The sequence below is a fragment of the Achromobacter sp. JCM 18799 genome (genome assembly GCF_055395645.1).
Map to the genome: position 1 here is coordinate 1,396,627 of NZ_AP043866.1, position 54,587 is coordinate 1,451,213.

General features: G+C 65.2%; 55 protein-coding genes (2 of these 55 only partly in view). 22 read left to right on the forward strand and 33 right to left on the reverse strand.

Annotated elements, in window-relative coordinates; genetic code table 11:
* A protein-coding gene (locus tag ACZ5YA_RS06670; protein ID WP_464092222.1) for an error-prone DNA polymerase crosses the window boundary here: on the forward strand, nt 1-1,156 show its 3' portion. Its footprint begins 2,069 nt before the window's first position; only the last 1,156 of its 3,225 coding nucleotides appear in the window; the start codon falls outside the window, past its left edge; the stop codon is at nt 1,154-1,156.
* Nucleotides 1,157-1,172: 16 nt separating this feature from the next.
* Here ACZ5YA_RS06670 and ACZ5YA_RS06675 read toward each other — a convergent pair whose 3' ends face one another.
* On the reverse strand, nt 1,173-2,459 hold the full coding sequence (locus ACZ5YA_RS06675; protein ID WP_118934285.1) for an SGNH/GDSL hydrolase family protein: 1,287 nt from the start codon (nt 2,457-2,459) through the stop codon (nt 1,173-1,175).
* Nucleotides 2,460-2,560: 101 nt separating this feature from the next.
* Here ACZ5YA_RS06675 and ACZ5YA_RS06680 point away from each other — a divergent pair, with 101 nt between their 5' ends.
* A complete protein-coding gene (locus ACZ5YA_RS06680; RefSeq protein ID WP_280016684.1) occupies nt 2,561-3,466 on the forward strand; it encodes a LysR family transcriptional regulator in 906 nt (301 codons plus the stop codon).
* Here the strand turns inward: ACZ5YA_RS06680 and ACZ5YA_RS06685 are convergent.
* The 6 genes from ACZ5YA_RS06685 to ACZ5YA_RS06710 form a co-directional block, all read right to left on the reverse strand.
* Nucleotides 3,463-4,611: a YgeY family selenium metabolism-linked hydrolase gene (locus ACZ5YA_RS06685; RefSeq protein WP_464092223.1), complete on the reverse strand. Its 1,149-nt coding sequence runs from the start codon at nt 4,609-4,611 to the stop codon at nt 3,463-3,465. The two genes, ACZ5YA_RS06680 and ACZ5YA_RS06685, sit on opposite strands and share 4 nt — an antisense overlap.
* A gap of 51 nt (nt 4,612-4,662) precedes the next feature.
* On the reverse strand, nt 4,663-5,994 hold the full coding sequence (locus ACZ5YA_RS06690) for an MFS transporter (RefSeq protein WP_088140813.1): 1,332 nt from the start codon (nt 5,992-5,994) through the stop codon (nt 4,663-4,665).
* A 148-nt stretch (nt 5,995-6,142) separates the two neighbouring features.
* Nucleotides 6,143-7,096 carry an N-carbamoyl-D-amino-acid hydrolase gene (locus ACZ5YA_RS06695; protein WP_118934278.1) on the reverse strand — a complete coding sequence of 318 codons (954 nt, stop codon included), beginning with the start codon at nt 7,094-7,096 and terminating at the stop codon, nt 6,143-6,145.
* Nucleotides 7,097-7,114: 18 nt separating this feature from the next.
* Nucleotides 7,115-8,371 (reverse strand): M20 family metallo-hydrolase, encoded by a 1,257-nt coding sequence (locus ACZ5YA_RS06700; protein WP_464092224.1) that lies wholly within the window; start codon nt 8,369-8,371, stop codon nt 7,115-7,117.
* The gene (locus ACZ5YA_RS06705) at nt 8,368-9,615 is read right to left on the reverse strand and encodes a diaminopropionate ammonia-lyase (RefSeq protein ID WP_464092225.1); all 1,248 of its coding nucleotides are present in this window, start codon (nt 9,613-9,615) and stop codon (nt 8,368-8,370) included. Before ACZ5YA_RS06705 ends, ACZ5YA_RS06700 begins: the two co-directional genes overlap by 4 nt.
* A gap of 19 nt (nt 9,616-9,634) precedes the next feature.
* The gene (locus tag ACZ5YA_RS06710) at nt 9,635-10,483 is read right to left on the reverse strand and encodes a MurR/RpiR family transcriptional regulator (RefSeq protein WP_082400960.1); all 849 of its coding nucleotides are present in this window, start codon (nt 10,481-10,483) and stop codon (nt 9,635-9,637) included.
* A gap of 188 nt (nt 10,484-10,671) precedes the next feature.
* Between ACZ5YA_RS06710 and ACZ5YA_RS06715 the strand changes: the two genes are divergently transcribed.
* Nucleotides 10,672-11,058, forward strand: a complete 387-nt coding sequence (locus ACZ5YA_RS06715; protein WP_059380390.1) for an I78 family peptidase inhibitor — start codon at nt 10,672-10,674, stop codon at nt 11,056-11,058.
* Nucleotides 11,059-11,095: 37 nt separating this feature from the next.
* Here ACZ5YA_RS06715 and ACZ5YA_RS06720 read toward each other — a convergent pair whose 3' ends face one another.
* From ACZ5YA_RS06720 to ACZ5YA_RS06755, 8 genes are all read right to left on the reverse strand, one after another.
* Nucleotides 11,096-12,061: a LysR family transcriptional regulator gene (locus tag ACZ5YA_RS06720; protein ID WP_118934272.1), complete on the reverse strand. Its 966-nt coding sequence runs from the start codon at nt 12,059-12,061 to the stop codon at nt 11,096-11,098.
* Nucleotides 12,062-12,106: 45 nt separating this feature from the next.
* A complete protein-coding gene (locus ACZ5YA_RS06725; protein ID WP_118934270.1) occupies nt 12,107-12,841 on the reverse strand; it encodes an amino acid ABC transporter ATP-binding protein in 735 nt (244 codons plus the stop codon).
* 11 nt (nt 12,842-12,852) lie between these two features.
* Entirely contained in the window at nt 12,853-13,542 is a 690-nt protein-coding gene (locus ACZ5YA_RS06730; RefSeq protein WP_013394168.1) for an amino acid ABC transporter permease, read from the reverse strand.
* Nucleotides 13,535-14,224, reverse strand: a complete 690-nt coding sequence (locus ACZ5YA_RS06735; RefSeq protein WP_118934268.1) for an amino acid ABC transporter permease — start codon at nt 14,222-14,224, stop codon at nt 13,535-13,537. The genes ACZ5YA_RS06730 and ACZ5YA_RS06735 overlap by 8 nt, the downstream gene beginning before the upstream one ends.
* Before the next feature lie 120 nt (nt 14,225-14,344).
* Entirely contained in the window at nt 14,345-15,166 is an 822-nt protein-coding gene (locus ACZ5YA_RS06740; protein WP_165867950.1) for an ABC transporter substrate-binding protein, read from the reverse strand.
* A gap of 59 nt (nt 15,167-15,225) precedes the next feature.
* Nucleotides 15,226-16,467: an aminotransferase class I/II-fold pyridoxal phosphate-dependent enzyme gene (locus ACZ5YA_RS06745; protein WP_464092226.1), complete on the reverse strand. Its 1,242-nt coding sequence runs from the start codon at nt 16,465-16,467 to the stop codon at nt 15,226-15,228.
* A complete protein-coding gene (locus ACZ5YA_RS06750; protein ID WP_118934265.1) occupies nt 16,464-17,144 on the reverse strand; it encodes an RraA family protein in 681 nt (226 codons plus the stop codon). Before ACZ5YA_RS06750 ends, ACZ5YA_RS06745 begins: the two co-directional genes overlap by 4 nt.
* A gap of 624 nt (nt 17,145-17,768) precedes the next feature.
* The gene (locus ACZ5YA_RS06755) at nt 17,769-18,557 is read right to left on the reverse strand and encodes a phytanoyl-CoA dioxygenase family protein (RefSeq protein WP_464092227.1); all 789 of its coding nucleotides are present in this window, start codon (nt 18,555-18,557) and stop codon (nt 17,769-17,771) included.
* 61 nt (nt 18,558-18,618) lie between these two features.
* Between ACZ5YA_RS06755 and ACZ5YA_RS06760 the strand changes: the two genes are divergently transcribed.
* Nucleotides 18,619-18,909 (forward strand): hypothetical protein, encoded by a 291-nt coding sequence (locus tag ACZ5YA_RS06760; RefSeq protein ID WP_059380392.1) that lies wholly within the window; start codon nt 18,619-18,621, stop codon nt 18,907-18,909.
* 164 nt (nt 18,910-19,073) lie between these two features.
* Here ACZ5YA_RS06760 and cysS read toward each other — a convergent pair whose 3' ends face one another.
* Both cysS and ACZ5YA_RS06770 read right to left on the reverse strand, forming a co-directional pair.
* On the reverse strand, nt 19,074-20,477 hold the full coding sequence (cysS, locus tag ACZ5YA_RS06765) for a cysteine--tRNA ligase (protein ID WP_464092228.1): 1,404 nt from the start codon (nt 20,475-20,477) through the stop codon (nt 19,074-19,076).
* A gap of 364 nt (nt 20,478-20,841) precedes the next feature.
* Nucleotides 20,842-22,044: a GGDEF domain-containing protein gene (locus tag ACZ5YA_RS06770; RefSeq protein ID WP_251879851.1), complete on the reverse strand. Its 1,203-nt coding sequence runs from the start codon at nt 22,042-22,044 to the stop codon at nt 20,842-20,844.
* 329 nt (nt 22,045-22,373) lie between these two features.
* Here ACZ5YA_RS06770 and ACZ5YA_RS06775 point away from each other — a divergent pair, with 329 nt between their 5' ends.
* Nucleotides 22,374-23,429 carry an RNA methyltransferase gene (locus ACZ5YA_RS06775; RefSeq protein ID WP_464092229.1) on the forward strand — a complete coding sequence of 352 codons (1,056 nt, stop codon included), beginning with the start codon at nt 22,374-22,376 and terminating at the stop codon, nt 23,427-23,429.
* A 210-nt stretch (nt 23,430-23,639) separates the two neighbouring features.
* On the opposite strand, the gene ACZ5YA_RS06780 is transcribed toward ACZ5YA_RS06775, so the two are convergent.
* Nucleotides 23,640-23,870: a hypothetical protein gene (locus ACZ5YA_RS06780; protein ID WP_464092230.1), complete on the reverse strand. Its 231-nt coding sequence runs from the start codon at nt 23,868-23,870 to the stop codon at nt 23,640-23,642.
* Between the two features lie 67 nt (nt 23,871-23,937).
* Entirely contained in the window at nt 23,938-24,567 is a 630-nt protein-coding gene (locus ACZ5YA_RS06785) for a hypothetical protein (protein ID WP_464092231.1), read from the reverse strand.
* Between the two features lie 653 nt (nt 24,568-25,220).
* Here ACZ5YA_RS06785 and ACZ5YA_RS06790 point away from each other — a divergent pair.
* Nucleotides 25,221-25,763, forward strand: a complete 543-nt coding sequence (locus tag ACZ5YA_RS06790) for a lysozyme inhibitor LprI family protein (RefSeq protein WP_464092232.1) — start codon at nt 25,221-25,223, stop codon at nt 25,761-25,763.
* Between the two features lie 59 nt (nt 25,764-25,822).
* On the opposite strand, the gene ACZ5YA_RS06795 is transcribed toward ACZ5YA_RS06790, so the two are convergent.
* The 5 genes from ACZ5YA_RS06795 to ACZ5YA_RS06815 all read right to left on the reverse strand — a co-directional run bounded on the left by ACZ5YA_RS06795 (nt 25,823) and on the right by ACZ5YA_RS06815 (nt 28,770).
* On the reverse strand, nt 25,823-26,206 hold the full coding sequence (locus ACZ5YA_RS06795) for a cytochrome c (RefSeq protein WP_306637296.1): 384 nt from the start codon (nt 26,204-26,206) through the stop codon (nt 25,823-25,825).
* A gap of 179 nt (nt 26,207-26,385) precedes the next feature.
* The gene (locus ACZ5YA_RS06800; RefSeq protein ID WP_054453784.1) at nt 26,386-27,225 is read right to left on the reverse strand and encodes a hypothetical protein; all 840 of its coding nucleotides are present in this window, start codon (nt 27,223-27,225) and stop codon (nt 26,386-26,388) included.
* A gap of 66 nt (nt 27,226-27,291) precedes the next feature.
* Nucleotides 27,292-27,903, reverse strand: coding sequence for an LON peptidase substrate-binding domain-containing protein (locus ACZ5YA_RS06805; protein ID WP_059380398.1), 612 nt, complete (start codon nt 27,901-27,903; stop codon nt 27,292-27,294).
* A gap of 9 nt (nt 27,904-27,912) precedes the next feature.
* On the reverse strand, nt 27,913-28,320 hold the full coding sequence (locus ACZ5YA_RS06810) for a carboxymuconolactone decarboxylase family protein (RefSeq protein ID WP_464092233.1): 408 nt from the start codon (nt 28,318-28,320) through the stop codon (nt 27,913-27,915).
* A gap of 105 nt (nt 28,321-28,425) precedes the next feature.
* On the reverse strand, nt 28,426-28,770 hold the full coding sequence (locus tag ACZ5YA_RS06815; protein WP_059380400.1) for a GFA family protein: 345 nt from the start codon (nt 28,768-28,770) through the stop codon (nt 28,426-28,428).
* A gap of 89 nt (nt 28,771-28,859) precedes the next feature.
* On the opposite strand from ACZ5YA_RS06815, the gene ACZ5YA_RS06820 reads away from it, so the two are divergent.
* Nucleotides 28,860-29,288 carry a VOC family protein gene (locus ACZ5YA_RS06820; protein ID WP_059380401.1) on the forward strand — a complete coding sequence of 143 codons (429 nt, stop codon included), beginning with the start codon at nt 28,860-28,862 and terminating at the stop codon, nt 29,286-29,288.
* Between the two features lie 54 nt (nt 29,289-29,342).
* Nucleotides 29,343-30,782 (forward strand): MFS transporter, encoded by a 1,440-nt coding sequence (locus tag ACZ5YA_RS06825; protein WP_059380402.1) that lies wholly within the window; start codon nt 29,343-29,345, stop codon nt 30,780-30,782.
* Between the two features lie 51 nt (nt 30,783-30,833).
* On the opposite strand, the gene ACZ5YA_RS06830 is transcribed toward ACZ5YA_RS06825, so the two are convergent.
* Nucleotides 30,834-32,024: a M20 aminoacylase family protein gene (locus tag ACZ5YA_RS06830; protein ID WP_118934251.1), complete on the reverse strand. Its 1,191-nt coding sequence runs from the start codon at nt 32,022-32,024 to the stop codon at nt 30,834-30,836.
* Between the two features lie 57 nt (nt 32,025-32,081).
* The gene (locus tag ACZ5YA_RS06835) at nt 32,082-33,149 is read right to left on the reverse strand and encodes a Bug family tripartite tricarboxylate transporter substrate binding protein (RefSeq protein WP_464092234.1); all 1,068 of its coding nucleotides are present in this window, start codon (nt 33,147-33,149) and stop codon (nt 32,082-32,084) included.
* A 141-nt stretch (nt 33,150-33,290) separates the two neighbouring features.
* On the opposite strand from ACZ5YA_RS06835, the gene ACZ5YA_RS06840 reads away from it, so the two are divergent.
* Nucleotides 33,291-34,004 carry a GntR family transcriptional regulator gene (locus ACZ5YA_RS06840; protein ID WP_187774106.1) on the forward strand — a complete coding sequence of 238 codons (714 nt, stop codon included), beginning with the start codon at nt 33,291-33,293 and terminating at the stop codon, nt 34,002-34,004.
* A 26-nt stretch (nt 34,005-34,030) separates the two neighbouring features.
* On the opposite strand, the gene ACZ5YA_RS06845 is transcribed toward ACZ5YA_RS06840, so the two are convergent.
* A complete protein-coding gene (locus tag ACZ5YA_RS06845) occupies nt 34,031-34,864 on the reverse strand; it encodes an IclR family transcriptional regulator (RefSeq protein ID WP_373429128.1) in 834 nt (277 codons plus the stop codon).
* Between the two features lie 192 nt (nt 34,865-35,056).
* On the opposite strand from ACZ5YA_RS06845, the gene ACZ5YA_RS06850 reads away from it, so the two are divergent.
* Both ACZ5YA_RS06850 and ACZ5YA_RS06855 read left to right on the forward strand, forming a co-directional pair.
* Nucleotides 35,057-36,694 carry a GMC family oxidoreductase gene (locus ACZ5YA_RS06850; protein ID WP_464092235.1) on the forward strand — a complete coding sequence of 546 codons (1,638 nt, stop codon included), beginning with the start codon at nt 35,057-35,059 and terminating at the stop codon, nt 36,692-36,694.
* 86 nt (nt 36,695-36,780) lie between these two features.
* Complete coding sequence (locus ACZ5YA_RS06855) at nt 36,781-38,121, forward strand: MFS transporter (protein WP_059380578.1); 1,341 nt, start codon at nt 36,781-36,783, stop codon at nt 38,119-38,121.
* A 56-nt stretch (nt 38,122-38,177) separates the two neighbouring features.
* Here the strand turns inward: ACZ5YA_RS06855 and ACZ5YA_RS06860 are convergent, their stop codons facing one another.
* The 3 genes from ACZ5YA_RS06860 to ACZ5YA_RS06870 all read right to left on the reverse strand — a co-directional run bounded on the left by ACZ5YA_RS06860 (nt 38,178) and on the right by ACZ5YA_RS06870 (nt 42,145).
* The gene (locus ACZ5YA_RS06860) at nt 38,178-39,188 is read right to left on the reverse strand and encodes an aldo/keto reductase (protein WP_464092236.1); all 1,011 of its coding nucleotides are present in this window, start codon (nt 39,186-39,188) and stop codon (nt 38,178-38,180) included.
* A gap of 683 nt (nt 39,189-39,871) precedes the next feature.
* Nucleotides 39,872-40,924, reverse strand: a complete 1,053-nt coding sequence (locus ACZ5YA_RS06865; RefSeq protein WP_251879838.1) for a serine hydrolase domain-containing protein — start codon at nt 40,922-40,924, stop codon at nt 39,872-39,874.
* Nucleotides 40,925-40,948: 24 nt separating this feature from the next.
* Entirely contained in the window at nt 40,949-42,145 is a 1,197-nt protein-coding gene (locus tag ACZ5YA_RS06870; RefSeq protein WP_464092237.1) for a pyridoxal-phosphate-dependent aminotransferase family protein, read from the reverse strand.
* 222 nt (nt 42,146-42,367) lie between these two features.
* On the opposite strand from ACZ5YA_RS06870, the gene ACZ5YA_RS06875 reads away from it, so the two are divergent.
* The 7 genes from ACZ5YA_RS06875 to ACZ5YA_RS06905 all read left to right on the forward strand — a co-directional run bounded on the left by ACZ5YA_RS06875 (nt 42,368) and on the right by ACZ5YA_RS06905 (nt 50,006).
* Entirely contained in the window at nt 42,368-43,102 is a 735-nt protein-coding gene (locus tag ACZ5YA_RS06875; protein ID WP_373429148.1) for a GntR family transcriptional regulator, read from the forward strand.
* An 88-nt stretch (nt 43,103-43,190) separates the two neighbouring features.
* On the forward strand, nt 43,191-44,762 hold the full coding sequence (locus ACZ5YA_RS06880; protein WP_464092238.1) for an ABC transporter substrate-binding protein: 1,572 nt from the start codon (nt 43,191-43,193) through the stop codon (nt 44,760-44,762).
* 65 nt (nt 44,763-44,827) lie between these two features.
* Nucleotides 44,828-45,745 carry an ABC transporter permease gene (locus ACZ5YA_RS06885; RefSeq protein ID WP_054456461.1) on the forward strand — a complete coding sequence of 306 codons (918 nt, stop codon included), beginning with the start codon at nt 44,828-44,830 and terminating at the stop codon, nt 45,743-45,745.
* Between the two features lies 1 nt (nt 45,746).
* A complete protein-coding gene (locus ACZ5YA_RS06890; RefSeq protein WP_251879834.1) occupies nt 45,747-46,655 on the forward strand; it encodes an ABC transporter permease in 909 nt (302 codons plus the stop codon).
* 2 nt (nt 46,656-46,657) lie between these two features.
* Entirely contained in the window at nt 46,658-47,647 is a 990-nt protein-coding gene (locus ACZ5YA_RS06895; protein WP_251879831.1) for an ABC transporter ATP-binding protein, read from the forward strand.
* Complete coding sequence (locus tag ACZ5YA_RS06900) at nt 47,644-48,615, forward strand: ABC transporter ATP-binding protein (RefSeq protein ID WP_059380107.1); 972 nt, start codon at nt 47,644-47,646, stop codon at nt 48,613-48,615. The genes ACZ5YA_RS06895 and ACZ5YA_RS06900 overlap by 4 nt, the downstream gene beginning before the upstream one ends.
* Nucleotides 48,612-50,006, forward strand: a complete 1,395-nt coding sequence (locus tag ACZ5YA_RS06905) for a M20 family metallopeptidase (protein ID WP_118933933.1) — start codon at nt 48,612-48,614, stop codon at nt 50,004-50,006. The genes ACZ5YA_RS06900 and ACZ5YA_RS06905 overlap by 4 nt, the downstream gene beginning before the upstream one ends.
* A 47-nt stretch (nt 50,007-50,053) precedes the next feature.
* On the opposite strand, the gene ACZ5YA_RS06910 is transcribed toward ACZ5YA_RS06905, so the two are convergent.
* Nucleotides 50,054-50,950 carry a LysR family transcriptional regulator gene (locus tag ACZ5YA_RS06910; protein WP_280016847.1) on the reverse strand — a complete coding sequence of 299 codons (897 nt, stop codon included), beginning with the start codon at nt 50,948-50,950 and terminating at the stop codon, nt 50,054-50,056.
* Between the two features lie 112 nt (nt 50,951-51,062).
* Between ACZ5YA_RS06910 and ACZ5YA_RS06915 the strand changes: the two genes are divergently transcribed.
* Nucleotides 51,063-51,458 (forward strand): hypothetical protein, encoded by a 396-nt coding sequence (locus ACZ5YA_RS06915; protein ID WP_059380110.1) that lies wholly within the window; start codon nt 51,063-51,065, stop codon nt 51,456-51,458.
* Nucleotides 51,459-51,528: 70 nt separating this feature from the next.
* On the opposite strand, the gene ACZ5YA_RS06920 is transcribed toward ACZ5YA_RS06915, so the two are convergent.
* Nucleotides 51,529-52,074 (reverse strand): TetR/AcrR family transcriptional regulator, encoded by a 546-nt coding sequence (locus tag ACZ5YA_RS06920; protein ID WP_251879824.1) that lies wholly within the window; start codon nt 52,072-52,074, stop codon nt 51,529-51,531.
* 170 nt (nt 52,075-52,244) lie between these two features.
* On the opposite strand from ACZ5YA_RS06920, the gene ACZ5YA_RS06925 reads away from it, so the two are divergent.
* From ACZ5YA_RS06925 to ACZ5YA_RS06935, 3 genes are all read left to right on the forward strand, one after another.
* Nucleotides 52,245-52,685, forward strand: coding sequence for a carboxypeptidase regulatory-like domain-containing protein (locus ACZ5YA_RS06925; protein ID WP_464092239.1), 441 nt, complete (start codon nt 52,245-52,247; stop codon nt 52,683-52,685).
* Nucleotides 52,686-52,804: 119 nt separating this feature from the next.
* Nucleotides 52,805-53,380 carry a hypothetical protein gene (locus ACZ5YA_RS06930; protein ID WP_059380113.1) on the forward strand — a complete coding sequence of 192 codons (576 nt, stop codon included), beginning with the start codon at nt 52,805-52,807 and terminating at the stop codon, nt 53,378-53,380.
* A 129-nt stretch (nt 53,381-53,509) separates the two neighbouring features.
* Nucleotides 53,510-54,487: a tripartite tricarboxylate transporter substrate binding protein gene (locus ACZ5YA_RS06935; RefSeq protein ID WP_464092240.1), complete on the forward strand. Its 978-nt coding sequence runs from the start codon at nt 53,510-53,512 to the stop codon at nt 54,485-54,487.
* A 28-nt stretch (nt 54,488-54,515) separates the two neighbouring features.
* Here the strand turns inward: ACZ5YA_RS06935 and ACZ5YA_RS06940 are convergent, their stop codons facing one another.
* Nucleotides 54,516-54,587 carry the final stretch of a hypothetical protein gene (locus tag ACZ5YA_RS06940; RefSeq protein WP_464092241.1) on the reverse strand. It continues 246 nt past the right edge of the window, so only the last 72 of its 318 coding nucleotides appear in the window; the start codon falls outside the window, past its right edge; the stop codon is at nt 54,516-54,518.

Genomic DNA, 54,587 nt, shown 5'->3' on the forward strand with positions numbered 1-54,587 from the left:
GGGCGAATCCGACCAGTTGCGCCGCTCCATGGCAGCCTGGAAGCGCAAGGGCGGCGTGGACAAGTACCGTACCAAGCTGGTCGGCGGCCTGCTGGCCCACGGCTACAAACTGGATTTCGCCGAGGCGCTGTTCCGCCAGATCGAAGGCTTCGGCGAATACGGTTTCCCCGAAAGCCATGCCGCCAGCTTCGCGCTGCTGGCGTACGCCAGTTCGTGGCTCAAGCGGCACGAGCCCGAAGCCTTCCTGGCCGCCCTGCTCAACTCCCAGCCCATGGGCTTCTACGCCCCCGCGCAACTGGTGCAGGACGCCCGCCGCCACGGCGTTTGCGTGCTGCCGCCGGACGTGACGGTCAGCGGCTGGGACTCGGCCCTGGAAACCCTGCCCGAGGGCCACCCCGGCGCCCGCCGGACCGCGCATCCGCACGCGCCCGCCACCGACGGCTCCCGCCCCGCCGTCAGGCTGGGGCTGAGCCTGATCCAGGGCATGCGCGAGGACGCCGCCCGGCGCATCGAAGACGCGCGCGCCGCCGCGCCCTTTGCCGACACCGGCGACCTGGCCCGCCGCGCCGCGCTCACCCGCCATGACCTCAACGCGCTGGCGGCCGGCGACGCCCTGCGCACCCTGGCCGGCCATCGCCGCCAGGCCAGCTGGGAAGCGGCCGCCAGCGTGCAGAGCCGCGACCTGCTGCGCGACGCCGCCATCCAGGAAACCCAGGCGCCGCAATTGTCCGCCCCTTCCGAAGGCCAGACCGTGGCGGCCGACTACCGCAGCGTGGGCCTGACGCTGCGCAGCCACCCCGTGGCCTTGCTGCGCCCCCAGCTCGCGGCGCGCAACTTCCAGCCCGCCTCGGTGCTCAACGGCTACCCCGACAAGCGCGTCGCGCGCGCCTGCGGCATCGTCACCGTGCGCCAGCGCCCGCAGACTGCCAAGGGGGTGATCTTCGTCACGCTGGAAGACGAGACCGGTCCCGTCAACGTGGTCGTGCGTACGGAACTCATCGAACGCCAGCGCCGCGAATTGCTGGGGGCCTCGCTGCTGGGCGTCTACGGGTCCTGGCAAAGCGTGGACGGCGTGCGCCACCTGATCGCGCAACGGCTGGTGGACCTGTCCGAGCTGCTGGGCGACTTGAACACCCAGAGCCGCAATTTCCACTAACCGTCCCGGACGCTTCTCAATCGCCGAACAGCGTGGCCATATCCAAGGCCTGCGCCATGGCCTGGTAGCCGGCATCGTTGGGATGCAGGTTGTCGCCCGAGTCATACGCGGGCAGCAGCCGCGCCGGATGCGCCGGATCGCGCAGCACCGCGTCAAAATCCACCACCGCGTCGAACACGCCGCTTTCGCGGATCCAGCGGTTCACCTCCCGCCGCACCGCGTCTTTGGCCGGGTTGTAGTGGCCCGACAACGGCGTGCCATGCAGCGAACCTTCATACGGCGCAATGGTGCCACCCACGATGCGCACGCCGCGCAGGCGGGCAGCCTCCGCCAGCTGCCGGTAGCCCTCGGTCAATCTTGCGGCCGTCATGGGCGCGTCCGCCGGCGCGAAGCCGCTGTCCGGCCAGCCGATGTCATTGATGCCCATCATCATCACCACCGTGCGCACGCCCGGCTGCGACAGTACGTCGGCATCGAAGCGCGCCATCGCGTTCACCCCCATCTTGTCGCCCCAGACCCGCGCGCCCGAAATGCCTGCATTGGCCACGCCCATGCCCTGCGGGGCCAGGCGGCGCGCCAGGAAATCCGGCCAGCGGCGGTTGGCCCCCGGCGTCGAGCCGTTGCCATCGGTCAGGGAATCCCCAAACGCCACCACCACCGGCGCGCGCGACGGGCTTTCGACCCAGATCCCCGCCAGGAAGGCCCGGCCTTGCAGCGCCTGCGCATCAGGCAGCTCCGCCGCCGCCGTGGCATCGCCCCGGACCAGGGCGCCGGTCTGCTGCGCGCCCCAATGGAAGGTGGTCACCGGCGTCGCCTGCGGGAAGTAAAGGCTGACGGCCAGTTCCGCCAGCGCGGATACCGGCAGGTCCACCGGATCGCTGACCACTTGCGCCCCCGGCGCCACCGTCACGCTCGGCCGCCCGCCAAAGGCCAGCCCGCGGCTGGATGCCGGACGGATCTTGGACTGGCCCGAGGCCAGCGCCACGCTGGCCGCCCCGATCTCCAGGGGCTGCGTGCCATAGCGGTTGGACAACACCACCCGCAAGCGCGGTCCGCCCACGCTGAGCATCAAGGTCTGGCGCAGAGTCTGGCCGCGCAATTCGGCCGGCATTTCCGTGGGCAGCACGAAGGAATCCTCCCACAGCGGTTGCGGGCTGGCGAACCAGGAACTGACCCAATTGGAACGCGCGGCATCGGCTTGAACAGAAGGCCGCGCCGCGATGGCGGCGGACGGGGCCAGGACCGCAAGGCCGCCGGCCAACGCAACGGCCGAAACCAGGGAATGAAGATTGAAGCGATTCATGACGACTCCAGAAAAAGAGAAAGTGACGTCACGATAGGTTCTTCCCAATTCCACCGGTAGAACCCTAAACTGCATACCACTTCTTCCAAAAAGGTATGACCATGGACACCCTGCGCGCCATGCGGGCCTTCGTCCGCGCCGTGGAGCTGGGCACCCTGTCGGCCGTCGCCCGCGAACAAGCGCTGAGCCAGCCTGCCCTGAGCAAGATCGTCGCCGCGCTGGAAAAGGACCTGAACGTGCGGCTGCTTGAACGCAGCACCACGCGCGTCGTGCCCACCGAACAAGGCAAACGCTTCTACGAACGCGCCACCCGCGTGCTGGAGGAATACTCCGAGGCCGTCGCCGACGCCCGCGGCCAGACCGAAAAGCCCGCCGGTTTCCTGCGCATCAACGCGCCCGTGGCGCTGGGCCAGTTCCGCCTGAACGCGCTGGTCCGCGAATTCCTGGACGAATATCCCGACATCCAGGTGGAACTGATCCTGAACGACCGGTTCGTGGACCTGGTGGAAGAAGGCGTGGACGTGGCGCTGCGCCTGGGCGGCAACCTGCCGCCCAACGCCATCGCCCGCAAGGCGGCCATGTCGCCGCGCTACTTGGTGGCCGCCCCCTCCTACCTGGCGCAGCGCGGCAAGCCCCGCGCGCCACGCGATCTGGCCGCGCACGAGTACGTGCGCTTTGCCTGGCTGGCTGCCGGCGACACCCTGGAACTGCACCAGGGCGCCACCCTCGCCACGGTCCAGACCCAAGGGCGCTTCCGCGTCAACAACGCCCTGGCCATCCGCGAAAGCCTGGCCATGGGCGCCGGCATCGGACTCTGCCCTGCCTGGCTGGTGCAGGACCTGATCGCCAGCGGTGAACTGCTGCGCGTCCTGCCCAAATGGAGCGCCACGCCGCAGGAGGCTTTCCTCATCTACCCGTCGCGCCGCTACCAGTCGCTGCGGGCACGGCTATTGATCGACTTCCTCAATGACCGGCTGGCGCGCCTGCCCGGCATGCAAACGCCCTAACCGCAGACGGCGCGCACCAGATTCCGGTAGATGTCGCGCGCGCCTTCCAACTGCTCCAACGCGATGGACTCGTCGATCGTGTGCGCGTCTTCCTCGTTGCCCGGCCCCAACCCTATCGTCGGAATGCCGCGGCGTCCGGCCGATTCCGAGCCATTGGTGCAGAACGCCCAACTGCCCACCACCGGATCCCGGCCGCTGGCGCTGACGGCCGCGCGCGCAGCCTGCAATAACCCGGCCTCCGCATCGCAACGCCAACCCGGCAACCAGCGCGGCGGCGTGGCGTGCTGCCCGGTATAGGTCGCCACTTGATCCTCGCTGACCTGCAGGGTGAAATCGGACAAGCCATGGGCCGCCAGATGCGCGCGGATCTGCGCCAGCACATCCTCCAGGCGTTCGCCCGACACGGTACGCCGGTCAAAGCGTATCGTCGTCGAAATCGGAATCATGGAGATCGACGGATAGGGATGCGACACGATGTCCGTCGGCACCAGCAGCGCCTGGCCCAGCACCTCGTCATGCGGCAGCGACAGGCTCTCCAGCGCGTTCAGCGCCCGGGCCGCCGCGTGCAGGGGATTGACACCGATATGCGGCGTCGCCGCGTGCGCCGGCTTGCCGTGGAAAGTCAGCAGCAGTTCCACCCGCCCCTTCTGGCCGGCCTTGATCTGCAGCTTGGAGGGCTCGCAGATGACGACCGCCTGCGGCATGCAGATGTCCAGCACCGAAGCCAGCGCATGCCCTTCGATGACTTCCTCCAGCACGCTGGCCGACACCGCCACGCGGCGCTTCAAGCCGTCCCGCGCCGCCTCCGCCACGCCGCAGATCGCCGCGGCGATACCGCCCTTCATGTCGGTGCTGCCGCGCCCATACAGCCGGCCATCCCGGATCTCGGCGCCGAACGGATCGAAGCGCCAGTCGCCCGCCACCGGCACCACGTCCATGTGTCCGTCGAACAGCAAGGCCACGTCCGCGTCCGCGGGGCCGATCAGGCCCAGCACCGAGCCATTGCCATCGGTCGTGACCGAACTGAAACCCGCCTCGCGCATCGTCGCGGCCATCAGCGCCGCCATCTCGCCTTCCTTGCCGGAAAGGCTGGGAATACGCACCATGGCCTGCGTCAACGCAACTACGTCCAGAGTCATCATCATTCCTGTCTGAAAGTGGCGGGCGCGGCGCGCCCGCCGATGTAGAGAAGCCGCCTAGCGGTTGACCAGGCTCTTCGGCACGCGGTACACCAGCACCGCCCCGATCAGCGTGAAGCTGGCCAGGAAATACATGCCCCAATCCGTCGAGCCTGTCAGGTCCTTGATCCAGCCGATCGCATACGGGCTGACAAAGGCCGCCAAGCCGGCGAAGGAATTGATCCCGGCTATGCCCGCCGCCGCGCTCTTGCCTTCCAGGAACGCCGTCGGCAGGCTCCAGAACAAGGGCGAGCACACCATGCAGCCGGCGGCCGCCACCGACAGCATGGCCACGGCCAGCATCGGGTTATGGCTGAACAGCGTGCTCAGCGCCAGGCCCGTCCCGCCCACCAGAAACGGCACGATCATGTGCCAGCGGCGCTCCCGCACCGCGTCCGAATGGCGGCACACCAGCACCATCGAGATCACCGCGCAGACGTTCGGCACCGCCGTCAACAGGCCGATGTCCAGCAGCGACACCACGCCGGTGGAACGGATCACCGACGGAATCCAGAACGCCAGGCCCGACAAGCTGGACACCGTGCAATAGCAGATCAGCGCCATATGCACGACGCGCCTGTCCTTGAGCAAGGTCAGCATGGACACGTGCTCGGTCTTGGCGGTCTTCTCGCTCTGCAGGTTCTGGCCCAGCCGCGACTTCTCCGCGGGCGACAGCCAGCGCGCGTCGTCGATGCGGTCATCCAGGTACCAGAACACCGCCAGGCCCAACAGCACCGAAGGAATCGCCTCGATGATGAACATCCACTGCCAGCCGGCCATGCCGTGCGTGTCATGGAACGCCTCCATCACCCAGCCCGACAGCGGCCCGCCCAGGATGCCGGCAAACGGCACCGCCGTCATGAACACCGCCACGATCTGGCCGCGCCGGTTCGACGGAAACCAATAGGTCAGGTACAGGATGATGCCGGGATAGAACCCGGCCTCGGCCGCCCCCAGCAGGAAGCGCAGGATGTAGAACTGCGTCGGCGTCTGCGTCAGGGCCATGGCGGCCGAGATGATGCCCCACAGGATCATGATGCGCGCCAGCGTCTTCTTCGCGCCGATGCGGTGCATCAGCACATTGCTCGGCACCTCGAACAGGAAATAGCCGATGAAGAAAATGCCCGCGCCCAGGCCGTACACCGTTTCGCTGAACTTCAGATCGTCCAGCATCTGCAGCTTGGCAAAGCCGACGTTCACCCGGTCCAGGAACGCCGCGATGTAGCACACCATCAAGAACGGCAGCAGCCGCCACGCCACCTTCCGATACAGCGCATCATCCCGCGCCGCCAGGGGATCCTTGTCTGCGGCAACCGGAGGCGCCGCAATGCTCTCGACTGACTGGTCCATATTTTCACCTTGGGGTCTGTGTTTTTTTTAGGCCGAACGCTCCCCTGCAGGCGCTCGGGGCGCCCGCATGCTGTTTTTTATGGGAAGGGAACGTCCGGGCCGGTTATGCGGACGGTCTATCGACCGTCCGCGCTGGCCGCGCCGCAGGTCAGGCGGTTACCGCCGCCTCCGGCGCAGGTTCCACCGCGCCTCTGCGTTCCGTGATCAGGCCGTAAGCCTCGGGACGCCGGTGGCGGTCGAAATTGAAAGTCGTGCTCTTGTAGGACAGGCACAGATCCAGGTCGCAGCGCGCGATCGCCAACTCATCGCCCTTGGTCGAGCAGGCGGCGACGATCTCGCCCGACGGCGCGATGATGCAGCTGCCGCCTATCATCTCGCAGCCCTCTTCCTTGCCGGCCTTGGCCACGCCCACCACCCAGGTACCGTTCTGATAGGCGCCCGCCTGCATCACCAGATGGTTGTGGAACATGGACAGGTCGTCGTGCTCGGGCGCCGGCGGGTTGTGCACCGGCGTGTTGTAGCCCAGCAGGATCATTTCCGCGCCTTGCAAGCCCATGACCCGATAGGTCTCGGACCAGCGGCGGTCATTGCACAAGGCCATGCCCATCACGCCGCCAAAGCCGCGCCAGACGTCGAACGAGTCGCCCGGCTCGAAGTAGTGCTTTTCCAGGTGCTGGAAAGCGCGCCACGGCTCGTGCTCGGCATGCCCGGGCAAATGCACCTTGCGGTACTTGCCGATGATGTCGCCGTTCTGGTTCACCAGGATCGACGTGTTGAAGCGGCGCTTGACGCCCTGCTCCAACGCCAGCTCCGCATAGCCCAGGTAAAAGCCTATGCCCAGCTTGCGCGCGGTCTCGAACAGCACCCGGGTCTGCGGACCGGGCATCTCGCTTTCATAGAACGCGTCGATCTCGGCCGGATCTTCCATGTACCAGCGCGGAAAGAAAGTCGTCAGCGCCAGCTCCGGGAAAACCACCAGCTGGCAGCCCATGGCATGGGCCTGGCGCAGATGCGCGAGCAGGCGCTCGACGACGTCGCGACGCGTGTCGCTACGCTGGATCGGCCCCAGCTGCGCGGCCGCGACATTGATGATGCGTGACATGTTCAGTCTCCTACGGTTTCATTGTTCTGCGAGTTCGAGCGTCAGTTCCAGCAACACGCCGGCGCCCGCCTCGATATCCTGGTCATGCGTGAATTCGGCGACGTTGTGCGACAGCCCGCCCACGCTGGGCACGAACACCATGCCCGTCGGGCACATGCGCGCCAGCATCTGGGCATCGTGCCCGGCGCCGCTGGGCAGCCGCCGCACGCGGTGCCCGCGGCTGCGGGCGATGTCCTCGACCCGGCCGACGATAGCCTCGTCGAACGCCACCGGCGCAAAATCGGCCAGCACCCGATGGCTCAGCTCCACCCCTTCATCCGCGGCAACCTGCGCCGCATACGTCATGCAGCGTGCAATCGCCTCCTGCAAGGCCGCGCCGTCGGTGTTGCGCAGGTCCAGCGTGAAGGTCGCCCGGTTGGGGATGACGTTGATCAGGTTGGGAAACAGATTCACCTGCCCCACAGTCGCCAACTGGCCCGCCCCCAACTCGACGGTCAGATCCCGCGCAAAGCACGCGATGCGCGCCGCCACGATGCCGGCGTCATGGCGCAACGCCATCGGCGTGGTGCCGGCATGGTTGGACACCCCGCGCACGGTGAACTCGATCCAATGGATGCCCTGCACGCCCGTCACCGCGCCGATGGTGTAGCCCTCATGTTCCAGCACCGGCCCCTGTTCCACGTGCAGCTCGACAAAGGCATGCACCTGGTTATTGCCTACCGGGGCCGTCCCGGCATAGCCGATGCGGGCCAGGTTCTCGCCCACCGAGGTGCCGTCTATGCCGACCGTGGCCAGCGCGTCCTCCAGCGCCAGGTCGCCCTGGAACACCAGGCTGCCCATCATGTCCGGCGCAAAGCGCGCGCCTTCCTCGTTGGTGAAGAACGCCACCGCTATCGGCCTTTCAGTGACCACGCCCGCGTCGTTCAACGCCGCCACCACTTCCAGCCCCGCCAGCACCCCCAGGTTGCCGTCATAGCGGCCGCCGGTGCGCACCGTGTCGATGTGCGACCCCGTCATCACGGGCGGACCGGCCTTGCGCCCGGCCCGCAGGCCCACCACATTGCCGATGCCGTCCACCGTCACGGCCAGGCCCAGTTCGCGCATCCACTGCACCACCAGGTCGCGTCCCTGCCGGTCCGCGTCCGTCAGCGCCAGACGGCACACGCCGCCGCCCTCGATGGCGCCGACCTGCGCCAGATCGGCAATGCGGCGCAACAGGCGGGCGCCATCGATCCGCACGGCCTCGCGGCCGGCCTCAAGCGTGACGCCAGTCATGCCACGGCCTCGGCTTCGACTTCGGCGGCGCTCCGGCCGACGATGCGTTGATACAGTTCCGGGTCGGTCGCCCCTTCGCTGCCGAACACCAGCACGCGGCTGTCAGCGTCCAGGCCCAGCGCATCGCGCACCGCCGGATCGGCCAGCGCCGCCAGGCAGCCGGTCAGCCCCGCCACGGCCGACTCGCCCGCGACGATGGGCGCGTCGCCATACTTGCCGCTTGCCAGCAAACGCACCGTCTCCAGCGCCGCCTCGTCGTCAACCGTCAGGAAAGCCTGCGCGCCGGGATGCAGCACCTCCCACGCCAGCAGCGACACTTCCCCGCAGGCCAGCCCGGCCATTACGGTATCCAGATCGCCGTGCACCGCCACCGGCTTGCCGGCGCGGGCGCTCTCGTACAGGCAGGCCGCCTTGTCCGGCTCAACCACGATGAAACGCGGACGGCGCTCGCCCAGTTGCTCCCAGAAATGCGCGCAGACCGCGGCAGCCAGCCCGCCCACGCCGCCCTGCAGGAACACGTGCGTCGGCAATTCGCCATCGCCCGCCTCGCGCAACTGGCGCAAGGCCTCGTCCGCCATCACGGCGTACCCCTGCATCACGTCCTTGGGCACCTCCATATAGCCGGGATACGACGTATCCGAGACCACATATCGCCCAAGCCGCGCCGCGTCTTGCGCCGCCTGGCGCACCGAGTCGTCGTAGTTCCCCGGCGTACGCACGACCTGCGCGCCGTATTGCTCGATCGCCCGCTTGCGGCCTTCGCTGACCGTCGCGTGGATGTAGATCACGCACTGGCAACCGAAGCGTTGCGCGCCCCAGGCCACCGAACGGCCGTGGTTGCCGTCCGTCGCGCAGGTCACCGTCATGGCCTGCGTCAGCTCCCGGTAGCGGCCGGACAGCAAGTCGTCCACCGACAGATCGTCGCGCCCCAGCTTGACCGCCAATTCCCGCAGCAATTGGCGGCTGACGGCATAGGCGCCGCCCAGGGCCTTGAAGCTGCCCAGCCCGAAGCGGCCGCCCTCGTCCTTGTACCGGATGCCCGCCACGCCCACGGCGCGCGCCAGGCCCGACAGATCGCGCAGCGGCGTGGGCTGATAGCCCGGCCAGCGGCGGATCTGCGCCTCGGCCTGCGCATAGGCCTTACCGCCCAGCACGTCCAGCTGCCGTTTACCGTAAGGCGCGGCAGGTTCGAAGGCCGGATTGGGCGCGTACTGCAGCCGGACGTTCGGAATGGGATGGTTCAAGTCAGTCTCCTCTTGGAATTCAGCGATGCAAGTCGCCGTAGTGTTCGTGCAGGCGTTCTATGTTCTGCAGACGTTCGCGCGCGGCCGCCCCGAGTTTTCGGGCCAGGGCCGAGCACAGATGATTGATGACGCTGGTGGCCGCGACGTAGGAATCGAACACGGCCGCGCCGCTGTTCACGCATCGCAACACCAGGTCCGAGCGCGCGGGCAATTCGGTGGCGGTGGGATCGGTCAACACCACGACCTTCGCGCCCACCCGGTTCGCATGTTCGACAATGGGCTTGAGCAGCGTGACGCGACGCCGGAAATCCATCACCAGCAACACGTCGTCAGGGCCCAGATCAGCCAGATCCTCCGCCAGGTTCAAACCCGCGCCCGGCACCAGCGCGACCCCGTCGCGCAGCTGCGTCAGCAAGGCCCAGGCGTACTGCGCCAGCACCCGCCCATTGCGAAAGCCCGCAATGCAGATGCGGCGAGCGCCAGCGAACAGCTCGATGGCCCGCTCCACGTCGCGGCTGTCCAGGCGCTCGAAGGTCTGCGCCAGGTTCTGCAAGTCCGTGGCCAGATGCTCCGCCAACGCATCCCCCGTCGCGTCCGGCGGACGCACGCCCGCCATCTCATACAGCGGAGACCCACGGTCGGCCTCGTCGCGCGCCTGCGCCCGCACCTCGTTGAAGTTCTCGTAGCCCAGACGCCGGAAGAACCGCCCCGCCGTCGCCTTGGACACGCCCGCCTTCTGCGCCAGCTCGGCGCCCGAATAGGCCGCGATATTGCCCAGGCACTCCAGGGTCACGCTGGCCAACCGCTGCTCGCTGTCCGTGAAGCTGTCCTGCAGCGCGAGGATGCGCTCCTGCAACACCGAAGTCATGATGATCCCGCCTATGAAACTATGGTTTCAGAAATATATTCCCATGAAACTTTAGTGTCAATGCAAAATTTGGATCATCGAAGCCGCGCTCAGGAATGGCGCTTGCGGCCCTGCCCGGCGTCGGTCACAGCGCGCCCGCGCTGGTCTATCATGGCTTTTTTCAGACGTGTTGTTGTAAGGAGCGTTACATGATCCGAAAGCTGATCCCTTTCCTGCTGGTCGCCAGCCTGACCGCGTGCGCCAACACCGGCGCCCCGCGCTCATCCAGCGCGCCGGCAGCGTCCAGCTCCTCCAGCTCCTCGTCCGCTGCTGACGCCGGAACCAGCTATGGCGGGTCGTCCTACGGTTCTTCGTCGTCCATGGGCGGCGGCAAGACCTGCGACGCATCTTCGCTGCAATCCCAGATCGGCCAGAAAGCCACTGCGTCCGTGATGGAAGACCTGCGTACCCGCAGCGGCAGCAGCACTGCGCGCATGCTGCGCCCAGGGCAGTTGGTCACGATGGAGTACAACGCTACGCGCTTGAATTTGATCGTGGATGATAAGGACGTCATGACCGCGATTCGCTGCGGTTGATGACCAAAGGCGGGGCCGGCGCAACGCCGGCCCCGCGCTACGCCTGCGGCGGCCTGACCGCCGGCGGCACATGGGGCAGGAATGCCCCCGCCACCTCGAAAGCGCATTCCTCGCGCGCAATATCGATCACCCGGGCCACCACCGGGTTGACGATGTTCTTCTTGTGCACCGCGTAGTAATTGATCGTGGGCAGGTCGGGCTGCACGTCCAGCTGGCATAGCGCGCCGCGCTCCACCAGCGGCGCGAAATACGCACCCGGCAGATAGCTGATGCCCAGCCCCAGCATCGTCAGCTGCGCCATCATTCCCAAACTATTACAGGTCAGCACGCGCTTGACCGGCAGGCCCTGTTCCGCGAACCAGGCATCGTACAGATGCGACAAGGCCGAATTGGTGGGTTGCGAAATCACCGGATACGGCGCCAGGTCCTGCGGCGTCAGCTTCGCGGAAAAATCGATGTCCAGGGCCGGGCTGGCCATCCAGACGTTGGTGACCGCGCCCAGGTGCACGCAATCGTATTGGTAGCCCCAGAACGGGCCGGGCATGATGGCCAGGTCCAGTTCATCCTGCTCCAACCTTTCGTACAGCGTGATGCCGCCGTCGATCTCCGGCATCAGCTGCACGCGCGGATAGCGCAGGCTGATCTGGCTGATCAGCCGCGCCAGCCAGGTCATGCCCACCAGTTCCGTTACGCCCAGCCGCACCACGCCTTCGAAGCTGGCCGGATCGGCCATGTTCTGCACGATGCGGCTATTCAGGTCCAGCATCTCGCGCGCCAGCTCGTACAGCTTGCGGCCCTGCGCGGTCATGATCAGCTTCTTGGCGCGGCGCTCGAACAGCGGCGCGCCGGCGAAGGCTTCCAGTTCGCCCACCCGTTTGGCGACCGCCGACTGGGTGGTGTGCAATTTGCGGGAAGAAGCGCTGAAGCTGCCCAGCTGGGAACTCCAGTAGAAAGCCTCTAGCTGTTTGAGGGTGTACATCGCGGCGGTCGATGCGAAGCGCATGGAAACCCTCACCTTACCATCATGGCAACGCCCGCCGCCCCCGCCTCAGCCGCGCGGATGCAGGATGTCGGCCAGGAAGCGCTGCGCCCGCGGATGCGAGGGCGCGCTGAAGAAGCGCTCGGGCGTGTCCATCTCCAGGATCTCGCCCGCGTCCATGAAAACCACCCGGTCGCACACGTCGCGCGCAAAGCCCATTTCGTGGGTCACGCACACCATGGTCATGCCGTCCTTGGCCAGGCCCTTCATCACCTGCAGCACCTCGCCCACCATCTCCGGGTCAAGCGCGCTGGTCGGTTCGTCGAACAGCATCACCGGCGGCTGCAAGGCCAGCGCCCGGGCGATCGCCACGCGCTGCTGCTGGCCGCCCGACAGCGAACCCGGATAGGCGTCGATCTTGTGCTCCAGACCCACCCGCGCCAGCAGGCCGCGCGCGAGTTCCACCGCCGCTTTGCGCGGCTGCTTGCGGATGCTGACGGGTGCAAAAATCACGTTTTCCAGCACGCTCATATGAGGAAACAGATTGAACTGCTGGAACACGAAACCGATCTGCTGGCGCAGCGCGTTCAGGTCCGAACCCTTGGCGTAGATGTCCTTGCCGTCGATCAGGATGCGCCCCTTCTCGATCGGCTCCAGCCGGTTGATGGTGCGGATCATGGTCGACTTGCCCGAGCCCGACGGGCCGCAGACCACCAGCACCTCGCCGCGCGCCACCGAAAGATCCACGTCCTTCAGCACATGATGCGCGCCGTACCACTTGTTCACTTTTTCAAGATTGATCATGTTTTGTTCCTTCAAGCCATGGCGCGCGAGCGGCGGATACGCAGGTCCAGCCAGCTCAGCCCGCGGCTCAGGCTGAAGCACACCAGGAAATAAATGATGGCCAGGATGCCGAAAACCTGCAGCGGCTTGGTCAGCACCAGGTTGTTGACCTGATTGGCCGCGAAGGTCAGCTCGTTGACGCTGATGACATAGCCCAGCGACGTCTCCTTGATGGTGGAGACGAACTGGCTGGTCATGCTGGGCAGCACGTTGAACAGCGCCTGCGGCAGCACTACCCGGCGCATCGTGGTCCAGTAGCCCACGCCCAACGAGCGCGAGGCCTCGATCTGGCCGCGCGGCACCGCCTCGATGCCTGAGCGGATCACTTCCGACAGATAGGCGCTTTCATAGACCACCAGCGCGAAGATCAGCGTCCAGAAGCCGCTGATCACCTGGCCGGTCAGCTTGGGCACCACGAAGTACGCCCAGAAGATCAGCATCAGCAGCGGCATGCCGCGCACCACGTTGACCAGCGCCTTGCTGGCCGTGCGCAGCCAGCCGTAGGGGCTGACCCGGGCCAGCGCAATCAACAGCGCCAACGGCAGCGACAGGGCCAGGCCGCAAGCGGCCAGGATCAGCGTCAGCGCCAGGCCGCCCAGCGGCCCGTTGGGATATTGGCCGACCAGCAGCGTGGGCCAGTATTGAGACAGTAGATCAAGCACCGTGGCCTCCCCGGTTCAGGCGATAGCGGTCATAGACGCGCGATCCAATCAGCATGATGAGGAACGATCCCAGCAGGTACATGATCGTGGCCGCGCCAAAGGTGGCAAAGGTGCGGTAGGTTTCGTTTTCGATCTCGCGCGCCTGGTAGGTCAGCTCCATCACGCCGATGGCCATGGCCACGCTGGTGTTCTTGAACAGCAGCAGCGCGCGCCCCACTAGCGGGGGAATCGAAATCCGCACCGCCTGCGGCACAATCACGAAACGCATGCATTGCAGATAGCTCGCGCCCAGCGCGCGGGCAGCCTCGAACTGCGTAAAGGGAATGGCGCGCAAACCGCTGCGGATGTCCTCCGCGATATAAGCGGCCGACCCCAGCGCCAGCGCAATCGCCGCCAGCGACATCTCGGCGTTGTGCTGGTACAGCCACATGCGGAAACCTTCCGGCAGCAGCTCGGGCATGCCGAAGTACCAGAACAGCACCTGCACCAGCAACGGCACGTTGCGGTGGTATTCCACATAGGCGTCGACCAGCCAGCGGCAAGGCGCCAGATTGGTCGCGCGCACCACCACCAGCGTCACCGCGATGGCAAAGGCCATGACCCAGGCAACCAGAAACAGCTGTACGGTCACCGCCATGCCGCTCAGCAGCAGCTGGTATTGGGAAGCGTCAAGTAGGCTCATAAAACAATCAATCTCCTGCTATCGCGAGGCTCAGGCCAAACGCCACGGGTTCCGGCCGCCCGCTGGATGCGGCGCCGGAACCCGTGACGTGGGACTCGCGGTGGTACTTCCGGACCCTGCTCAGCCCGCGATCGGGCCGATCTTGAAGCCGCGCTCCAGCTTGTACGGCGTCTCCGGACCAAACCACTTGTCGAACAGCTTGGCGGCCACGCCCGAGGCCTCGGCCTCGTCCAGCGCCTGGTTCACCGTTTCCAGGAAACGCGGCTCCGTCTTGCGCACGCCCAGGCCCCAAGGCTCGTCGAACACCGACTTGGCGATCACGCTGACGGGCGCCGTGGGCGGACTTTGCAGCACCAGGCGCACCAACACCAATTCGGAAGCGAACTGCGCGTCCACCTTCTTCTGCTGCAGGGCCAGATAAGTGGCCGAGCTGTCGCCATAGCCAATCACCTGCGACTTATCCAGGATGCGCTTGATCTCGCGTTCCGAGCTGGAACCCTTGGTCGCGCCGATGCGGCGGCCGTTCAGCGATTCCACCGTCTCCAGGCCCGAATCCTTGCGCACCAGCAGCTTCTGCGGGCTCACGTAGTAGGCGTGGCTGAAAGCGATCTGCTGCGCGCGGTCGGGCGAAAAACCCAGGTTGGCCGCCAGGATGTCGACCCGACCTTCATTCAATTCCGGCACCCGCGCCGCCACCGACAGCAGCTTGTAGCTGATCTTCACGCCCAGCTTGTCCGCAACCAGCTTGCAGACATCCACGTCGTAGCCCACCAGCTGGCGCGTCGCCGCGTCCTGGAAGCTGAACGGCTGCGACGTGCCCAGCGTGCCGCAAATCAGCTCGCCGCGCGCCTTGATGTCATCCACCTGGTCGGCCTGGGCCGAGGCGCCCAGGACCAGCGTAGCCAGGCCCAGGCAGGCAGCGAAAAGAGTATGGCGTTTCATGCTTGATTCCCCTTGTGTGGTTGTGTGGTTGTGTGGTGTACGGAATGCCCGCCCTGCCCTCAGGCCAGCTTGGCGCAGGCTTCCCGGATGGCCGAGCAGCCCTGTTTGATATCGTCCAGCGACGCCGCGAACGACAGCCGGAACGTGCCCGGCGCGCCATAGGCATGGCCGTCGATCACGGCCACGCCGGCTTCGCGCAGCAGATAGTGCGTCAGGTCGGTATCGGTCGCGATCACGTCGCCCGCCGGCGTCTTCTTGCCCAACAGGCCCGAGCAGTCCGGGAACACGTAGAACGCGCCCTGCGGCACGACGATCTCCAGGCCCGGCGTACCCGCCAATTCCGCAATCGCCAGATCGCGGCGCTGGCGGAACACCTGGGCAAACTCGGCCACGCAATCCTGCGGACCCGACAAGGCCTCAAGCGCCGCCGCCTGACTCACCGACGACGCGCCCGACGTGCTCTGCGACTGCAGAATCGCCATCGCCTTGATCAACTCGTCAGGACCCGCGCCGTAACCGATGCGCCAGCCCGTCATGGCATAAGCCTTGGACACGCCATTGACCACCAGCGTGCGCGCCGCCAGCTCCGGCGCGACCTGCAGCGGATGCACCGTCGGCTCGTCCGTGAAATTCAGGCGGGCGTAGATATCGTCCGTCATCAGCCATACATGCGGATGGCGCTTCAGCACCTCGGCCAGGCCGCGCAGCTCGTCCGCAGTGTAGACCGAGCCGGTCGGATTGCTGGGCGCGTTCATCATCAGCCACTTGGTGCGCGGCGTAATCGCGCGCTCCAGCGCCTCGGCCGTGACCTTATAACCCGTCGCCGGCGTAGTCTCCACCGCCACCGGCACGCCGCCATTGACCAGCACCATGTCCGGGTACGACACCCAGAACGGCGCCGGGATCAGCACCTCGTCGCCATCATTCAGCGTCGCCGCCAGACCGTTGAAGATCACCTGCTTGGCGCCCGTGCTGACGATGATGCGCCCCGCTGGATAATCGACGCCCGTCGCTTCCAGCAAATGCTGGGCGGCGGCGCGGCGCAGCGGCACTGTGCCCTGGGCCGGCGGATACTTGGTTTCACCGCGGTTCATGGCGGCGGTGGCTGCCAGGCGGATGTGCTCCGGTGTGGAGAAGTCCGGCTCGCCGATGGTCAGGTCGATGATGCGACGGCCCTGTTCGCGCAGTTCGGCGATGATGGCGCGCGCAGCGACGCTGGGCGAAAGTTTGATGCGCTTGATGCGGTCAGCGACGATGCTGGTGGGCTGCGGGGTTTGGGTTTGGCTCGGGGTCTGGCTCATTTCGCGGCTCCCGTCTTCTCAGCCAAAGTCTTCTCCAGCCAGGGCTTGGTATAGGTGCCGGCGCGCAGCTTTTCCTTCGCCACCGCCTCGTCGGACTCCTTCTTCTGAGCCAAAGCCAGCACGGCCGCCGCATGCTCGGCGGGAATCACCACCACGCCATCCGCGTCACCCACCACCACGTCGCCCGGGTTGACCACCTGGCCACCCACCGATACCGGCACATTGATCTCGCCGGGACCATCCTTGTACGGCCCCTTGTGCGACACGGCCCGCGCATAGCAACCGAACTCGCCCTGCGCGAACACATCCAGATCGCGCACCGCGCCATCGATCACAAAACCTTCAATGCCGCGCGACTGCGCATCCATCATCATCAGTTCGCCCACCAGCGCATTGCTGGTATCGCCCGCGCCATCGACAACAATCACGTCGCCCGCGCCGCCCAGCGAAATCGCCTTGTGGATCATCAGGTTGTCGCCCGGCCGGGTCTTTACGGTCAGCGCCAGGCCCACCGTGCGCTGATTGCAGGCATGCAGCGGACGCAGCCCGCTGACGCCATACAGGCGGTTCATGCAATCGCTGATCTGGGCCGAGCCGATGGCTGCGAAACCGGCTAGCACGTCGGCAGCGACGGCCGGGCCGGTACGGGGAAGAATGCGGTATCCGATGGGATTCATAAGTCTGGGGTAAATGCGTGGACAGCGTTAAGCGAACACGCATTACAAGGCCCCAGGGGGTGTTCCTCAAAACGATATAAATTCCCGGTTATGTAGGAATTTTATTCGTGGATGATGGCGGATAGGGTTATCCCTTGTTCGCACTTGGGCGTTTGGTCGCCGCCGTTGGGACTGCGCACCTCCGCCAACGCCACTGTCGGAAGGAGAAAGTGATGTCCGCGTCGGCCTCGGCATCAACTGCCCCGCTTGGTATTCCGGTGGCAAGTGGCTGCGATCGCGCGAACGCAATTCCGCCCACCCGGACCAGGGGTCAGATACGGTACCTTTTTTCTGGCGTGGGTCTGCCGGGAGGAGTGGCAAGGGCCCATCGGGCGTATGCCAGAGGCATAGGCGTTTCCCAATGGTCCGGGTCACGGGCTGCACGGCACGCCATCGTCCCTGCCCGTCGCTTGCGATCATTGCGAAATCGCCGGATTTATTTAGCCACGCCGTCAACTCACCGACTTGGTCTTTGGTAATGCAAAAACCGAACGCGGGCATGAACATCGAAATTGTAGTCTGACACCAATTTTTCCCGGCACAAAAGACGAGCGGTTGACGCCGCAACTCCCAGCAGATCCCGCCCTATCTGCTTGTGCGCAGGCCGAAACGCGTCGTGGCCATCATCCTGACACGGCTGGACGAATTGACGGATGGGGTGTGCAGCACGCGCATATCCATCAAGAAAACATCGCCAGCCCGTCCCGACATCTCGATGATCTTGGTGTCGGACGTGCTGAGAACAGCTTCGAGATCCCCTGGCGATTTCAACGATCCACGAAGCCTCCCAGCCGCTACACCCGCCACGCGATGAGAACGGGCCAGCGCTAAAGTTGCGCCCCCGTGTTCAACAACGTCGTCGATCAGATAGAACACCTGGATGCCGGGGATCTCAGCCCCGGATTTCGCAGCCAGGTCAACGTGCCAGTTCAGGCTGCCCAGAGACCAAGGTCCTTGATGAGGCAGCGACAGCAAGGGCTGCGTGCCTTGGCCGGATTGCGGGGCTCTGCCGGTCAGGTCAGCAATTACGTTGCGAATTTCCGCCGTGTTCAGCGTTTGATCCAGATCCGCAATCTTCACCATCGAGGATAGCTTTGCGATCTGCTGAAACGGCGACAAATTGTTCAGTGAACTGCCAAGACTTTTTCCGCCGGCCCAGACCTTGAGCCGCGATAGCTCTCGCAGAATGCGCTCCCGAAGCGGCGTCAGACAGCGCTTGGAATGTGCACCGCTCAATCGTAAGTACCCTTCGTTATGGAAGAAGTCGAGCTCTGATTGATTGAGAGTTCTGCCTGTCATGTTCGAGATTTTCGTGTAAGGGCTTCTGTCTGGAAAGTCATAAACGTCATTTCCAAACTCGGTTTCGGGAGCCATCGTGGCGACTGACACGGAGCAACGTAAAATGTCAGGTCTCCAGCCTCCACTTGCTTCCCTTATGAACCTTGAACGACTGCGCCGCGAATTTCCCGACTTCGACATAGCAACCCTGCCGCCCCTGCCCGAAGGGTATTTCGATACATCGAGCTACATCGACGCTGCTCCCTCATTCGAGAACGAGGAGCGCAGCTTGAAAGTCTATGTCGACTACGCCAACTACGCCGACCGCGAATCCGGCAGAAGCCAGCGCTTCTGCGTTTCGCGCTACGACGAAGAAGCTGGCGACTACGAAGACGTCGCCCTGTCGACGAACGATTGGGCCGAAGTCTTGCGGTTCCTGACCGCCTGAACGCCCTCGCCGGGGGGATCGGTTTCCGCTCCGATCGTCGGATGATCGCCCCCGCGACCGCTTGCGTTTCCATGGCCTTTCTTGATTTCGGCGGCTGCTGTCGAACCTCGATGAGAATTGTAGTCTGACACCCATTTAAGTACGCGACGCCCATGCTGTTACCACTAGCTTGCGATATCGGTGAGGGGCGTGGCGATTTCAGTCAGGCGTTGCCCGTCGTTGCCATCCTCGACTCTCCAGCCTTGGGTGTTTAACACCTTCCGTATCTCATCGGCTTTGGCCCAGTTCTTTGCCTCTCGGGCTTGAGCGCGTTCACCGAGCAGCGCCCGGATACTTTCCGGAATGTCAGACGCTACTGGCCTCCAGTCGCGTAACCCGAGGCCCAGTACCAAATCAAAGCTGTCCACAGTCGCTTTCAAGGTGGCAGGCGGGAGCTCGCTCTTGACGAGTTCCCATAGCACGGCCAATGCCCTCGGCAGATTCAAGTCATCATTCAATTCGGCGTTGAAGCGCGCGGCGAAATCCGGATCGATGCGGCCACCGTCCGGCCAGCCGGAATAGAGCTGCCGCAGCCGGTTCAACGCGGTCTGCGCTGCAACAAGAGACGCCCAACTGAAATGCAGCTTGCTCCGGTAGTGAGCTGTCATGCACAGGTAGCGGTAGGCAAGCGGATCTATGTTCCGACTGCGCAAGGTCTGCAAGCGCACAAAATCCCCGCTCGACTTCGACATCTTGCTGTCGGCATTGAGTGTCAGAAAATGTCCGTGTATCCAGAAGTTCGCAAGGCGAGTGCCGTAAGCTGCCTGTGTTTGCGCAATTTCGTTGCTGTGATGCACGGCGATATGGTCTTCTCCGCCACAGTGGATGTCGAACCAGATGCCGAGATGTTTCGCCGACATGGCCGAGCACTCAATATGCCAGCCCGGAAATCCACGCCCCCATGGGCTATCCCATTCCATCTGCCGCGCTACGCCCTCCGGGCTGAACTTCCATAACGCAAAATCCGTGATGTTCCGCTTCGCGCCAAGTGCTACGCGCTTGCCCGCCTGCAGGCCGGCACGGTCGAGCCGGGCCAGAAAGCCGTAGTCATCCTGCTTGCTTGTGTCGAAATAAAGACCGTCGTCGGTTTTATACACGTAGCCGGACCGGTCCAACTCGCCGATAAACGCGATCTGTTCGGCGATGTGATCGGTCGCGCGGCACCATACCGTCGGCTCCAGCAAGTTGAGGGCATGCCAATCGGCAACGAAGGCCTCGGTGTAGCGCTGAGCAATCGCATAGGCGGACTCCCCGGTCCGCCTGCTACCTTTTTCCATCTTGTCTTCGCCTTCGTCGGCATCCGAAGTCAGATGACCGACGTCGGTGATATTAACGACATGACGGACCTCGTAGCCGTTGCGTATGAGTACCCTGCGCAGAATGTCTTCAAACACATAAGTTCTTAGATTGCCAATATGCGCGTGGTCGTAGACGGTGGGTCCGCAGCAATACATGCCGACGTGGCCAGCGTGGATAGGCGTGAACGGGCGCACGGTACGCGACCAGGTGTCATACAACGCAAGTGGCATCAACTCTCTCCGCATCGAAGGGTGCAGGCAAAAAACAAAAAAGCCGCCGGTTTTGCAACGGGCGGCCAGAGGCGATTGATTCAACGTATAGCTAATTGCTAGGCGCAGTTTCCCCCGGCACGTTCTGACAACATGCACGGACCAGCGAAAAGAGGGATTTGGAGCGAGTAGCCATGTCTGCAATCCTAGCGGCTTTGGGTTATGCAGGTCAACACAGGGGAATGACCGGCTTCCGCGATATCTTCCGAATGACCGTTCGTGGCCGAAAACAGACATTTGTAAGCGATCCGACTAAACGCATCGACAATCCATACATGTACATTCTTTCCCACAATTCGGGCTTGCTCAGGCGGTAATCTGTATTTCACGCAATCGCTGTTTCACGGTCGTCAAGCGGAGTATTGGCAAAGACGTCGGCCGATTCGATTCGATTGCGTCCCGCCGTTTTTCCCCTATACAGAGCGACATCCGCCTGCCGAAGCGCATCCTCCAGCTCATGCACACCATGGAACGGCGGCGAAACTCCAATGGTGACCGTGCAGCGCAGCACATCGTCGGAACCCGTCACTTTGATTGCCCGGTTCTCAACGCTGGCACGCAGACGTTCCGCGAAGTGGATTACACGGTCCCCATCAGCTTCCAGGAAAACAGCCACAAACTCTTCCCCGCCTATGCGTCCCGTCAAGTCACCGCTGCGAACCGTGGAACGAAGTATGTCCGCGACTTGGCAGATCACTTCATCGCCAGCTTGATGCCCATAGGTGTCATTGATAAGCTTGAAATGGTCGACGTCCAACAGCAGCAATCGAGCCGCCCCGGCATTCCGAGAATTAAAAGACCGGGTGAGCGCCTCCTGGAGTCCTCGGCGATTGAGGAGATCCGTCATGGGATCGCGCGCCGCCATATTGCGCAGGCTATCCGTCAGCCGCCGCAGTACCAGCCAGACAATGGAAGGTGGGACTATGGTCGCCAGGGTCGACATGTAGATGTAGAAGATCATCTGAAATCGACTATCCATATGCAGCGCATCCAGGCCGCCATCTACGATTTTCAAGAACTTCAGCGCATTCAGAATGCAGATTCCGCCTATCAGGAACGCGAAGAAGAACATCTCCCCGTGCAGATCTTTCGCGAAAGTGCGAACGCCATAGATCACGGTTATGGTCATTGCAAAGAAGAGCACGCTCGCCATCGCCGCAAGCATTGCGTAACGCGCGGTGGGTCCTGCGCCCCATTGCACCAGGCATTGCGCAATGCCATAGACCACGGAAAAAATGATCAACGTGCGCCACAATCGGACCTGACGCCCAAAGAAGCGCATGGCGCCTAGCCAGTAGGCGATCGGGGCAGCCAGCGTGAGGGTGTGATTAACGACGCTCATCACACTCCAGGCGGGTCCGCCTTCAACCAGTTGCAGGATATAGGCCAACGCCAACAGGAGATTGCCCGCGGCGAAAAAGTCCATTCCCATCCTGTTGCCGGGCAAGCGGCGGCTAATCAGCAAAAACATGCCCGAAAAGCACAATAGATGTGCACACAGCATGGCAACGAGAGTGGATGCAACCATAACCTTGACGTGGAGAAACGGAAATAATCCTGCGCTGGAGCCGCTAAATCATAGGCAGCGACATTAACCAGGGAAACCCGAGCCAGGTCAAGTGCAACGTGCGACTTGATCGAGCGAAAAATCAAACTCAAAGCGGCACGCGCACGTCGAAATCACGCGGATAAATCCTCAGGGTGTGATTCCCACGTGACGCAATCCGTGGAGGACTGCCACTTGCCGGTAGCAGACCAAACGGCGGTTACCGACCTTCGAAATCTCGGCAGTAGTCGGCAACGAGACCACCTACCCTACGACAGCTCGTTCCAGCGGCAGGGTAAAATGCGCCCCCCATGCGCTACTCCGACTTCGACCAACGCCTCGCCGCTCTCGGCGCCCTGCCCGTCCACCGTGGCCGCCTCGTGCGCGTCTGGCTGCAAGGGCAAGCGCTCGACACCGGCACGCGACGCCGGAGCGCCGAGCACTTTCTGCCTCTCGCGCTACGTGACGCCGTCCCGGCTTTGACGGCGGAGCTGGACGCCCTCGCCCGCGTCCGCTCCGAACACGCAGGCAACGACGGCTCGCGCTTGCTGGTCGAACTCGCCGACGGGCAGATGGTGGAAAGCGTGCTGTTGCCGCGTGACGGACTCTGCGTCTCCACCCAGGTCGGTTGCGCGGTCGGCTGCCGCTTCTGTATGACCGGCAAGAGCGGCCTGATCCGCCAGGTCACGAGCATGGAAATCCTGGCCCAGGTCGTGCTGGCGCGGCGTCAGCGCGTAGTGAAAAAAGTCGTCTTCATGGGCATGGGTGAACCGGCGCACAACCTCGACAACGTGCTCGAAGCCATCGACCTGCTCGGCACCGAGGGCAATATCGGCCACAAGAATCTCGTGTTCTCAACCGTGGGCGACCTGCGCGTGTTCGAGGCCCTGCCGCAACAACGCGTCAAACCCGCGCTGGCGCTGTCGCTGCACACAACCAAGGCCGAACTGCGCACACACCTGCTGCCGCGCGCGCCGAAAATTGCGCCGGAAGAACTGATCGAACTGGGCGAGAAATACGCTCGCGACACCGACTATCCGATCCAGTATCAGTGGACGCTGCTCAAGGGCATCAACGACGGCGACGACGAACTCGATGCGGTCGTGCGTCTGCTGAAGGGCAAATATGGGGTACTCAACGTCATTCCCTTCAATAGCCTTGAAGGGGATGACTACCAGCGCCCCGAAACCGAGCGCATCCACGAGATCGTCCGCTCCCTGCAAAGCCGTGGCGTGCTGACCAAGGTGAGAAATAGCGCTGGGCAGGATGTGGATGGGGGCTGTGGGCAGTTGCGGGCTCGGGCTGTAGGCGCGGAACAGGTGGTTGAATTGCGGCGCAAACGCGCTGCAAAGCTGGACGTTGCATAGGGCGGGACTATCCGCCTCTAACCCAGGGCAACCTCTTCGAGAATTCCGAGCGCGGCCCGCTGCGGACTTCAACGCCGCAGGAAAAACAGGCGTCAAACTACAGCCTCGGTTATGAAATCGTAGTCTGACGCTTTAATCCTGACACTTTGATCTCTCTCTGAGACGGGAGAATATAGAATCAATTTTCGATGCAACCCGGCGTCGATCGCGTTACGAGGCTGCTCTAACCAAACCTCCACCTTGCGCGCAACCATCGATCTTCGTAAAGGTGTAAACGGCTTTGACGAGCGTACTTCGCGCCACGACCATTCCACCGCATGCAGCTTCGGGTGAGGCATTCCAGTTTCCCCATACCTGTTCGCCGTCCTCTTCATACATGTCCTGGCGGGAGTACAGAATGCTCTTGACATGTACGGTCTGATCTTTCTCTTGCTGTTCCATATTTCCTCCAGAATCATTGGGACAACTTACCGTCGGTGCATTGACCCATCACACAGTTGACTTGCGGCTAACAGCCACCTTCGTAGTTCCACTTCATGTTTGCCGTAACTTCCCCAGCTACGACGAGGTCATAAACGTCTTGGCTCGTGAAGACTTCTGGTTGCACAATCCGACCGATCATGCCGCACTTGTCCCGCGTTAAGAAGACGCTCGGGTACGGCGTTCCTTGGGGTCCGCTACCTGCGTTCTTCAGAAATATGGTCAGGGCCGCCGAGTGTGAGCGTTTATTATTTTGCGTCGCGTTGTACTGCGTGTAAGCAGCTTGCACGCCTGTCCAGATACGCTCGCCGCCATCCGCCGTGGTTTTGATACGCTGGAGGGTAATCTTGATATCGGAGATGACCATGCGAAGTTGTCCATCGGGCAGTGTGTATTGATAATCAGGCGCTGCAATGACCTTCGATTTTAGTATTTCGTAGTTCCCCGGGCCGGCGGGGAGCTGACCGTAGTCGGGAGATCCTGGTTGTACAACCGCCAAGGCACCACTCAGCAGCTTGGGCATCGGCGCCGCAAGTAACGGAACGAACTCTTGATCTTTGACAGCAGCCTTGCTCTGTGGAGGCGCGCCAAGTACGTTGGCCTGAAGTAGAGTGGATGCGGCTACGAGCATTGCCAAATCACGGACGATTTTCTTCATCGCTGCATTCTCCTAGTGTGCGTTAAACGCGGTGATCGCCGGGGCCTCTTCCCGCTTCATTCATCCAACATTGCCGTTCACTCGCTGTCATCGAAAAGAATCTATATCGGCAAAGTTCTCGCGCCGCGCTCCGGCCGGAGGGAAAGGGCTCGCTTTTGGTAACTCACCTAATTTCGGAGGCTCTTGACATCGAATCCTATCTACAACGAAGACTCTTGGCATACCTAATATTGAGTATGCGCGCTCTGAACCGCTGTGGCCTGTTGCGCGCGCCGTTGGCGCAGTCCTTTCAGCCAAAAAACAGTCTGAATCGACTATTTCGAGTCTAATGCCGACCATATCGTCTGCTTTGATTCGGATCGCGATATTGATCAATCGCATCCCTGGCAACTCGATTTCGAACAAGTCAGATAGCGCCGAACTTTCAGTGGCTTGGCACTCTTGGGGGAGCTTCCAATCTCGTTGTGCGGCCCAGCGCAGTTGCAAGTTGGAGCTTTGCGGATCGGATGCCCTCCCGCACCAAGTGTTTTCAACCCATGAGGAAGACGATGGCGGATAGATCTCTAACAGATTCCAAGTTCGAACAGTAGCGAGATGGCCTTAACCGCGCTGCGGGCAACGCCAAGCGGAATTCGTGGGGTTGTGAAATCCAAATGGCGGTCAACGAATACAACCAGCATTTATCGGGCAAGGCTGGCAATGTTTCCCTGGATTGGAAATTGATCAAGGCCATGGTTTGGGTCAAAACAGGCGCCGTGCAACCGCTGAAACCTCTGGCATTTTGCCTATTGGCACTGGCATCTCTAACTCGCGCCATGGCCACCGATAAGGTGCGGACCGAACGGGATCTGTACGTAGTCTGTTCCGCGGACTCCCAAGCCGGGATGCGGGATTGCCTGGCCCGCAAGGCTGACGAAAGTGTGAAGGCGCTGGCGGCAGCGCAGGAGGCAGTCGCCGAAACGCTGGGAAAGTGGGATGAGGAACGACAGTACGTGGATCATGCCAAGGCGCGACTAGCTGCATCCAATCAAGCGTTTCCAGATTACCGTTCGGCGCAACGCGAGTTGTCCGCGTCGTTGAGCGGCGGCGCGGCGGGCAATGCGTACGAAATGGGCAAGCTGGCCTGCGTGACGGAACTCAATAAGCGCTGGGCCAGGCAACTGCGTGACGCCGTAGCGGATCTGCCCTTGAAATAGCGTATGCGCGTGTGGCACCCGTCCATGCGTCGCCGCACAGCCAGACGGCCAACGCGCCCTCATCGGCTTTTTGCAATCACATCGCTCATGTATTTGTTCAAATCACGAAAATCCTGAACAGTCCAAGAGTGCGGCGCCAGCTTTACGCCGTTCTCCCTCAACGTTCTCGGAATCAGGTCTCCGTTCGGACGAAGGATTACCGATGAGACGATGACGCCCGGATAGTCATTGAGCCGCTTCTTGAACGCAGCAGTTGTGAGATCGGGCGTGGGAGGATTGCTTTTCTTGGCCAAAGGCCCCGTACCCTTGATATCTGCGCCGTGGCACATCGCGCATCTCTGCGTGTAGAGATTCTTCCCGTTGATGCTTTGTGCGAAGGATGGCGATGGTTGACTCAACACCAACGCTCCCAGCGTAGCGATGAGCAATTCTCGTGCTTTCATTTGGCCTTGTCGTATCACGCAAATTGGCGGGTGCCGAGTATAGACCCGCAAGCGTGAAATCGCCGCTCTTGGCGGAAAGCAGAAATTTCGCAAGGTTGGAGCAAGTCCATCAACGGCTTACATCGCCAGGTTGCCAGACCACACGAAGCAACGCCCGCGCTTGGCAATTGCTCCTGCCTTCAATCATCCCCTCCCCCTGACGCATTCCTCGCCTCCGCCAGCGCCACCGTCAAATGCATCACCTTCTTCTTCAACTGATCCCTTTCATCCGTCAGCCGAGTCAGCAATTCCCGTAGCCGCGCCACCTCAGCCGGCAAATCCGCAATATTCTCAATAGGAATATCCGGCACAGCCTCCCGCGGCGGCGGCGCCTTGGCCTGGCGGACTTCCCGGGCAGCCTGCTGCAATTCCTTCCTGCCGCCAGCCACGGCCGCAGCCTGCCGCTCCGGCGGCAACGTCGCCACCGCCGCCGCAGCATTGATGGAGATAGCCCCATCCTTGACCGCCCGCACCAATTCCGGCGCCGCAGCCTTCTGTATCTTCTCGATCTGCCCCAAGGTATTGCTGCTGATCCGCGCAGCCCGAGCCAGGGCCTGCCGGCTCAGCGCCTGCGACACGACTGCGGCAGGCAATGGCGGCGGTTCGCCGGAGTCTTCATCCCAGGGGGGATCGTCGGGCGCGGGCGCGGCGGCTGTGCGCGCTTGAAGGATTTCTTTTTTACGCAGCGCCAGCACCCCGCGCTGGAAGTCCGACACGCTGCGCCGGCCCAGGTGGTTTTCGATCATCCAGAGGTGCACGTCCTCGATGGATTTGAACGAGGTGTTCTGGCGGGTCTCGAAGGGGATGCCGTGCTTCATGCAAAGGGCATGGCGATTGTGGCCGTCGACCAGCAGGTCGCCCCATAGCACCAGGGCGTCGCGGCAGCCTTCGGCGAGCAGGCTGCGTTCCAGCGCTTCGCGCTCGTCGTCGGTCAAGGGGTCTATGTAGGCGCGCAGGCCCTCGTCTATCCTGATTTCCATGGTGTCCAAATACGGTTACGCCCAGGTCCGGTACGCCATAGCAATACGCGGCCCCTGGCATCTGTCCTAAGCCAGCCCCTGCCCCCGCAGCACGTCCTGAATCGCCGCCAGGCGCGCCACGGGATCGGTCATGGCGAGCAAGGCGGCTTTGTCGTCGGGCGGCAGCGGCAGCAGTTCGCACCAGCGGTCGGCGACCCAGCCGCTGTCATCCAGCCGGAACGGCGGGCCCAGGGGCATTCTTTCGGGGGACACGCCATCTTGCTGCCATTGGGCCACCAGGCGTCCCAGCGCGTCGGCGCTGGGCTGCATGGCGGCCGGCACGGGCGCGGGCGGGTCGTCGGGGATGGGCTCGGCCTGGCCCATCCAAAGGCCGTATTTTGCCACCTCGCTGGAAAGCAGCCGGAAGCGGCTGGTGCCGACGCAGCGCAGCTCCAGCAGGGCCGGCATGGGCGCGTCCCAGTCTGCGATGCGCGCCATGGTGCCGACGGGGGCCAGGGTCTCCACGCCTTCGGGGGTGCGGACCTCTTGGCCCGACAACAGGCCGACCACGCCGAATTCGCTGCCGTCCGCGATGCAGCGGCGGATCATGTCCAGGTAGCGCACCTCGAAGATGCGCAGGTGCAGCACGCCTGCGGGGAACAGCGCGTTGGATAGCGGAAACAGCGGGATCAGAGACATGGCGGCCTCCTATTTCACGATGAATGCCTCGTCGACGGGTACCTGCATGGCGGTGACCATGGCGTTGGTTTGCGCGGCCATGCCGATCACGCCCAGCAGTTCGGCATGCTGGCCGTCGGTCATGCCCTTGGCGCGGGCGGCGGCGGTGTGGGAATGGATGCAGTAGGAGCAGCCGTTGGCGGTGGACACGGCGATGTAGATCATTTCGCGCACCAGCGGCGAGAGTTCGCCGTCGGCCATCATGACCTGCTTGAGTTGGCCCCAGACCCGTTCCAGCTGCGGCGGATCGTTGGCCAGGGCGCGCCAGAAGTTGTTGACGAAGTCCGACTTGCGCGTGGCGCGGATGTCTTGGAACACTGCCCAGGCTTGCGGGTCTTGGCGGACTTCCTCGTCGGACAGCAGTTTTACGGTGCTCATGCGGCGCTTCCCTGAAACTAGTTCAAATCGATGAAAAGACATGTCACGCACTCGCCATATCGCGCGGCGCGGCCTTGCCCTATGATGTAGCGCGGTCCGCGGCGCTCAGACGCTGCGGCCGTCGTACGGGATGCGGGGCCAGGCGTTCAGATCCACGTTTTCCAGGCAGCGCACGTTCACCGCGGCTGTCTCTTCGCCCTTGGCGCCCACGCCGAAACCGAATGGCGCGCAGCCGCAATTGGCGCAGAAGTGGTGTGAAATCACGTGCTTGTTGAACCGGTAGGTCGACATGCCGCTGGCGGGCGTGGCAAGGCGCACGCTGGCGCGGGGCACGAACCACAGCAGATAGCCTTTGCGGCTGCAGTGCGAGCAATTGCATTCCAGTACCTGGGACGGTTCGCCATCGACTTCGAACGCGATCTGTCCGCAATGGCAGCTTCCTTTCAGCATGGCCGGGCTCCTTTGTACGTGGGGTCAGGCTTCCATCATAGAGCGGCGCCGCCCTCCTGGCACTGTCCGCCCGTCACCCTGGAGACATCATGCCCCAACTATCCGCCTACCTCAGCTTTGACGGCAATTGCGCCGAGGCCATGCACTTCTACGAGCGCGTGCTGGGCGGACGGATGGAGGCCATGATCCGCTATGCTGACGCCCCGCCCGACGCCGCCATGCCGGTCTTGTCGGACGAGGACGCGGGCCGTATCATGCACGCCCGCCTGGGCCTGGACGAGCAGACCCTGATGGGCAGCGACGCCACCGCCGGGCATCCCTATCCCGGCAAGCAGGGCGTGGCGCTGTCCCTGGCCTATCCCACGGTCTCGGACGCGCAACGCGTCTTCGATCTGCTGGCCGAAGGCGGCAGCATCACCATGCCCTTGCAGAAGACTTTCTGGGTAGAGGCTTATGGCGCGCTGATAGACCGCTATGGCACGCGCTGGATGGTCAGCGGCGGGCGTGTTTCGCACTAAGAACCAGGAACAAGGCGGCGCACCCGACTGCCGCCATTCACGGAGCAAGACTCGATGACGCACGGAATACATGGCAAGCAACGCTGGTGGGCGCTGATGGTGCTTTGCCTGGGCGTGTTGATGATCGTGCTGGACACCACCATCGTGAACGTCGCCCTGCCCTCCATCCGCGAAGACCTGCATTTCACCGAGACCTCGCTGGTCTGGGTGGTGAATGCCTACATGCTGACCTTCGGCGGCTTCCTGCTGCTGGGCGGCAGGCTGGGCGACTTGTTCGGCCACCGCCGCATGTTCCTGGCGGGCCTGGTGGTCTTCACGGTGGCGTCGCTGGCCTGCGGGCTGGCCCAGGGCCAGACCCTGCTGATCGCCGCGCGCGCCGCGCAGGGCCTGGGCGGCGCGGTGGTGTCGGCGGTGTCGCTGTCGCTCATCATGAACCTGTTCACCGAAACCGGCGAACGGGCGCGCGCCATGGGCGTGTATGGCTTTGTCTGCGCGGGCGGCGGCAGCATCGGCGTGCTGTTGGGCGGGCTGCTGACCAGCGCGCTGTCCTGGCACTGGATCTTCCTGGTCAACCTGCCCATCGGCGTGGTGGTCTATGCGCTGTGCCTGCGGCTGATTCCGGCCGCGCCGCCTGCCGCCGCGGGCGCCCGGCTGGACGTGGCCGGCGCGCTGAGCGTCACCGCCTCGCTGATGCTGGCGGTGTATGCGGTGGTCAATGGCAACGAGGCCGGCTGGACGTCGACGCAATCGCTGACCCTGCTGGGCGCGGCGGCCGCGCTGATGGTGCTGTTCCTGACCATCGAGGCGCGCGTCGAATCGCCGCTGATGCCGCTGGGGCTGTTCCGCCTGCGCAATGTGGCCACGGCCAACATCGTTGGCGTGCTATGGGCCGCGGCGATGTTTGCGTGGTTTTTCGTGTCGGCGCTGTACATGCAGCTGGTGCTGGGCTACAGCCCCATGGAAGTCGGCTTGGCCTTCTTGCCGGCCAACCTCATCATGGCGGCGTTCTCGCTGGGACTGTCGGCCAAGCTGGTGATGCGCTTTGGCATCCGCGGGCCGCTGGCCATAGGCCTGTTCATTGCCGCGCTGGGGCTGGCGTTGTTCGCGCGCGCGCCGGCGGACGGCAGCTTTGCCGTCGACGTTCTGCCCGCCATGCTGTTGCTGGGACTGGGCGCGGGCGTGGCCTTCAACCCGATGCTGCTGGCCGCGATGAGCGATGTGGAACCCAGCCAGTCCGGCCTGGCCTCGGGCGTCGTGAACACGGCTTTCATGATGGGCGGCGCCCTGGGGCTGGCGGTGCTGGCCAGCCTGGCCGCAGCGCGCAGCGCCGGGTTGGCGGCGGCTGGCGCGGCGCCGACCCTGGCGCTGAATGGCGGCTATCAGCTGACCTTCCTGGCGGGCGCCCTGATCGCGGGGCTGGCCGCTGCGCTCAGCGCGCTACTGGTGCGCACACGCAACCACGAACTATCGGTCCAGGCCGATTCCGGCCACTGAAGCTGATGGCCGCATGGCCCCGGCGCGACCGCCGCCGGGGCTGTAGCGCCACTACTTGCGCGGCATCCAGTTCTCAGCCAGCTTCACGAAGGCGCTCGCGCCGATCGGCAGCAGCGCGTCGTTGAAGTCGTAGCTGGTGTTGTGGACCAGGCACGGGCCTTCGCCATGGCCGGGTTCGCGGTGGTCGCCTTCGCCGTTGCCGATGAAGCAATAGCTGCCCGGCACCTCTTCCAGCATGAAAGAGAAGTCCTCGGCCGCCATGATGGGCGCCTGCACCAGCACGCGCTCCTGCCCCACCACCTGGGTCAGCGCGTTGCGCATGAAGGCGGTCTCGGCCTCGTGGTTGATGGTCGAGGGATAGTGCCGCGTAAAGACGAATTCGCATTGCGCGCCGAACATGCCGGCCACGTGCTCGGCGATCTCGCCCATGCGGCGCTCGATCAGGTCCAGGGTTTCGCGGGTGTAGGCGCGCACGGTGCCGCGCAGTTCGCAGGTGTCGGGGATGACGTTGACCACCCCGCCCGCCTGCACCGTGGTCACGGAGATGACTGCCGTCTCCAGCGGTTTCTTGTTGCGGCTGATGATGGTCTGGAAGGCCTCGATCATCTGCGCCGCCGCGGGGATGGGATCGATGGACAGGTGCGGCATGGCCGCGTGGCCGCCCTTGCCGCGCACGGTCACATGGAATTCGCTATTGGACGCCAGCACCGGCCCCGCGGACGAGGCGAAGCAGCCCACCGGTATGCCGGGCATGTTGTGCATGCCGAACACGGCTTCCATGGGGAATTTCTCGAACAGGCCGTCGCGCATCATCTCGCGCGCGCCACCGCCGCGCTCTTCGGCGGGCTGGAAGATCAGGTAGACGGTGCCGTCGAAGTTGCGATGGTGCGCCAGATGCTGGGCCGCGCCCAGCAGCATGGCGGTATGGCCATCGTGGCCGCAGGCGTGCATCACGCCAGGATGCTTGCTGGCGTGGCTGAACTGGTTGACCTCGTGCATGGGCAGCGCGTCCATGTCGGCGCGCAGTCCCAGCGTGCGCCCGGAGTCGCCGTTGCGGATCACGCCCACCAGGCCGGTCTTGCCGAAGCCGCGATGCACCGGGATGCCCCAGCTTTCCAGCAGCTGCGCCACCAGGTCGGAGGTGCGGTTCTCTTCGAACGCCAGTTCCGGATGCGCATGGATGTCCCTGCGGATGTCGCGGATGGACGGGGAGTTTTCAACAATCTCTTCGATCAGGTTCATAAGCTGCTGCGGGCCCCGCAAGCGGAGCCCCGAATACCAGGGTTGGAAGTAGGAGGTTCAATCGGGCTTGATGCCCAGCTTGCGCAGCACGGGACCGGAAGTGTCCCGCTCGGCCGCGACGCGCTGGGCGAAGGCCGCCGCCGCCAGATGGTACGGCAAGGAGCCGTGGCTGGCGTACATCAGCTTGAGCGCGCCGTCCTGCTGCGCGCGGCCGATTTCTTCGTTGAGCCGCTGCACGATGGCGTCCGGCGTGCCGGCGCGCGCAGCCACGCCCAGCCACACCGCGCCTTCGAAGCCGCGGAAGTTGCTGGCGGCCAGCGTGGGCGTCTTGCCGAAGGCGGCGTCGGGCACGGTCTCGCTCATCGCCAGCGCGCGCAAGCGGCCGTCCTTGACCATGGGCTCGACCAGCGCGGTGCCGGCGAAATAGATTTCGGTATCGCCCGCCAGCACCGAATTCAGCGCGGCGGTGCCGGTCTTGAACGGGACGTGCAGGATGTCGACGCCGGCCTGTTCACGCAGCATCTCGAACAGCACGTGGGGCGGGCTGCCGTTGCCCGAGGACGCGTAGTTCAGGCGGCCGGGCTTCTGGCGCGCCAGCGCCAGCAGCTGGTCCAGGGACTGGGCTTGCAGCTTGTCGTTGACCGTCAGCGCCATGGGAATGACCGCCAGCGGACTGACGGGCTGCAGGTCGCGCGCCGGATCGTAGGTCAGGGCCGGGAAGATGTAGGGATTCCACACCAGGTGGGCATTGGTGACCAGGGCCAGCGTGTGGCCGTCGGCCGGCGCGGATTTGAGCTGCTGCATTGCCAGCATGCCGCCAGCGCCCGGCTTGTTTTCGACCACGACGGGCTGGCCCAGGGAGCGGTGCAGGCGTTCGGCCAAGGGCCGCGCGAACAGGTCCGGCAGGCTTCCTGGGCCGCCATTGACCAGCAGCGTCACCGGCCGCGCCGGCCAGGTTTCCGCGCTGGCCGCAGGACTCGCGGCCAGTGCGGCCAGTGCGGCCACCGCCGCCACGCAAGCCGCGACATGACGCAGAACCGGACGCAACAAGGGCCGTCGGGCGGGCATTTCGGGCAGGTTGCCGGTGCGCGGACCGGTACGCCGGACGTCGTGTAGCCGTATCACTGTGCTTGTCTCCTGGGTGCGCCAGCCGCCGGCTCGGTGCCGGTCGTGGTCTCGACGCTTTTTTTCTACGATAAGCAGCATAAATCTCGGCGTCAATAATTTTTATCGAGATTTTTTGAACGCAGTGATAAAGTAGCTCCCATGTCAGACGGCGCCACCCTCCCCCCGCTCGCCCATTCCGCCTCGGCCAACACCCTGGTCGGCGCGGCCTATGTCAACCTGCGCCGCGACATCATCCAGGGCGTGCATCCGCCGGGTTCCCGCCTGCGCGTCGAACACCTGAAGGACGATTACGGCGTGGGCGCAGGCACGCTGCGCGAAGCGCTGGCGCTGCTGGTGTCGGACGCGCTGGTCATCGCGCAAGGACAGCGCGGCTTCCACGTCACGCCGATTTCGTTGGAAGACTTCCGCGACATCACCGAGAACCGCGTGCTGCTTGAAACCCAGGCCCTGCGCCAGTCCATCGCGCTGGGCGACGACGACTGGGAAAGCGCGGTGCTGGCCGCCTTCCATCGGCTGAGCAAGGCCGAACAGCGCCTGGCCGCCGACCCCGACACCCGCTTTGAAGAATGGGAACAGCGCAACCGCGAATTCCACCGCGAACTGATCCGCGCCTGTCCGTCGCGCTGGCTGCATCATTTCCTGGGCATCCTGTACCAGCAGGCCGAGCGCTACCGCCGCCTGACCGTCACGCGCAAACCCATCGCGCGCGACCTGGACGATGAGCACAAGGGCATCCTGGACGCCACGCTGGCGCGCGATGCCGACCGCGCCTGTGACCTGCTGGCCGCCCACATCCGCCTGACCTACGACGCCGTGGCGCGCCTGCCGCCGGACCTGTTCACGCCCGATTGAAAACCCGCAGGCCCGAGGCCGCGCCGTTACGTCGCGCCGGTTCGGTGCTGCGCGAGTACGTCGTGCATGGCCCGCGCGGCGCGTTCCAGCACCGGCACCGCGCGCAGCAGGTCGTCCAGCATCACGCGCGCCGTCGGCGCATGGCAGGCCACCGCCGCCACCACGCGGTCGTCCGCGTCGCGCACCGGCACCGCCACGGCGCTCATGCCGCGCACGAATTCCTCGTTATCGATGCCGATGCCGCGCGCGGCCAATCTTTCGAGCTCCTCTTCCAGCCTGGCCGGGTCCGTCAGCGTGCGCGGCGTGTTGCGTGTCAACGGCAGGCGCGCCAGCACCCGCCCGCGCTCCAACCGGTTCATGGACGCCAGGAACAGCTTGCCGCTGGCGGTGCAATGCATGGGTACGTGGCTGCCCACCGCGAAGAACAGGCGTAGCGGCTCGGCGGTTTCCACGCGTTCCATGTAGACCACGCGGTCGCCGTCGGGCGCGGTCAGGTTGCAGGTTTCGCCCAGGGTACCGACCAGCTGGGCCAGGACGGCGCGGCAGGCGCGCGTGAAGGCGGAGGCGCGCAAGGTGGCCAGCGCCAGGGTGGCTGCCTGCGGCCCCGGCACGAAGCCGTTCTCGGTGGGCGTGGCGGCCACGAAGCCGGCGCGCTGCATGGCCGCCAGCAGGCGCATCAAGGTGGTCTTGGGCATATCCAGCCGCTGCGCCAGTTGCGCCAGCGTGGGCGGATGCTGGGCGCGCGCCAGGTGGTCTAGCACCACCAGCGCCCGCAGCGAACGCGCGGCCTCTTGATGGCTGGCGGCGTCGTCGGCCTGCTGCGCCGATGTTGCACCGCGATTTTGAAACTGAATCTGCATATTCTGTTCCACTTTTCCGCCCCTGCGCCTGTTGTGCTTTGCTCTGCGCGCGCGCTTCCTAGAATCGCCTCAAATGCCGCAGCGCCCAGGCGCCGGCATCGATCCAGTATATAAGTGCGCCCCACAACGACAAGCAGGGTTAACGCGCCATAGGCTTGGCGCGGTGCCCTGCTGCAGGGAGAGCTTGCGGACATGTCCGATACCGTGGATTACATCGTGGTTGGCGCCGGCTCGGCCGGATGTGTGATGGCCAACCGGCTGAGCGCCAGCGGCGCGCACAGCGTCTGCCTGCTGGAAGCCGGCCCCAAGGACAGCAACCCGTGGATACACATCCCCATCGGCTACGGCAAGACGATGTTCCACAAGGTCTTGAACTGGGGCTATTACACCGACCCCGACCCCGGCATGCTGGACCGGCGCATCTACTGGCCGCGCGGCCGCACGCTGGGCGGCTCCAGCTCCATTAACGGCCTGATCTACATCCGCGGCCAGCGGCAGGACTACGACGCCTGGGCCGCCGCCGGCAATCCCGGCTGGAGCTGGGACGAATGCCTGCCCTATTTCCGCAAGCTGGAGAACAATGATCTCGGTCCCGGCCCCACGCGCGGCACCGAAGGCATGCTCAACGCCACCTCGATCAAGACGGCGCATCCGCTGGTGGAAGCGCTGATCGGCGCCGCGCAAAAGCTGGGCTTGCCGCATGTGCAGGACTTCAATACCGGCGACCAGGAGGGCGTGGGTTACTACCAGCTCACCACGCGCAACGGCCGCCGCTGCTCCACCGCCGTGGCCTACCTGCGCCCGGCGCAGGACCGCAGCAATCTGCGCGTGGAAACCGACGCGCACGCCATGGCCGTGCTGTTCGAGGGCCGCCGCGCCTGCGGCGTGCGCTACCGGCACGACGGCCAGGTGCACACCGTGCGCGCCCGCCGCGAAGTGGTGCTGTGCGCGGGCGCCCTGCAATCGCCGCAGCTGCTGCAACTGTCCGGCGTCGGCCCCGCGGCCCTGCTGCGCCAGTTCGGCATTGGCGTGGTGCGCGACCTGCCGGGCGTGGGCGAGAACCTGCAGGACCATTTGCAGATCCGGCTGATCTACGAGACCACCCGCCCCATCACCACCAACGACCAGTTGCGCAGCCTGACGGGCCGCGCCCGCATGGGCCTGGAATGGCTGCTGTTCCGCGGCGGGCCGCTGGCGGTGGGCATCAACCAGGGCGGCGTGTTCTGCCGCGTGGATCCTGCCAGCCGCACGCCCGACACGCAGTTCCATTTCGCCACGCTGTCGGCCGACATGGCGGGCGGCAAGGTGCATCCGTTCTCGGGCTGCACCTATTCGGTGTGCCAGCTGCGGCCCACGTCGCGCGGCCGGGTCCAACTGCGCAGCGCGGACCCGTTCGAAGCGCCGTCCATGCAACCCAATTACCTGTCCACCGAACTGGACCGCAAGATGGCGGTCGCCGCAGTGAAATATGCGCGCAGGCTCGCTGCCACCGAACCGCTGGCCGGCCTGATGAAACGCGAGTTCCGCCCCGGGCCGGAGGTGCGCACGGACGACGAGATCCTGCACTTCTGTCGCGAATACGGCGCCACGATCTTCCACCCGTCCGGCACCGCCAAGATGGGGCCGTCCAGCGACCCGATGGCCGTGGTGGACGAGCGCCTGCGCGTGCACGGCGTGGCCGGGCTGCGGGTGGTGGACTGCTCCATCATGCCGACGCTGGTGTCGGGCAACACCAACGTGCCGGTGGTGATGCTGGCCGAACGCGCGGCCGAATTCATGTTGCAGGACCTCAGGCAAGCGCAGCCGCAGGCGCTGCGCGTCGCCGCCTGAATTGGAGATGACGGACCCCGGATAGCAGAACCCCAAGGCGCAGGACAACGCAGATTGCCCGACCGCCCCACCAAAGGAGACTAGACATGGCCAAGCAAAACGAAGCCGCGGTGCGCAAAGTCGTCGCCGCGTCGCTGATCGGCGCCACCATCGAGTGGTACGACTTTTTCCTGTATGGCGTCGTCGCGGGCATCGTGTTCAACAAGCTGTACTTCCCCACGGGCGACCCGGTGGTCTCGACCATGCTGGCCTACACCACCTTTGCCGTCGGTTTCGTCACGCGGCCGCTGGGCGGCCTGATCTTCGGTCACTTCGGCGACCGCATCGGCAGAAAGAGCATGCTGGTGATGACGCTGATGATCATGGGCATCGCCACCTTCCTGATCGGGCTGGTGCCGACCTACGACAGCATCGGCATCTGGGCGCCGATCCTGCTGCTTTTGCTGCGCGTGTTCCAGGGCATAGGGCTGGGTGGCGAATGGGGCGGCGCGGTGCTGATGGCATACGAATACGCGCCACCGGGCAAGAAAGGCTTTTATGCCTCGCTGCCGCAGATCGGGCTGGCCATCGGGCTGTGCCTGGCCTCGGGCACGGTGGCGCTGCTGTCCACGCTGCTGACGGATGCGCAGTTCATGGCCTGGGGCTGGCGCATCGCCTTCCTGGCGTCGGCCGCCATGGTGCTGGTGGGCATGTACATCCGCCTGAACATCAAGGAGACGCCCGAGTTCGCGGCGGTCAAGGCCAACAACGCCGAGAGCCGCATTCCGTTCTTCGACATGCTCAAGCGCTATCCGGGCAATGTCTTCAAGGGCATGGGCGCGCGCTATATCGACGGCGTGTTCTTCAACGTGTTCGGCGTGTTCTCGATCTCGTACCTGACGCAGACGGTGCAGATCAGCCGGACCGAAGCGCTGATCGGGGTGATGGCCGCGGCCCTGGTGATGTGCTTCTTCATCCCTTTCTTCGGCCGGCTGTCCGACCGCATCGGCCGCACCCGGGTCTATTTCTGGGGATCGCTCATCACTGCGGCGGCGTCCTTCCCCGGATTCTGGCTGATGCTCAACAGCCAGGGCAGCGTGATGCTGATCTGGCTCGCGATCATCATTCCGTTCGGCATCCTTTACGCCGCGGTGTACGGGCCGGAGGCGGCGCTGTTCTGCGAGCTGTTCGACGCCAAGGTGCGCTACACGGGGATTTCCTTCGTCTATCAGTTCTCGGGGATCTTCGCCTCGGGCATCACGCCCATCATCGCAACGGCGCTGTTGAAGACGGGCGGCGGCCAGCCTTGGCTGATCTGCCTGTACGTGCTGTTCGCGGGGGTGGTATCGGCGATCTGCGCCATGCTGATCGGGCGCGGCGTGCAGCCGGCTGAATTGGAAGCGGCCGCGCCGCCTGCCATGCCGCGCGGGGGATTGGGCAAGGCCTGAACGTGAAAGCGCCGGCCATGCGGGCCGGCGCTTCTTACCCTGGGACTATGCCCGTATCAGGCCGCCGCTACCGGGCGGCCGTAGAACGGGTAGTTTGGGTCGTTGTAGCCGTGGCTCGAAGCATGGCCCGGCGTCACCCAGTCATTGACGACGGCCTCGTCCTCGGCCGTTATCTTCACGTCCAGGGCCGCGTAGTAGTCCTCCATCTGCGCCAGGGTACGCGGGCCGGCGATGACCGCGGTGATGACGGGATTGGCCAGCACCCAGGCAGTGGCGAAATGGCCCGCCTGCGTGCCGCGCGCGGCCGCGTGCGCGACCAGCTTCTGCGCGATTTCCAGGGACTCTTCGCGGAACTCGGTCGCCAGGATGCGGCGGTCGCCGCGTCCGGCGCGGGTATCGGCCGCGGGCGCCTGGCCCGGCAGATACTTGCCGGTAAGCACGCCGCGCGCGATCGGGCTGTAGGGCACGACGCCCAGGCCGTAGTGCTTGCAGGCGGGCAAGATCTCGACTTCGGGGCCGCGGTTGAGCATGTTGTAGTAAGGCTGGCACACCACGGGTTGCGGCACGCCCATTTTTTCGCACAGGCGCATGACCTCGGCGATGCGCCAGCCGCGGAAGTTGGACAGGCCGAAGCTGCGCAGCATGCCGGCGCGGATCAGGTCGCCCAGCGCCCACAGCGCTTCTTCGAGGTTTTCCTCGTGGTAGTCGCGGTGCAGGTAGAGGATGTCCATGAAGTCGGTGCCCAGGCGCGTGAGGCTTTCCTCGACGCCGCGCATGAGCCACTGGCGCGAATAGTGGGCCTGGTTCGGGCCTACACCGACGGCGTTGCCGATCTTGCTGGCGAGCACCCAGTCGTGGCGCTGGCCTTTCAGCAGCTTGCCAACCACTTCTTCGGAGCGGCCGCCGTTGTAGACGTCGGCGGTGTCGATGAAGTTCAAACCATGGTCACGCGCGGACGCGACAATGCGGGCGGCTTCGTCGTCGGGGGTCTGCTCGCCGAACATCATGGTGCCCAGGCAGAGCGGAGAGACGCGGAGATTGCTGCGGCCGAGGCGGCGGTAGTTCATGGTTGGCTTCCTCTCGTTCACGGAAATGGATTAGGCGGGAGCATGCAACGTTAAGCCCGCGCCAGTCAAATTCGCATCCGGGGCATTCTTGGGTGGATTGTTGACGTTTGGTTTTGTAAGGCTGGGGTTCTTGAGCCGCCGGCGTCCAGACTGCGGGATTCCGATGCTCGCCCCGGTGGGGCTGCGCTTCGGATCCCTCCGCCCGGCCACCGGCTCATGGTGTCTGCCCATGAGCGGGGTCAAAGCCATCGCATCAGGCGACTGTCAGCCGAGGCTGCCCGGAGCCATCCGAAGCGCAGCCCACTGGGGCGAGCATCGGAATGGCGCCGGGTGGCCTAGGCGGCTAAAGAACCCTGGCATCCGCAAGCTCGAAGCCCTGCCGTTTCGGTTTTGCGAGGCTGGGTTCTTGAGCCGCCGGCGCCCGGACTGCGGGATTCCGATGCTCGCCCCGGTGGGGCTGCGCTTCGGATCCCTCCGCCCGGCCACCGGCTCAGGGCATCCACCCATGAACGGGGAACAACCATCGCATCAGGCGAGAGTCAGCCGAGGCCGCCCGGAGCCATCCGAAGCGCAGCCCCAATGGGGCGAGCATCGGAATGGCGCAGGGTGGCCTCGGCGGTTCAGAACCCCGACATCCGCATGCTCGAAGCCCCTCGATATCCTCAAGCCAAGCCAACAACGATCTAAACCCCAGCGTCCACAGCCTCCAGGATCTTGCCGAACAGCGCGTCGGCGTGGGCCGAGTTCAGCCAGCGCACAATCACCACCATCTGCCGTTCCGGCTCCACCCAGGTAAACGAGCTGCCCGCCCCCACGCCAAAGAAGCTGGAAGCCGGCACGCTGGGGAACACGCGGCCTTCATGGTTCAGCCAGATCAGATAGCCGTAATACGGCGCGATCGCGCATGGCGTGCGCATGTCCCGGATCCATTCGCTGGACAGGATGCGGCGACCATTGGCCATGCCGTCGTTCAGCAGCATCTGGCCGATCAGCGCCTGATCGCGGGCGCTGATGGACATGCCGCCGCCCCAGTGCGAACCGCCAGGCACGGACGGCATGCGCTGGCCGTCGATCTCGACCCAGGCGTTGTCGTAGCCCACCCATTGCCAGTCTTCGCTGGCGCCGATGGGCCGCGTGACGGCTTCTCGGAAGACCTCGGGCAAGGGCTTGCGGAACAGGTGCAGCAGCGCATATGACAGCTGGTTGATGCGCACATCGTTGTATTCCCAGTACGTGCCGGGACGCTGCAAAGGCCGCGCCTCGCCCTTTTTGCCGTCCGGCGGCACGCCGAAGGTGACAGCGCGGTAGCGGTCGGCCTGGTCCGATACGCCGAAGCGTTCGCCTTCCCATTCGCTGGTCTGCTGCAACAGATGGCGCCAGGTGATGTCGGCGTTCTGCCCTTCATCGAAGCCGATGCCCGGCACGCGCTTGCCCACCGGTTCATCCACGTCCGGCAGCAGGCCCCGGTCATGGGCCACGCCGGCCAGGATCGCCAGGTACAGCTTGGCCACGCTGAAGGTCAGGTCGGCGCGTTCGGGCTCGCCCCAGGACGCGAGGGTCTCGCCGCGCACGGTGACCACGCCGGACACGGGGCCGCGGTCGTGGATCGGGCCCAGCAGGCGGTTCCAAGGCGGCGGATCGTTCAGGTGTACGCCGAAGTTGCCCTTGACGCTGCGGTCCCAGGCGGATTCGTGGTCGTTGGCGAACTGGATCGCCTGCTGCATGAGTGTGTTCATCGTTTCCCTCGTTATGTGTGTGTCTCAGGCCGGGGCGTTTGCACGCGCCCCGGCCAGGAATTCCATTGCCGCCTGCACGCCGCCCGCGCGATGCGGTACGCCTGCCGCGCCCAGGCCCATTTCCACGCCGGCCAGCGTGCCGCACAGCGTCAGGTCGTTGAAGTGGCCCAGGTGGCCGATGCGGAACACGCGGTCGGTGAGCTTGCCCAGGCCCTGTCCCAGCGACATGTCGAAGCGTTCCAGCACCAGCTTGCGGAAGGCGTCGGCCCCATGGCCTTGCGGCATGATCACCGCGGTCAGCGCCGGGCTGTGCGCGGCCGGATCCAGGCTCAGCAGCTCCAGACCCCAACCGGCCAGGGCCAGGCGCGTGGCCTGGGCGTGGCGCTGGTGGCGCGCGAAGACTTGCGGCAAGCCTTCTTCGCGCAGCATGGCCAGGGCTTCATGCAGGCCGTAAAGCAGATTGGTCGACGGCGTGTACGGAAAGTAGCCGCGGGCGTTGGCGGTGAGCATCTCGCGCCAGTCCCAATAAGAACGCGGCAGCCGCGCCTCGTCGGCCGCGGCCAGGGCGCGCGCGCTGACGGCGTTGAAGGCCAGGCCTGGCGGCAGCATCAGCCCTTTCTGCGAGCCGGCCACGGTCACGTCCACGCCCCATTCGTCGTGGCGGTATTCGATGGAGCCCAGCGACGAAATCGTGTCCACCATCAGCAGCGCCGGATGCGCGGCGCCGTCGATCGCGGCGCGCACGGCCGCAATGTCGCTGGTCACGCCGGTGGAGGTTTCGTTGTGCACCACGCACACGGCCTTGATCTTGCGCCCCTGGTCGTCGGCCAGGCGGGCGGCGATGGCGGCCGCGTCCACCGGGTGGCGCCAGTCGCCTTCCAGGAAGTCCACCTCCAGGCCCAGCCGCCCTGCCAGCTTGCGCCACAGGCTGGCGAAATGGCCGGTCTCGACCATCAACACGCGGTCGCCGAGCGACAAGGTGTTGACCAGGGCGGCTTCCCAGGCGCCGGTGCCGGACGACGGAAAGATCACCACCGGCGACTGCGTCTGGAACACCTGCTTGACGCCTTCCAGCACCGCCAGACCCAACACCCCGAACTCGGGTCCGCGATGGTCGATGGTGGGCTGGTCGATGGCGCGCAGCACGCGGTCGGGCACGTTGGTCGGCCCCGGAATCTGCAGGAAATGCCGGCCGGACGGATGACTGTTCAGGGTAAGCATGCGTAGTCCCAAAGTGGAATATTTTTGTATACCAATGAAAAGCGCAGGGCAGACAAGCAGGGCTTGCCCAACGCGCGGACTTGCGGCATGCGTCACTCTATCCCATTGTTTTTGCGTTAATAACCTAGGGTATACACCCATCAGGCGATACCGAAAGACGGGTTTATAGTCTCGCAAAACACGGGGAATTTTTGTATACCAATGAGCAGCGTTTCCAGCCTGATGCCTGATTCCGGCGCCGCCAGCGTGGCCGCCGAAACCGCCCCGCCGTCCGCGGCCCGCGGCATGGGCAACGGCCGCACGCTGCCGGCCACGGTGGCCGGGCAACTGCGCGAACGCATCATCCAGGGCGAATTTCCGCCCGGCACGCGGCTGAACGAACGCACCCTGTGCGACCTGCTGGGCGTGTCCCGCACGCCCTTGCGCGAAGCCTTCCGCGTGCTGGCCGCCGAAGGCCTGGTACAGATCGAGCCGAACCGCGGCGCGCAAGTGGTGGCGCTGTCGGAGGCCAACATCCGCGAAGCCTTCGAGGTCATCGGCGGGCTGGAGGCCATGTCCTGCCGGCTGGCCTGCGAACGGGCCACGGCCACCGAGATCGCCGAGATCCGCGCGCTGACCTACGAAATGATGGCCAGCCACGCGCGCCACGACCTGCCCACCTATTTCCGCACCAATCGCGAGATCCACGAACGCATCAGCCTGGCCGCGCACAACAGCCTGCTCAAGCAGCTGTACGACGCGCAGAACGCGCGCATCCAGAACCTGCGTTTCGTCTCGAACGAAAACCGCCAGAAATGGGATCTGGCGATGCGCGAGCACATCGAGATGGCCGAGGCCCTGGACGCGCGCGACGCGGACCGGCTGGCCGGCATCATGCGCCAGCACTTGCAGCGCAAGTGCGAGGCCGCGTTGAAGACCCTTACCCAGCCGCCCGCGGCGGCGGCCGATTCCGGCTGACCCGCCGCAGGCAGCGCAGCGGGCCGCGCCGCCCGCGACAAGATGGCAGATAAGCAGTACGTGCAGTGACTTCCACAGGAGCCTCACCATGACTGATTTCCGCGTCACCCCCGCAGCATCCGCGCCGACCTGGCGCAGCCCTCTCCCCCTCAAGGCCCTGGCTGCCGCCCTGCTGGCCTGCGCCACGCTGGCGGCCCAGCCGGCGCTGGCCGGCAAGAAGGACGACACCTTGCGCATGGCCTACGACCAGGCGCCAGAAAGCGTGGACCCCTACTACAACAACGTGCGGATCGGCGTCATCATCGCCGCCAACGTCTGGGACACCCTGCTCTACCGCGACCCGGTCACCAACGAGTACAAGGGGCAGCTCGCCAAGAGCTGGAAGCAGGTCGACGACAAGACCATGGAATTCGAACTGCGCGAAGGCGTCAAATTCCATAACGACGAGGAGTTCGATGCGGACTCGGTGGTTTACACGCTGAACTATGTGGCGGATCCGAAGAACAAGGCCGTGACGCAGCAGAACGTGGCCTGGATCGACAAGGTCGAGAAGATCGACAAATACAAGGTGCGCCTGATCACCAAGGAGCCCTTCCCCGGCGCCAAGGAATACCTGTCCACCACCGCCGCCATCCATCCGGCCAAGTACTACCAGGAAGTCGGCCCCAAGGGCATGAACGCCAAGCCGGTGGGCTCCGGTCCCTACAAGGTGGTGGATTACCAGCCGGGCAAGTCCATCACGCTGGAACGCAATGCCGATTACTTCAAGGATTCGCCCAAGGCCCAGCCCAAGATCGGCAAGGTGGTGATCCGCTTCATCCCCGACCGCCAGACGCAGATGGCCGAGGTCATCTCGGGCGGCGAGGACTTGATCATGAGCGTGCCCAAGGACCAGGCCGAGCAGCTGGGCGGCATGCCCTCGCTGCAGATGGTCACCGGCAACACCATGCGCATCGTGTTCATGCAGATGAACATCCAGGAAGGCACGCCGGCCCCGCAGCTCAAGGACGAACGCGTACGCCGCGCCATCATCCACGCCATCGACCGCGAATCCATGTTGAAGAACATCGTGGGCGAAGGCGGCGGCCTCATCAACACCATCTGCACTCCTTCGCAGACGGGCTGCACGCAGGAAGGCGCGCCGGTCTACAAGTACGATCCGGCCCAGGCCAAGAAGCTGCTGGCGGAAGCCGGCTACCCCAATGGCTTCGACATCGACCTGGTGGCCTACCGCGAGCGCAACCAGACCGAAGCCATCATCAACTACCTGCAGGCGGTCGGCATCCGCGCCAAGCTCAACTTCCTGCAATACGCCGCCATGCGCGACATGATCCGCGCCAACAAGGCCTCGCTCACGCACCAGACCTGGGGCTCCAACCTGGTCAACGACGTGTCCGCGTCCACGCCGGTGTACTTCGCCTTCGGCAACGACGACGTCACCCGCGACGCGCAGGTGCGCGACCTGCTCACCAAGGGCGACCGCACCATCGACAGCGCCGCGCGCAACGCCGCCTACAAGCAGGCGCTGGACCTGATCGCGCAGAAGGCCTACGCGGTGCCGCTGTGGACCCTGCCCGCCTACTACGTGGCCACCAAGGACGTGAACTTCAAACCCTATTCGGATGAACTGGTGCGCTTCTGGGACATGAGCTGGAAGTAAGGCACGGCCCCGCGCCGGCCCGGCATCGCGCCGGGCCGGCGTGAGTCCAACGAAGAGGAAGCCCTATGCTGTATTTCACGATCAGGCGCCTGGGCCTGGCGGTGCTGGTGGCGCTGACGGTTTCGATCCTGGCGTTCCTGCTGCTGCACCTGTCCGGCGACCCGGCGCTAGCCCTGGCCGGCGAAGGCGCGCGCCAGGCCGACATCGACATGATCCGCAAGACCTACGGCCTGGACCGGCCGCTGGCGGTGCAGTACGCGGACTGGCTCTGGCATATCCTGCAGGGCGACTTCGGCACCTCGGTGTATTTCAAGACCGAGGCCGGGCCGCTGATCCTCTCCAAGCTCAAGACCACCCTGCTGCTGGGCCTGGGCGCGCTGGCCTTCGCGCTCCTGATCTCGATTCCGCTGGGCGTGCTGGCGGCGCTGTACAAGGGCAGCCTGATCGACCGCATCTGCCTGGCCATCGCCGTGCTGGGACAGGCGCTGCCCAACTTCTTCTTCGCGCTGATCCTGATCATGCTGTTCTCGATCTCGCTGCGCATCCTGCCGGTGTCGGGCAGCGGCAGCTGGCAGCATTTCGTGATGCCGGCGATCGCGCTGGGGTACTACGTGGCCCCTGCCTTCATGCGCCTGATCCGCGCCGGCATGATCGAAGTCCTGGCCGCCGACTACATCCGCACCGCCCGCGCCAAGGGTCTGCCGGCGCGCAAGATCGTCTTCAAGCATGCGCTGCGCAACGCCATCGTGCCGGTGGTGGCGCTGGCGGCGGTGCAGCTGGGCTACCTGCTGGGCGGCTCGGTCGTCATCGAGACCATTTTCGCGCTGGACGGGCTGGGCTACCTGGCCTACCAGAGCATCACCTACAAGGACTATCCCGTGATGCAGCTCATCGTGCTGCTGCTGTCGGTGCTGTACGTGCTGCTGACCCTGGCCGCCGATATCGCCAACGCGTGGCTGGACCCGCGCATCCGGGTGTCCTGACATGAACACGCCTACCCTTACCCCCGCTACCGGCGCCCCGGCGCCGCTGGAACTGTCCGCGTCCGCCCTGCGCTGGCGGCGGCTGCGGCGCAACAAGGCGCTGCTGGCCGGCGGCGGCATCCTGCTCGTCATCGTATTGATCGCGTTGTTCGCGCCCTGGATCTCGCCGCACGATCCCTATTATCAGGACCTGGCCTACCGCACCGCGCCGCCGGTCTGGTACGCCAAGGGCACCTGGCTGCATCCGCTGGGCACCGACCAGCTGGGCCGCGACTATATGTCGCGCCTGTTCTACGGCGCCCGCATCTCGCTCTTGATCGGCATCAGCGTGGCGCTGATCTCGGGCCTGATCGGCACGGCCATGGGGATGGCGGCCGGCTACTTCGGCGGCAAGGTCGACATGGCGGTGTCGTTCCTGATCACCACCCGTTTGTCCATGCCCGTGATCCTGGTGGCGCTGGCCACCGTCGCCATCGTCGGCGGCTCGCTCTGGGTGGTGATCCTGGTCCTGGGGCTGCTCAAGTGGGACCGCTACGCGGTGGTGATGCGCAGCGCCACCCAGCAGGTGCGCTCGCTGGAATACGTGGCCGCGGCGCAGGCGGCGGGCGCGTCCACCTGGCGCATCGTCTGGGGCGAAGTGTTGCCCAACGTGGTGCCGCAGCTGATCGTGATCGCCACGCTGGAAGCCGCCAGCGCCATCCTGCTGGAAGCCTCCCTGTCCTTCCTGGGCCTGGGCGTGCAGCCGCCGCTGCCGTCGTGGGGCCTGATGATCTCGGAGGCCAAGGCCTATATGTTCTTCTCGTTCTGGCTGATCGCCATCCCCGGGTCGGCGCTGGCCTTGCTGATCTTCGCGATCAACCTGGCCGGCGACGGGCTGCATCAACTCCTGACGCCTGAAGAGAGGGCCTGAGCATGAGCGACACCGACATCGTGCTGGATGTGCAGGGCCTGACCGTCGACATCGCCACGCCGCGCGGCCCGCTGCATGCGGTGCGCGACGTGTCCTTCCAGGTCCGGCGCGGCGAAACGCTGTGCCTGGTGGGGGAATCCGGCTGCGGCAAGTCCATGACCTCGCTGGCCATCATGGGGCTCTTGCCCAAGGCTGCCCGCCGCAGCACGCGCCGGCTGGCGGTGCTGGGCGAAGACCTCTCGAACGCACGCGGCGGCCGCATCAACGCCTTGCGCGGCAGCAAGATGGCGATGATCTTCCAGGAACCCATGACGGCGCTGAATCCCGCCTACGCCATCGGCGAGCAGCTGACCGAGCATTACATCCACCACTGCAAGGCCGGCGCGCGCCAGGCGCGCGACCGCGCGGTGGAACTGCTGGAGAAGGTCGGCATCGCCTCGGCGGCGCAGCGCCTGTCGCAGTATCCGCACCAGTTGTCGGGCGGCCTGCGCCAACGCGTGATGATCGCCATGGCGCTGATGTGCGGACCGGAACTGCTGATCGCCGACGAGCCCAGCACCGCGCTGGACGTCACCATCCAGGCGCAGATCCTGCGCCTGCTGGCCGACCTGCAGGCCGAGCTGGGCATCGCCATGGTGCTGATCACCCACGACCTGGGCGTGGTGGCGCGCATCGCGCGCCAGGTGGCGGTGATGTACGCGGGCCAGATCGTGGAAGAAGGACCGGTGGCGGAACTGTTCGCCTCGCCGCGTCATCCCTACACCCAGGGGCTCCTGGGCTGTATCCCCGTACCTGGACGCACGCCGCCCGGCGAGGCGCTGGGCACCATACCCGGCGTCGTGCCCGCGCTGGTGGGCGAGCTGCAAGGCTGCGCCTTCCGCGACCGCTGCCCGCACGCCCAGCCGCAATGCCGCCATGAGGTGCCCGTGCATGGCGCCGCCTCGGGCCAGCAATGGCGCTGCATCCTCGAATCCGAAGGAGTCCCGGCATGAGCCCCTTGCTGCAAGCCGAGGCCGTCAGCAGGCAATTCTCGATCCGGTCGGGCATGTTCCGGCCGCGCAGCACGCTGCACGCCGTCAACGGCGTGGACCTGGCGGTGGAGCGCGGCGCGGTGCTGGGCATCGTGGGCGAATCCGGCTGCGGCAAATCCACGCTGGCGCGCATGCTGCTGGGGCTGACGCCGCCCACCGAAGGCGCGATCCGGCTCGACGGCCAGGACATCCGCAGCCTGGGCCGGCGCGCGCTCGCCCGCCGCGTCCAGCCTATCTTCCAGGATCCGTATTCTTCGCTCAATCCGCGCCGCTCCATCGCTTCCATTGTGTCGCTGCCGCTGGAAGTGCACGGCATCGCCAATCCGAAGCAACACAAGGCCATCGAAATGCTGGAGCGCGTGGGCCTGCCGCCGCGGCTGGCCCACAACACGCCGGGCCAGTTGTCCGGCGGGCAGCGCCAGCGCGTGGCGATTGCGCGGGCGCTGGTGATGCATCCCGAGATCGTCATCTGCGACGAGCCGACCTCGGCGCTGGACGTGTCGGTGCAGGCGCAGATCATGAACCTGCTGATGGACCTGCGGCGCGAGTTCAATCTGACCTATGTCTTCATCAGCCACAACCTGGCGGTGGTGGAGCACATCGCCACCCAGGTGGCGGTGATGTACCTGGGCCGGGTGGTGGAATCCGCCGCCACCGCGCAGCTGTTCCATGATCCGCGCCATCCCTACACGCAGGCGCTGCTGGCCTCGGTGCTGACGCCCGAACCCGGCCTGGGCATACCCGACATGGGCCTGGGCCTGTCGTTCCCGGACCCGCTGCGTCCGCCCCCGGGCTGCCCGTTCCATCCGCGCTGCCAGCAAGCCATGGCGCAATGCAAGACCGAGCGCCCGGCATTGGTCCGGCGCGAACAATCCGTGGTGGCCTGCCACCTCTATCCCCCTACCTCCAACGGAGCCCAGCCATCATGACCCGCGCACAAGCCATCGCCCAGGCGGAACAGTGTTTTGATTCCGGCGCCTTCCGCGCGCTCTTGGCTCGCCGCCTGGCCCAGCCCACCGAGAGCCAGAACCCCGCGCGCGCGCCCGAACTCGCCGCCTACCTGGAAGCCGAGATCCGGCCCGCCTTCGAGGCCCTGGGCTTCACCTGCCGCACGCTGACGCACCCCAAGGCGCTGGCGCCGTTCCTGTATGCCGAGCGCATCGAGGACCCCGCCCTGCCCACCGTATTGGGCTACGGCCATGGGGACGTCATCCGCGGCCTGGAAAAGGAATGGAAGGAAGGCCTGTCGCCCTGGGCGCTGACCGAGTCCGAGGGCCGCTGGTATGGCCGCGGCATCGCCGACAACAAGGGCCAGCACAGCATCAACATGGAGGCGCTGCGCCTGGTGCTGGAAACGCGCGGCAAGCTGGGCTTCAACGCCAAGTACCTGATCGAGATGGGTGAGGAAACCGGCTCCATGGGCCTGCGCGACCTGTGCGAGGAGCATCGCGCAATGCTGGCGGCGGACCTGCTCATCGCCTCCGACGGCCCGCGGCTGAGCGCCGAACGCCCAACCATCTTCCTCGGCGCGCGCGGCAGCCTGAACTTCGACCTGAGCATCGAGGCCCGCGCGGGCGGACATCATTCGGGCAACTGGGGCGGCCTGATCTCCAACCCGGGCATCCAGCTGGCCCATGCCATCTCCTCCCTGGTTTCGCCCTCCGGCCAGATCCGCATCCCGGAATGGGTGCCGCGTGAACTGCCCGACGCCGTGCGGCGCGCCCTGGCCGATTGCCAGGTGGACGGCGGCGCCGACGGCCCGGAGATCGAGCCCTGGTGGGGCGAGCCGGGCCTGTCGCCGGCCGAACGCGTGTTCGGCTGGTGCTCGTTCGAGGTGCTGGCGTACAAGACCGGCAATCCCGACACGCCCGTCAACGCCATTCCGCCGCGCGCCTGGGCGCGCTGCCAATTGCGCTTCGTGGTGGGCGTGGATCCGGACGACCTGGTCCCCGCCCTACGCCGCCACCTGGACCGCCAGGGCTTTCCCATGGTCCAGATCACGCTGACGCGCGAGAACATGTTCCGCGCCACCCGCATCGACCCCGACGACGCCTGGGTGCGCTGGGCGGTGGATTCGCTGGAGCGCACCTCCGGCGCCAAGACCGCCGTGCTGCCCAACCTGGGCGGTTCCCTGCCCAACGACATCTTCACCGACGTGCTGGGCCTGCGCACGATCTGGGTGCCGCACTCCTATCCAGGCTGTTCCCAGCACGCGCCGAATGAACACTTGCCGCCGGCTTTGCTGCGGCAGGCGTTGAGCCTGATGACGGGACTGTATTGGGACTTGGGCGCGGGCGGCACGCCGGCATTGGAGCGCTGAGACGCGAGGCCACGGCCCGTTCGCATTCAAAGGACCATGCGCCGGCCTTAAGCCTTGCCGGACGGCCCCAGCCGCTCCCGCAGGAAATCGATGAAGCGCCGAACCTTGGCGCTGACGTGGCGAGTGTCGGGATAGACCGCGTAGACCTCCAGGCGCGGCAGCGCATACGAAGGCAGCAGGCGTTGCAGCGAGCCGCGCGCCAAAGGCTCTTCCAGCAGCCATTCCGGCAACGCGGCCACGCCGCATCCGGCCTCGGCGAACGCCAGGAGCGCCGAGGCGGTGTCGGCCTGCGCCACGGGCGCCACGCGCAGCTCGTGCTCGCGGCCCTTGCTGTCCGTCAGCCGCCAGCGATCGCTGCGGCCAGGGCGGTTGGCCAGCCAGGGCAACGCTGCCAGCGCCTGCGGCGTGCGCGGCGCGCCGTGCTGCGCCAACAGGTCCGGACTGGCCACGATCCACAGCTTGAACTGGCCGATGCGCGTGGCGCGGTAGCTGGAATCCTCCAACATCCCCACCCGTATGGCCAGGTCCAGACGCTCGGCGATCAGGTCCGCATGCGCCGACCCGGCGCGGTAATCCACCCGCAAGGCGGGATGCGCGCGCGCGAATGCCGCCAGCGCCGGCGCCACCACCCGGTTGCCGTAGTCCACCGACGCCGTCACCCGCAGGCTGCCCGACAAGGCCGTCTGGCCGGAACGCGCCTCGTCCACCGCCGCCTCGGCGTCGCGCAGCAGGCGCGCGCAGTGGCCGTAGAAGCCTTCGCCCGCTTCGGTCAACGCCAGCCGCCGGGTGCTGCGCGTCAGCAACGCCACGCCCAGTTCCTGTTCCAACTGCTTGACGTTGAAGCTGACCACCGCCTTGGTCGTGCCCAGCGCCTCGGCCGCCGCCGTAAAAGAACCGGCCTCGGCTACCGCCGCATACATTGCCAGACGATTCAGATTGATCATGGAAGGCCTGGATAGATTGTCAAAAAAACACGAACAGTATATCCATCGACAGGTCGTTTTTCGGGAACAACACGGCTCCTAGAATGGCGCACCCTTTCCATGGATCCTTCCCATGTCAGATCTTTCTTCCCATTGCCTGCGCCTGACTCTCGACGTCCATTCTCGTATCGAACAGTGGATAGGCTCGCCCGATGCTCCCGACGCGCAGTTGGCCAGCCTGCTCGAGGACTTTTCGCCCGGCTTCAGCATGATCGCGGCCGACGGCCAGCGCCTGCCCGCGGAGGCTTTGCCGGCCTTGTTCGGCAGGTTGCGAGGCGCCCGCCCCGGTCTGAAGATCGACATCGACGAGCTGGCCGTGCTGCACGCCGGCGCGGATTCGGTTTTACTGAGTTACCGTGAACGCCACGCCTGGAGCGCGGGCGCGACCCAGCGGCGGGCGACGGCGCTGTTTGCCGTCCAGCCCGGCGGCCAGCCGCAATGGATGTATCTGCAAGAAACCTGGGCTTGAGGGCCGGACGGGCGCGCCCGCGATTCAGGCCCGGACCGCAACCAGAGTCCGGCCAAAAAAAAGCCTCCGGCTAGGAGGCTTGTCGGAGTGGCTTTCGTATCCCGTCCAGCAGCAGGCTGGTGATGACTTCCGCCAGGGCCTGCTGCCCGGCCGCATCCGGCTCCTGCCGCGTAAACCGTTCGATGATGCCCATCATGGATTGGGCGTACCAGTCGGCCGGAATGTCCTCGCGGAGCAGGCCCACCTGCTGCTCGGCCCTCACGTTGTCGGCGATCATCGCCGCCAGCTCGTTCTTGAGCGCCTCGGCCTCGGCGGCCTGGAAGAAGCCGATGCGCGTCAGGTTCGGATCTTCCTGCAGAATGGCGAGCAGGCCGCTCACGCCCAGGCGGACGCGGCTGTCCAATCCGGCGTCCTGCAGGCCGTCCGGCATGCGCGCCTGGCCGATGGCCTGGCGCAGGCGCTGCGCGAACAGGCCCACGAGTTCGTCGTAGGCCGCCTGTTTGCCGGCGAAGTATTGATAGAAGACAGGCTGGGTCACGCCGGCCCGGGCGACGATGTCGCTGATCCGGGTATGCTGAAATCCGCGTTCCGCGAATTCCGCCGCCGCGACCTCCAGAAGTTGAGCCCGTGTACGTTCACCCTTGGTGAGACGCTTGTCTTGCGGTAAAGAAGAGGGTCGTGCCGTAATCATCGCGAGAAAATACTACCCTTCCGCGCTTTTAGCCACTGGTTTTACCCACGGTTCCCACAACGGATACAACCATTGCAATGTCCTTCCCAAAGTGCTTGCCAACTATTGCGATCCTGGCGCTCGCCAGCCTGCTTTCGGGTTGCGTGCCCTACCCCGTGTACAAGACCATGCAGCCCGATGCCCGCGCCACCGTGCTGGACGAAAACTCCCAGCCTCTGGCCGATGCGCGGGTGGTGTTGATCAGCAGCACCTTTCCCTATGGCCGAGAGCAGTTCCGCAATGAAACCCGCAGCGCGTCCGACGGCAGCGCCGCGTTCGAGGCCCTGAAGGAATGGCGCGCCGAATCGATGATGATCCACGGAGCGCAGGTGTACTTCTGGAACTGGTGCGTGGAGAAGACGGGCTACGAAACCTACATGACGCTGGACCGCGACGCGGCGTATTTCAACGACAAACCGCAGATCACGCTGCGCCCCGGCAAGTCGCGTTCCTGCAACAACTGGCCCGACCGCCAGGACCCGTCAGCCTCCCGCTGAAATCAGTTGAAATCTCCGTAGCGCTTGAGACACTTTATGGAAGCGGCCAGGCGGTAAAGTGACAATATCGGTCCGAGTCCGGCGTTACGCTGGGCCCGAGGCGGATCAGGAGCAAGATCATGAAGCGGTTTTCTGGCCGGATGGCCATCGTCGCGGCGCTGGCATTGGCCGTGGCAAGCGCGCCTGCCATGGCTGGCGGACGTGGCGGCGGCTATTGGGGCGGCGGCCACGGCGGATATCACGGTGGCGGATACCACGGCGGATATCACAATTACCATGGCGGCGGCGGCAGTTCCGATGGCTGGTGGATAGGCGGCGCGTTCGCCCTGGCCACCATAGGCCTGCTGCTGGCGGCCGATTCCGGACCCTCGTACACCCAGGCCGGCGTCTATTCGTCGGGCGTGGGCTACACCAGCCCGCCGGTCTACGCGGCCCCCGTCTACAACGCGCCGGTGTACGAAGCGCAGCCCGTGTACAGCGCGCCCCAGCCCCAGTACGAGCCGGTGCAGTACGAATCCGTGCCGCCCGTCAACAGCGCGCAGGCCAGCGCCACCCTGGACTGCCAGCGCTGGGCCATGAACCAGAGCGGCTACGACCCGGCCACCATCACGCAATGGACCACCCAGGTCATGGTGGACTCCTACAACCGGGCGCTCGATTCCTGCATGACCAGCCGCGGCTATCGCGCGCACTGATACGGCATTCCGGGTATTCCCGCTTGTCCCGCCGCGCCGGCCTGCCCACACTGCATGCCGGCGCGCCTCATTGAAGGACCGTCGCCGCGTCCCGGCGGACAGGCCGCCGGGCATAGACAAGGGGAAAGCATGTTGGATTTCAAGCGGATCGCGGGGCTGTGCGCCATCGGCGCAGCCTGCGCGTTCTCTGCCGCCGCGCACGCGCAGGCCGACGCCCGGACCCAGGCCATGACCATCGTCGTGCCCTATGGCGCGGGCGGCATCGTCGACAACACCGCGCGCGCCTTCGCGCAGAAGCTGGCGGCGGAACTGGGCCGGCCCGTGGTGGTCGAGAACCGCGGCGGCGCGGGCGGCATGATAGGCATGAACACGGTGGCGCGGGCGCACGACGAGAACACCTTGGCCTTTACCGCCGTCAGCCCCGTCACGCTGTCGCCGCATGTGATGAAGACGCTGTACGACCCCTTGAAGGATCTGGCGCCGGTGGCGTCCGTGATGTATTCGCCGGTCTATCTGGTGGGCGGCCCGAAGTTCCCGGGCAAGACCTTCCAGGACATGCTGGCCCAGGCCAAGGCCGATCCCGGCGGCCTGTCGCTGGCGACGGCCGGCGTGGGGTCGCTGGGGCATTTGATGCTGGAGCAGATCAATGGCCAGACGGGCGTACGCATCACGCACGTGCCATACAAGGGCATGGCGCAGATGGTGCCCGACGCTCTCGGCGGCCAGTTCACGCTGATGCTGGTGAATGCCTCAGGTCCGGTCAATGCGCTGATCGACGAAGGCAAGCTCACGCTGCTGGCGGTGGGTTCGCCCGCCCGGCTGCCGGGACGGCCCGGCACGCCCACGCTGGCCGAACTGGGCTACCCCATGGCCAACATGACATCCACTTTCGGGTTTTTCGCGCCGGCCAGCACCAGTCCGGATTTCCGTCTGCGCATGAACGGCCTGATCAACCGCATCGCCGCCATGCCGGACATCAACAAGCCGCTGACGGACGCGCTGAACATCATGTCGCCCGGCACGGTGGAGCAGTTCACGGCCCAGGTGCAGAAGGAATATGCCGATAACGGCCAGATCGTGAAGCAGGCCAACATCCGCAGCGAATGAGCGCGTGAGACAGGAAGCGGCTGGCGGCTCAGCGGCGCCAGCCGCGCCAGGCGCACAGCAGGCCGATGGCCAGCATGACGCCGGCGGGCAGGATCCAGAC

Coding starts and splice junctions, on each gene's coding strand:
- ACZ5YA_RS06675 (WP_118934285.1), bottom strand. CDS start 2,459: ATGAATCGCTTCAATCTTCATTCCCTGGTTTCGGCCGTTGCGTTGGCC.
- ACZ5YA_RS06680 (WP_280016684.1), top strand. CDS start 2,561: ATGGACACCCTGCGCGCCATGCGGGCCTTCGTCCGCGCCGTGGAGCTG.
- ACZ5YA_RS06685 (WP_464092223.1), bottom strand. CDS start 4,611: ATGATGATGACTCTGGACGTAGTTGCGTTGACGCAGGCCATGGTGCGT.
- ACZ5YA_RS06690 (WP_088140813.1), bottom strand. CDS start 5,994: ATGGACCAGTCAGTCGAGAGCATTGCGGCGCCTCCGGTTGCCGCAGAC.
- ACZ5YA_RS06695 (WP_118934278.1), bottom strand. CDS start 7,096: ATGTCACGCATCATCAATGTCGCGGCCGCGCAGCTGGGGCCGATCCAG.
- ACZ5YA_RS06700 (WP_464092224.1), bottom strand. CDS start 8,371: ATGACTGGCGTCACGCTTGAGGCCGGCCGCGAGGCCGTGCGGATCGAT.
- ACZ5YA_RS06710 (WP_082400960.1), bottom strand. CDS start 10,483: ATGACTTCGGTGTTGCAGGAGCGCATCCTCGCGCTGCAGGACAGCTTC.
- ACZ5YA_RS06715 (WP_059380390.1), top strand. CDS start 10,672: ATGATCCGAAAGCTGATCCCTTTCCTGCTGGTCGCCAGCCTGACCGCG.
- ACZ5YA_RS06720 (WP_118934272.1), bottom strand. CDS start 12,061: ATGCGCTTCGCATCGACCGCCGCGATGTACACCCTCAAACAGCTAGAG.
- ACZ5YA_RS06725 (WP_118934270.1), bottom strand. CDS start 12,841: ATGATCAATCTTGAAAAAGTGAACAAGTGGTACGGCGCGCATCATGTG.
- ACZ5YA_RS06735 (WP_118934268.1), bottom strand. CDS start 14,224: ATGAGCCTACTTGACGCTTCCCAATACCAGCTGCTGCTGAGCGGCATG.
- ACZ5YA_RS06740 (WP_165867950.1), bottom strand. CDS start 15,166: ATGAAACGCCATACTCTTTTCGCTGCCTGCCTGGGCCTGGCTACGCTG.
- ACZ5YA_RS06745 (WP_464092226.1), bottom strand. CDS start 16,467: ATGAGCCAGACCCCGAGCCAAACCCAAACCCCGCAGCCCACCAGCATC.
- ACZ5YA_RS06750 (WP_118934265.1), bottom strand. CDS start 17,144: ATGAATCCCATCGGATACCGCATTCTTCCCCGTACCGGCCCGGCCGTC.
- ACZ5YA_RS06755 (WP_464092227.1), bottom strand. CDS start 18,557: ATGGCTCCCGAAACCGAGTTTGGAAATGACGTTTATGACTTTCCAGAC.
- ACZ5YA_RS06760 (WP_059380392.1), top strand. CDS start 18,619: ATGAACCTTGAACGACTGCGCCGCGAATTTCCCGACTTCGACATAGCA.
- cysS (WP_464092228.1), bottom strand. CDS start 20,477: ATGCCACTTGCGTTGTATGACACCTGGTCGCGTACCGTGCGCCCGTTC.
- ACZ5YA_RS06770 (WP_251879851.1), bottom strand. CDS start 22,044: ATGGTTGCATCCACTCTCGTTGCCATGCTGTGTGCACATCTATTGTGC.
- ACZ5YA_RS06775 (WP_464092229.1), top strand. CDS start 22,374: ATGCGCTACTCCGACTTCGACCAACGCCTCGCCGCTCTCGGCGCCCTG.
- ACZ5YA_RS06780 (WP_464092230.1), bottom strand. CDS start 23,870: ATGGAACAGCAAGAGAAAGATCAGACCGTACATGTCAAGAGCATTCTG.
- ACZ5YA_RS06785 (WP_464092231.1), bottom strand. CDS start 24,567: ATGAAGAAAATCGTCCGTGATTTGGCAATGCTCGTAGCCGCATCCACT.
- ACZ5YA_RS06790 (WP_464092232.1), top strand. CDS start 25,221: ATGGCGGTCAACGAATACAACCAGCATTTATCGGGCAAGGCTGGCAAT.
- ACZ5YA_RS06795 (WP_306637296.1), bottom strand. CDS start 26,206: ATGAAAGCACGAGAATTGCTCATCGCTACGCTGGGAGCGTTGGTGTTG.
- ACZ5YA_RS06800 (WP_054453784.1), bottom strand. CDS start 27,225: ATGGAAATCAGGATAGACGAGGGCCTGCGCGCCTACATAGACCCCTTG.
- ACZ5YA_RS06805 (WP_059380398.1), bottom strand. CDS start 27,903: ATGTCTCTGATCCCGCTGTTTCCGCTATCCAACGCGCTGTTCCCCGCA.
- ACZ5YA_RS06810 (WP_464092233.1), bottom strand. CDS start 28,320: ATGAGCACCGTAAAACTGCTGTCCGACGAGGAAGTCCGCCAAGACCCG.
- ACZ5YA_RS06815 (WP_059380400.1), bottom strand. CDS start 28,770: ATGCTGAAAGGAAGCTGCCATTGCGGACAGATCGCGTTCGAAGTCGAT.
- ACZ5YA_RS06820 (WP_059380401.1), top strand. CDS start 28,860: ATGCCCCAACTATCCGCCTACCTCAGCTTTGACGGCAATTGCGCCGAG.
- ACZ5YA_RS06825 (WP_059380402.1), top strand. CDS start 29,343: ATGACGCACGGAATACATGGCAAGCAACGCTGGTGGGCGCTGATGGTG.
- ACZ5YA_RS06830 (WP_118934251.1), bottom strand. CDS start 32,024: ATGAACCTGATCGAAGAGATTGTTGAAAACTCCCCGTCCATCCGCGAC.
- ACZ5YA_RS06840 (WP_187774106.1), top strand. CDS start 33,291: ATGTCAGACGGCGCCACCCTCCCCCCGCTCGCCCATTCCGCCTCGGCC.
- ACZ5YA_RS06845 (WP_373429128.1), bottom strand. CDS start 34,864: ATGCAGATTCAGTTTCAAAATCGCGGTGCAACATCGGCGCAGCAGGCC.
- ACZ5YA_RS06850 (WP_464092235.1), top strand. CDS start 35,057: ATGTCCGATACCGTGGATTACATCGTGGTTGGCGCCGGCTCGGCCGGA.
- ACZ5YA_RS06855 (WP_059380578.1), top strand. CDS start 36,781: ATGGCCAAGCAAAACGAAGCCGCGGTGCGCAAAGTCGTCGCCGCGTCG.
- ACZ5YA_RS06860 (WP_464092236.1), bottom strand. CDS start 39,188: ATGAACTACCGCCGCCTCGGCCGCAGCAATCTCCGCGTCTCTCCGCTC.
- ACZ5YA_RS06865 (WP_251879838.1), bottom strand. CDS start 40,924: ATGAACACACTCATGCAGCAGGCGATCCAGTTCGCCAACGACCACGAA.
- ACZ5YA_RS06870 (WP_464092237.1), bottom strand. CDS start 42,145: ATGCTTACCCTGAACAGTCATCCGTCCGGCCGGCATTTCCTGCAGATT.
- ACZ5YA_RS06875 (WP_373429148.1), top strand. CDS start 42,368: ATGCCTGATTCCGGCGCCGCCAGCGTGGCCGCCGAAACCGCCCCGCCG.
- ACZ5YA_RS06880 (WP_464092238.1), top strand. CDS start 43,191: ATGACTGATTTCCGCGTCACCCCCGCAGCATCCGCGCCGACCTGGCGC.
- ACZ5YA_RS06885 (WP_054456461.1), top strand. CDS start 44,828: ATGCTGTATTTCACGATCAGGCGCCTGGGCCTGGCGGTGCTGGTGGCG.
- ACZ5YA_RS06890 (WP_251879834.1), top strand. CDS start 45,747: ATGAACACGCCTACCCTTACCCCCGCTACCGGCGCCCCGGCGCCGCTG.
- ACZ5YA_RS06895 (WP_251879831.1), top strand. CDS start 46,658: ATGAGCGACACCGACATCGTGCTGGATGTGCAGGGCCTGACCGTCGAC.
- ACZ5YA_RS06900 (WP_059380107.1), top strand. CDS start 47,644: ATGAGCCCCTTGCTGCAAGCCGAGGCCGTCAGCAGGCAATTCTCGATC.
- ACZ5YA_RS06905 (WP_118933933.1), top strand. CDS start 48,612: ATGACCCGCGCACAAGCCATCGCCCAGGCGGAACAGTGTTTTGATTCC.
- ACZ5YA_RS06910 (WP_280016847.1), bottom strand. CDS start 50,950: ATGATCAATCTGAATCGTCTGGCAATGTATGCGGCGGTAGCCGAGGCC.
- ACZ5YA_RS06915 (WP_059380110.1), top strand. CDS start 51,063: ATGTCAGATCTTTCTTCCCATTGCCTGCGCCTGACTCTCGACGTCCAT.
- ACZ5YA_RS06930 (WP_059380113.1), top strand. CDS start 52,805: ATGAAGCGGTTTTCTGGCCGGATGGCCATCGTCGCGGCGCTGGCATTG.
- ACZ5YA_RS06935 (WP_464092240.1), top strand. CDS start 53,510: ATGTTGGATTTCAAGCGGATCGCGGGGCTGTGCGCCATCGGCGCAGCC.